Source organism: Streptomyces sp. NPDC050439, from assembly GCF_040655335.1.
Taxonomy (GTDB): Bacteria; Actinomycetota; Actinomycetes; order Streptomycetales; family Streptomycetaceae; genus Streptomyces.
Map to the genome: position 1 here is coordinate 663,441 of NZ_JBFAJT010000006.1, position 44,233 is coordinate 707,673.

Annotated in this window: 38 protein-coding genes; 19 read left to right on the forward strand and 19 right to left on the reverse strand. The window is 70.5% G+C overall.

Annotated features, from left to right (window positions below; translation table 11 throughout):
* Positions 1-186: 186 nt before the first annotated feature.
* On the forward strand, positions 187-525 hold the full coding sequence (locus AB0I66_RS27615) for an Lsr2 family protein (protein ID WP_363210622.1): 339 nt from the start codon (positions 187-189) through the stop codon (positions 523-525).
* On the opposite strand, the gene AB0I66_RS27620 is transcribed toward AB0I66_RS27615, so the two are convergent.
* Positions 504-1,097 carry an SCO3374 family protein gene (locus AB0I66_RS27620; RefSeq protein ID WP_363210623.1) on the reverse strand — a complete coding sequence of 198 codons (594 nt, stop codon included), beginning with the start codon at positions 1,095-1,097 and terminating at the stop codon, positions 504-506. The two genes, AB0I66_RS27615 and AB0I66_RS27620, sit on opposite strands and share 22 nt — an antisense overlap.
* A 441-nt stretch (positions 1,098-1,538) precedes the next feature.
* Here AB0I66_RS27620 and AB0I66_RS27625 point away from each other — a divergent pair, with 441 nt between their 5' ends.
* Positions 1,539-4,064, forward strand: coding sequence for an ATP-dependent Clp protease ATP-binding subunit (locus AB0I66_RS27625; protein WP_344524723.1), 2,526 nt, complete (start codon positions 1,539-1,541; stop codon positions 4,062-4,064).
* Positions 4,065-4,215: 151 nt separating this feature from the next.
* Here AB0I66_RS27625 and AB0I66_RS27630 read toward each other — a convergent pair whose 3' ends face one another.
* Positions 4,216-6,780 (reverse strand): NACHT domain-containing protein, encoded by a 2,565-nt coding sequence (locus AB0I66_RS27630; protein WP_363210624.1) that lies wholly within the window; start codon positions 6,778-6,780, stop codon positions 4,216-4,218.
* Positions 6,781-7,020: 240 nt separating this feature from the next.
* Positions 7,021-7,455 (reverse strand): PPOX class F420-dependent oxidoreductase, encoded by a 435-nt coding sequence (locus tag AB0I66_RS27635; RefSeq protein WP_363210625.1) that lies wholly within the window; start codon positions 7,453-7,455, stop codon positions 7,021-7,023.
* A 227-nt stretch (positions 7,456-7,682) separates the two neighbouring features.
* Between AB0I66_RS27635 and AB0I66_RS27640 the strand changes: the two genes are divergently transcribed.
* A complete protein-coding gene (locus tag AB0I66_RS27640) occupies positions 7,683-8,396 on the forward strand; it encodes a DUF4232 domain-containing protein (protein ID WP_363210626.1) in 714 nt (237 codons plus the stop codon).
* A gap of 97 nt (positions 8,397-8,493) precedes the next feature.
* Here the strand turns inward: AB0I66_RS27640 and AB0I66_RS27645 are convergent, their stop codons facing one another.
* From AB0I66_RS27645 to AB0I66_RS27655, 3 genes are read right to left on the reverse strand one after another with little or no spacing between them, the layout of a single operon-like run.
* The gene (locus tag AB0I66_RS27645) at positions 8,494-8,682 is read right to left on the reverse strand and encodes a DUF397 domain-containing protein (RefSeq protein ID WP_363210627.1); all 189 of its coding nucleotides are present in this window, start codon (positions 8,680-8,682) and stop codon (positions 8,494-8,496) included.
* Positions 8,679-8,861 (reverse strand): DUF397 domain-containing protein, encoded by a 183-nt coding sequence (locus AB0I66_RS27650; protein ID WP_363210628.1) that lies wholly within the window; start codon positions 8,859-8,861, stop codon positions 8,679-8,681. Before AB0I66_RS27650 ends, AB0I66_RS27645 begins: the two co-directional genes overlap by 4 nt.
* Positions 8,854-9,759 carry a helix-turn-helix transcriptional regulator gene (locus AB0I66_RS27655; RefSeq protein WP_363210629.1) on the reverse strand — a complete coding sequence of 302 codons (906 nt, stop codon included), beginning with the start codon at positions 9,757-9,759 and terminating at the stop codon, positions 8,854-8,856. The genes AB0I66_RS27650 and AB0I66_RS27655 overlap by 8 nt, the downstream gene beginning before the upstream one ends.
* A 315-nt stretch (positions 9,760-10,074) precedes the next feature.
* On the opposite strand from AB0I66_RS27655, the gene AB0I66_RS27660 reads away from it, so the two are divergent.
* Positions 10,075-10,494 carry an ATP-binding protein gene (locus AB0I66_RS27660; RefSeq protein ID WP_363210630.1) on the forward strand — a complete coding sequence of 140 codons (420 nt, stop codon included), beginning with the start codon at positions 10,075-10,077 and terminating at the stop codon, positions 10,492-10,494.
* On the opposite strand, the gene AB0I66_RS27665 is transcribed toward AB0I66_RS27660, so the two are convergent.
* On the reverse strand, positions 10,484-13,576 hold the full coding sequence (locus tag AB0I66_RS27665) for an NACHT domain-containing protein (RefSeq protein WP_363210631.1): 3,093 nt from the start codon (positions 13,574-13,576) through the stop codon (positions 10,484-10,486). The two genes, AB0I66_RS27660 and AB0I66_RS27665, sit on opposite strands and share 11 nt — an antisense overlap.
* 512 nt (positions 13,577-14,088) lie before the next feature.
* On the opposite strand from AB0I66_RS27665, the gene AB0I66_RS27670 reads away from it, so the two are divergent.
* Positions 14,089-14,790 (forward strand): M23 family metallopeptidase, encoded by a 702-nt coding sequence (locus tag AB0I66_RS27670; protein WP_363210632.1) that lies wholly within the window; start codon positions 14,089-14,091, stop codon positions 14,788-14,790.
* 11 nt (positions 14,791-14,801) lie between these two features.
* Here AB0I66_RS27670 and AB0I66_RS27675 read toward each other — a convergent pair whose 3' ends face one another.
* Complete coding sequence (locus tag AB0I66_RS27675) at positions 14,802-15,377, reverse strand: helix-turn-helix domain-containing protein (protein WP_363210633.1); 576 nt, start codon at positions 15,375-15,377, stop codon at positions 14,802-14,804.
* Between the two features lie 169 nt (positions 15,378-15,546).
* Between AB0I66_RS27675 and AB0I66_RS27680 the strand changes: the two genes are divergently transcribed.
* Positions 15,547-17,214 carry an MDR family MFS transporter gene (locus AB0I66_RS27680; protein WP_363210634.1) on the forward strand — a complete coding sequence of 556 codons (1,668 nt, stop codon included), beginning with the start codon at positions 15,547-15,549 and terminating at the stop codon, positions 17,212-17,214.
* A gap of 120 nt (positions 17,215-17,334) precedes the next feature.
* On the opposite strand, the gene cseC is transcribed toward AB0I66_RS27680, so the two are convergent.
* The 5 genes from cseC to AB0I66_RS27705 all read right to left on the reverse strand — a co-directional run bounded on the left by cseC (position 17,335) and on the right by AB0I66_RS27705 (position 21,773).
* A complete protein-coding gene (gene cseC / locus AB0I66_RS27685) occupies positions 17,335-18,693 on the reverse strand; it encodes a two-component system sensor histidine kinase CseC (RefSeq protein WP_363210635.1) in 1,359 nt (452 codons plus the stop codon).
* Positions 18,694-18,755: 62 nt separating this feature from the next.
* Positions 18,756-19,469, reverse strand: coding sequence for a two-component system response regulator CseB (gene cseB / locus AB0I66_RS27690; RefSeq protein ID WP_363210636.1), 714 nt, complete (start codon positions 19,467-19,469; stop codon positions 18,756-18,758).
* A gap of 18 nt (positions 19,470-19,487) precedes the next feature.
* Positions 19,488-20,108 (reverse strand): hypothetical protein, encoded by a 621-nt coding sequence (locus AB0I66_RS27695; RefSeq protein ID WP_363210637.1) that lies wholly within the window; start codon positions 20,106-20,108, stop codon positions 19,488-19,490.
* 44 nt (positions 20,109-20,152) lie between these two features.
* Positions 20,153-20,701: a SigE family RNA polymerase sigma factor gene (locus AB0I66_RS27700; protein ID WP_363210638.1), complete on the reverse strand. Its 549-nt coding sequence runs from the start codon at positions 20,699-20,701 to the stop codon at positions 20,153-20,155.
* 148 nt (positions 20,702-20,849) lie between these two features.
* On the reverse strand, positions 20,850-21,773 hold the full coding sequence (locus tag AB0I66_RS27705) for an A/G-specific adenine glycosylase (protein ID WP_363210639.1): 924 nt from the start codon (positions 21,771-21,773) through the stop codon (positions 20,850-20,852).
* Positions 21,774-22,595: 822 nt separating this feature from the next.
* On the opposite strand from AB0I66_RS27705, the gene AB0I66_RS27710 reads away from it, so the two are divergent.
* Together AB0I66_RS27710 and AB0I66_RS27715 are read left to right on the forward strand one after the other, a co-directional pair.
* A complete protein-coding gene (locus tag AB0I66_RS27710; RefSeq protein WP_363210640.1) occupies positions 22,596-24,221 on the forward strand; it encodes a histidine kinase in 1,626 nt (541 codons plus the stop codon).
* Positions 24,218-24,871, forward strand: coding sequence for a response regulator transcription factor (locus tag AB0I66_RS27715; protein ID WP_363210641.1), 654 nt, complete (start codon positions 24,218-24,220; stop codon positions 24,869-24,871). The genes AB0I66_RS27710 and AB0I66_RS27715 overlap by 4 nt, the downstream gene beginning before the upstream one ends.
* A gap of 16 nt (positions 24,872-24,887) precedes the next feature.
* Here the strand turns inward: AB0I66_RS27715 and AB0I66_RS27720 are convergent, their stop codons facing one another.
* Entirely contained in the window at positions 24,888-25,559 is a 672-nt protein-coding gene (locus AB0I66_RS27720; protein ID WP_363210642.1) for a phosphatase PAP2 family protein, read from the reverse strand.
* 195 nt (positions 25,560-25,754) lie between these two features.
* Here AB0I66_RS27720 and AB0I66_RS27725 point away from each other — a divergent pair, with 195 nt between their 5' ends.
* On the forward strand, positions 25,755-26,585 hold the full coding sequence (locus AB0I66_RS27725) for a hypothetical protein (RefSeq protein ID WP_363210643.1): 831 nt from the start codon (positions 25,755-25,757) through the stop codon (positions 26,583-26,585).
* A gap of 62 nt (positions 26,586-26,647) precedes the next feature.
* Here AB0I66_RS27725 and disA read toward each other — a convergent pair whose 3' ends face one another.
* Positions 26,648-27,772 carry a DNA integrity scanning diadenylate cyclase DisA gene (gene disA / locus AB0I66_RS27730; RefSeq protein WP_363210644.1) on the reverse strand — a complete coding sequence of 375 codons (1,125 nt, stop codon included), beginning with the start codon at positions 27,770-27,772 and terminating at the stop codon, positions 26,648-26,650.
* 79 nt (positions 27,773-27,851) lie between these two features.
* Positions 27,852-29,261, reverse strand: a complete 1,410-nt coding sequence (gene radA / locus AB0I66_RS27735; protein WP_363210645.1) for a DNA repair protein RadA — start codon at positions 29,259-29,261, stop codon at positions 27,852-27,854.
* Positions 29,262-29,456: 195 nt separating this feature from the next.
* Here radA and AB0I66_RS27740 point away from each other — a divergent pair, with 195 nt between their 5' ends.
* A complete protein-coding gene (locus AB0I66_RS27740) occupies positions 29,457-31,166 on the forward strand; it encodes a hypothetical protein (protein ID WP_363210646.1) in 1,710 nt (569 codons plus the stop codon).
* Between the two features lie 5 nt (positions 31,167-31,171).
* Here AB0I66_RS27740 and AB0I66_RS27745 read toward each other — a convergent pair whose 3' ends face one another.
* The gene (locus AB0I66_RS27745) at positions 31,172-31,996 is read right to left on the reverse strand and encodes a hypothetical protein (RefSeq protein WP_363210647.1); all 825 of its coding nucleotides are present in this window, start codon (positions 31,994-31,996) and stop codon (positions 31,172-31,174) included.
* Positions 31,997-32,067: 71 nt separating this feature from the next.
* Between AB0I66_RS27745 and AB0I66_RS27750 the strand changes: the two genes are divergently transcribed.
* The 5 genes from AB0I66_RS27750 (at position 32,068) to AB0I66_RS27770 (ending at position 37,041) form a co-directional block, all read left to right on the forward strand.
* On the forward strand, positions 32,068-33,027 hold the full coding sequence (locus AB0I66_RS27750) for a Ppx/GppA phosphatase family protein (RefSeq protein ID WP_363210648.1): 960 nt from the start codon (positions 32,068-32,070) through the stop codon (positions 33,025-33,027).
* 98 nt (positions 33,028-33,125) lie between these two features.
* On the forward strand, positions 33,126-33,950 hold the full coding sequence (locus tag AB0I66_RS27755; RefSeq protein ID WP_363210649.1) for a sugar phosphate isomerase/epimerase: 825 nt from the start codon (positions 33,126-33,128) through the stop codon (positions 33,948-33,950).
* A complete protein-coding gene (locus AB0I66_RS27760; protein WP_363210650.1) occupies positions 33,947-34,576 on the forward strand; it encodes a TetR family transcriptional regulator in 630 nt (209 codons plus the stop codon). Before AB0I66_RS27755 ends, AB0I66_RS27760 begins: the two co-directional genes overlap by 4 nt.
* A 135-nt stretch (positions 34,577-34,711) precedes the next feature.
* Positions 34,712-36,565 carry a dihydroxy-acid dehydratase gene (gene ilvD / locus AB0I66_RS27765; protein ID WP_363210651.1) on the forward strand — a complete coding sequence of 618 codons (1,854 nt, stop codon included), beginning with the start codon at positions 34,712-34,714 and terminating at the stop codon, positions 36,563-36,565.
* A gap of 182 nt (positions 36,566-36,747) precedes the next feature.
* Complete coding sequence (locus tag AB0I66_RS27770; protein ID WP_363210652.1) at positions 36,748-37,041, forward strand: SH3 domain-containing protein; 294 nt, start codon at positions 36,748-36,750, stop codon at positions 37,039-37,041.
* Positions 37,042-37,078: 37 nt separating this feature from the next.
* On the opposite strand, the gene AB0I66_RS27775 is transcribed toward AB0I66_RS27770, so the two are convergent.
* Positions 37,079-39,286 carry a PQQ-binding-like beta-propeller repeat protein gene (locus AB0I66_RS27775; protein WP_363210653.1) on the reverse strand — a complete coding sequence of 736 codons (2,208 nt, stop codon included), beginning with the start codon at positions 39,284-39,286 and terminating at the stop codon, positions 37,079-37,081.
* 176 nt (positions 39,287-39,462) lie between these two features.
* Between AB0I66_RS27775 and AB0I66_RS27780 the strand changes: the two genes are divergently transcribed.
* The 4 genes from AB0I66_RS27780 to proC all read left to right on the forward strand — a co-directional run bounded on the left by AB0I66_RS27780 (position 39,463) and on the right by proC (position 42,579).
* The gene (locus AB0I66_RS27780; RefSeq protein ID WP_363210654.1) at positions 39,463-40,005 is read left to right on the forward strand and encodes an EamA/RhaT family transporter; all 543 of its coding nucleotides are present in this window, start codon (positions 39,463-39,465) and stop codon (positions 40,003-40,005) included.
* Positions 40,006-40,138: 133 nt separating this feature from the next.
* The gene (locus tag AB0I66_RS27785) at positions 40,139-40,945 is read left to right on the forward strand and encodes an ABC transporter ATP-binding protein (RefSeq protein ID WP_363210655.1); all 807 of its coding nucleotides are present in this window, start codon (positions 40,139-40,141) and stop codon (positions 40,943-40,945) included.
* Complete coding sequence (locus AB0I66_RS27790) at positions 40,942-41,679, forward strand: ABC transporter permease (protein ID WP_363210656.1); 738 nt, start codon at positions 40,942-40,944, stop codon at positions 41,677-41,679. The genes AB0I66_RS27785 and AB0I66_RS27790 overlap by 4 nt, the downstream gene beginning before the upstream one ends.
* An 87-nt stretch (positions 41,680-41,766) precedes the next feature.
* Entirely contained in the window at positions 41,767-42,579 is an 813-nt protein-coding gene (proC, locus tag AB0I66_RS27795) for a pyrroline-5-carboxylate reductase (RefSeq protein ID WP_363210657.1), read from the forward strand.
* Between the two features lie 86 nt (positions 42,580-42,665).
* Here the strand turns inward: proC and trpS are convergent, their stop codons facing one another.
* Positions 42,666-43,676, reverse strand: coding sequence for a tryptophan--tRNA ligase (gene trpS, locus AB0I66_RS27800; protein WP_363210658.1), 1,011 nt, complete (start codon positions 43,674-43,676; stop codon positions 42,666-42,668).
* Positions 43,677-44,233: the final 557 nt, after the last annotated feature.

The window sequence follows — 44,233 nt, forward strand, 5'->3', positions numbered from 1 at the left end:
CCCTATGTCCGAAACGCGCATGTTTCCTGGGTTCTCGGGGTCCCCGGTCTCTCCCGGGGGTTTGTGTTTTCCCAGCAAAAGCGGTTTGCTTTCCGACGTACTGCAGTACTGCATATAACAGGGGGCGGCGATTCCACGGCTCGCGCCGTGCGATCCGGCCCTAAGTTATCGATGAAAGGAAATCCGGTGGCACAGAAGGTTCAGGTCCTTCTTGTCGATGACCTCGACGGTGGCGAGGCAGACGAGACCGTGACGTTTGCGCTGGACGGCAAGTCGTACGAGATCGACCTCACCACGTCGAACGCGGACAAGCTCCGCGGTCTTCTTGAGCCTTACCTCAAGGGCGGTCGTCGTACCGGTGGCCGTGGTTCGGCCGGACGTTCCAAAGCCCGCGCCTCCGCCACGAGCGGCGGTCAGGACACCGCGGCGATCCGTGCCTGGGCCAAGGACAACGGTTTCGAGGTCAACGACCGCGGCCGCGTCCCCGCGTCCATCCGCGAGGCCTACGAGAAGGCCAACGGCTGACGACGGGTTCGTCGCAGCCGGACCCGGTGGCAGTGCGTTGCCGCCGTGTCCACGAGTCGTACGAGACCGGAGCCCACGGCGGGGTCGCTGTGAGGCATGGCGCCACCCCCCACGCAGGACAGGGACGGCAATGCCGGCAGCGTCGGCTCCACCTCGCACCCGGGCTCCGGGGGTCGCAGCCACACGGCGGCCCCCTGCGTGCCGGACCACCCCGGAGGCGTGGGCGCGTCGATCCGTCCGCCCGCCCCTACGGCCGTGAGGTCCAGGGGGATGCCGCCCCACTCCAGCCAGTCCAGGAGCCCCGGCAGCTCGTCGGCGCTTCCCGCGGCCACGAAGAGCCGCATCGATTCTCCTCGCAGGGCCACCGGCGCCTTCGGCCCGAGATGCCTCAGCGCGGCGAAGCCGGCCTCGGCGGGCAGCTGCAGTACGTCGAAGCGGAGCCCCGTCAGGAGCTGCACCGGCAGCCCCGGGCGGCGTTCGTCCGTCGCCCAGCCGAGCTCGTTCGCGTACCACTGCCGCACCGGGTCGCTCTGGTCGACCGGTACACGGGGCTGGGGAACGGTGAAGGCCATGCATGGAGCAACCGGCCGGAAGCGTCTCGGGTTACGCAGAGTGCCCGTGCGATTGCTCTCGGTGTCCGGAAAAAGGGCGTACGGGCGTGTTCGGCCGCGCAAGGGTGTTCGCCCGTAGCGGAGGGAACCGGCGCGCGCCGCATGGAGTGTCAGTCCTTACGGGTAAGACATCCCTAGTGGGGAGGGGCGACACACGCGCGAGGCCGTCTCACGTTCGCCATCGGCGTAGTGGTGGTGAGGGTAAGTGCTTGGCCTGCGGGAACATCGTCTCGCACCATCGGGTTGGAGCAGTTGTCGGCGTTCGGGGTCAGGAGGCACCTCTTGTTCTCGGCCGGGTGTCGGCAGTTGGAATGAGCGGTCCCCGCTTGCGGGACTAAGCTGCGGAAGGACAGGGAGGGGACAGCCCCCTTACTGCCTGACCGCTCTGAGGAGCGATTAACGATGTTCGAGAGGTTCACCGACCGCGCGCGGCGGGTTGTCGTCCTGGCTCAGGAAGAAGCCCGGATGCTCAACCACAACTACATCGGCACCGAGCACATCCTCCTGGGCTTGATCCACGAGGGCGAGGGTGTCGCCGCTAAGGCCCTGGAGAGCCTCGGGATTTCGCTCGAGGCGGTCCGCCAGCAGGTGGAGGAGATCATCGGTCAGGGCCAGCAGGCCCCGTCCGGCCACATCCCCTTCACCCCCCGTGCCAAGAAGGTCCTGGAGCTTTCGCTCCGCGAGGCCCTTCAGCTGGGCCACAACTACATCGGCACGGAGCACATCCTGCTCGGCCTGATCCGCGAGGGCGAGGGCGTCGCCGCCCAGGTCCTCGTGAAGCTCGGCGCCGATCTCAACCGGGTGCGGCAGCAGGTCATCCAGCTGCTCTCCGGTTACCAGGGCAAGGAGACCGCCACCGCCGGCGGTCCTGCGGAGGGCACGCCTTCCACGTCCCTGGTGCTCGACCAGTTCGGCCGGAACCTCACCCAGGCCGCTCGTGAGTCCAAGCTCGACCCGGTCATCGGGCGCGAGAAGGAGATCGAGCGGGTCATGCAGGTGCTGTCCCGCCGTACGAAGAACAACCCGGTGCTCATCGGCGAGCCCGGCGTCGGCAAGACCGCCGTCGTCGAGGGCCTGGCGCAGGCCATCGTCAAGGGTGAGGTGCCCGAGACGCTGAAGGACAAGCACCTCTACACGCTTGACCTCGGCGCGCTGGTCGCCGGCTCCCGCTACCGCGGTGACTTCGAGGAGCGCCTGAAGAAGGTCCTCAAGGAGATCCGCACCCGCGGCGACATCATCCTGTTCATCGACGAGCTCCACACCCTGGTGGGTGCCGGTGCCGCCGAGGGCGCGATCGACGCCGCGAGCATCCTCAAGCCGATGCTGGCCCGTGGTGAGCTCCAGACCATCGGTGCCACGACGCTGGACGAGTACCGCAAGCACCTGGAGAAGGACGCGGCCCTCGAGCGCCGCTTCCAGCCCATCCAGGTCGCGGAGCCGTCCCTGCCGCACACCATCGAGATCCTCAAGGGTCTGCGCGACCGTTACGAGGCCCACCACAGGGTCTCCATCACGGACGAGGCGCTGGTCCAGGCCGCCACCCTGGCCGACCGGTACATCTCGGACCGCTTCCTGCCGGACAAGGCGATCGACCTGATCGACGAGGCCGGTTCCCGGATGCGCATCCGCCGGATGACCGCGCCGCCGGACCTCCGCGAGTTCGACGAGAAGATCGCGGGCGTGCGTCGCGACAAGGAGTCGGCCATCGACTCCCAGGACTTCGAGAAGGCGGCCTCTCTCCGCGACAAGGAGAAGCAGCTGCTCGCGGCGAAGGCCAAGCGCGAGAAGGAATGGAAGGCCGGCGACATGGACGTCGTCGCCGAGGTCGACGGCGAGCTCATCGCCGAGGTCCTGGCCACGGCCACCGGCATTCCGGTCTTCAAGCTGACCGAGGAGGAGTCCTCGCGTCTGCTGCGCATGGAGGACGAGCTCCACAAGCGGGTCATCGGCCAGAAGGACGCCATCAAGGCGCTTTCGCAGGCGATTCGCCGTACGCGCGCCGGTCTGAAGGACCCGAAGCGTCCCGGTGGCTCGTTCATCTTCGCCGGCCCGTCCGGTGTCGGTAAGACGGAGCTTTCCAAGACGCTCGCCGAATTCCTCTTCGGTGACGAGGACGCCCTGATCTCCCTCGACATGTCGGAGTTCAGCGAGAAGCACACCGTCTCGCGTCTCTTCGGTTCGCCGCCCGGATATGTCGGTTACGAAGAGGGCGGTCAGCTGACGGAGAAGGTCCGTCGCAAGCCGTTCTCGGTCGTGCTCTTCGACGAGGTCGAGAAGGCGCACCCGGATATCTTCAACTCGCTGTTGCAGATCCTGGAGGACGGTCGTCTGACCGACTCCCAGGGCCGGGTCGTGGACTTCAAGAACACGGTCATCATCATGACGACCAACCTCGGCACGCGTGACATCTCCAAGGGCTTCAACCTCGGATTCGCCGCGTCGGGTGACGTCAAGACGAACTACGAGCGCATGAAGACCAAGGTCAACGACGAGCTGAAGCAGCACTTCCGCCCGGAGTTCCTGAACCGTGTCGATGACACGGTGGTCTTCCACCAGCTCACCGAGGAAGACATCATCCAGATCGTCGACCTCATGATCGCCAAGGTGGACGAGCGTCTCAAGGACCGCGACATGGGCATCGAGCTCAGCGGTGACGCGAAGAAGCTGCTCGCGAAGAAGGGCTACGACCCGGTCATGGGCGCCCGGCCGCTGCGCCGGACGATCCAGCGCGAGGTCGAGGACATCCTGTCGGAGAAGATCCTCTTCGGCGAGCTCCGCCCCGGCCACATCGTGGTCGTCGGCACGGAGGGTGAGGGCGAGGAAGCCAAGTTCACCTTCCGCGGCGAGGAGAAGGCGGCGCTTCCGGATGTGCCGCCGATCGAGCAGGCGGCTGGTGGCGCCGGGCCTAACCTGAGCAAGGAGGCGTAGCCCTCCGGGCTCGCCGTCACACTGGCTCACTGGGGCTGCCCCGGACCGTTTCCCACGGTCCGGGGCAGCTCCTTTTGCTTTGACCTTTGGCTGCGGGTGCTTTGTGGCTGAGCGCGCAGTTCCCCGCGCCCCTTACGGGGCGCCCCCCCGGTTATGAAGTGATCGTGATTCCCTCCGGGACATTCCGTACGCGGCGCAAACGTGGATTGACCCGGAGCACGCTCAGGTTCGGGAAGCGGGAGAGCCAGGACATGTCCGTGTCTGCGAGTTCCGCTGTGATCCACAGGTGGGTGAGCTGGTCGTGTTCCAGGCCGTCCAAGAGTTCCTCGGTGCGCATGACGCCGACCACCTGGATCCACGGGCGGCCGCCGAGCTCTCGTAGCGCCGCGAGTTCGGCCGTGTCGGAGACCGGGAAGTACAGGCCGAGCGGGTCGAGGTGGGCGATGATCTCTCGCGCGTACCGCTCCGTGTCGAAGTGCCGCCACGGGCGGACCAGCTCGGCCCGGATGGACAGGGCCGAGCGGTGGCGCATACGGGCGAGGTAGTCGATGGCGGCGTCGTCCTGGACGCGGGTGGCCGTGATCGCCAGGAGGAGCGCCTGCTGGTCGCTCGGCACCTGCGCGGGGTCCGGCAGCTGCTCCAGGACGATGGGGCCGACCCAGCCGAGGCTGCGGGCGGCCAGTTCCGTGGTGGGGCGCACGAGGTTCTTCGTGCGGTCGTGGACGAGCTGCTGCACCTGCGGGTCGAGCTCGGTGACGTGCTCCAGGCAGGCCGCGGCCATCAGGCGCCGGTGGTTCACGTGCGGGCGGCGCAGGTTCGGGGCGGCGGCCAGGAGCCGCTCGAGGAAGTCGGCGCACTCCTCGGGGCGGGCGTGGGCGGCGGCCATGCGGATGACCTCCTCCCACTCGGCGCGGTGCGCGTGCTCGACGAGGGTGCGGAACTGGCCGCGGGCCACTATCTCCTTGGCGGCGAGGTAGTCCTGGAAGGTGCGGTGGATGAAGTCGACCGAGAGGCCGGCCTGTTCGCGCAGCAGCCCCGTGCGGTGCAGCAGATGACGGAAGATCTTCTCGCCGTCGCCCTCGGCGCGCGCGGAGGGGATGGCGGGCAGCGCGCCGTCCAGGATCGCGACCACCCGCTCGCGCGGCAGCTCCGAGACGCCCTCCTCCACCATCGCGTGGGCCAGCTTGCGCAGAAGCAGCTCCCGGGGCCCTTGCTGGAGCCGCACATCATCGGCGTACAAGACCTCCCGCTCGGGGTCACGGCGCTGGAGGAGCATCTCCAGGGCCGCGTCGTAGAGCTCCTTGCGCCCCTTGGGGAGCGAGCCGGAGCGGTCGCGGTTCAGGGCGCAGATCAGGCCGCACATCAGCGGGTTCGTGGCGAGCTGGCGGAGCTCGCGGTAGATGCGGACGGAGTGCAGGAGCCGCTGTTCGTACTCCCTGAGCTTGTCGCGCTCCGACTGCTCCTTGCACTGGTCGTCGCTCATCGCGGCGGCGTGCCAGTCGTGGATGAAGTGGGTGACCTGGTCGCGTGACATCGGCGCGAGGGAGAGTTCCTTGAAGCCCTCCTCGGCGAGGCGTTCCTGGGCGAGCCAGCCGTCCTCGACGGCGGAGGGGCGGGACGTCACCAGGCAGCCGTTGCCGGAGAAGATGCGAAGGAGACGGCGCAGTTGGTCGCGCAGCTCGCCGCGGGTCGCCTCCGGGGCCTCGTCGATCCCGTCGACCAGGAGCATGGCGCGGCCCGCGAGGAGGGTTCGTACGACCCAGCCCTCGGGTGCCTGGTCGGCCAGCGGGTGGCTGATGGCGTGCAGGAAGTCGTCCGGGGCGGGGAAGCCCTCCCGGGCGAAGCGGCGTACGGGCAGTACGAAGGGCACGCGGGTGCCCTCGCGCGCCGCGGCCACGGCGAGCCACTGGACGAGGGTCGTCTTGCCCGAGCCGGCGACACCGCGCAGCAGCACCCGCTCGTGCCCCTCCAGGGCCCGGTCGGCGAGCAGCACGGTGCGCGGTTCGCCCGGTACGCCGCTGCCGCTGCTCTCCTCGGCCTCCAGGCTGAGGTAGGTGTCCTCCAGGGGCCAGCGGTCGGGCGCGTTGGCGAGGTCCACGCCGACGATGGTGAGCCAGCCGTGCTGCCGTACGACCTCTTCGGCGTACGCGGCCTCGAAGTCCCGGTCTTCCTGGGAGCGTTCGGGCTGGCGGGCGGCGGCCTCCGCGTCGTTCAGGTCGATGAGCTGGCGGATGCGGCTGGCGCGCTCGGCCATGTCCCGCTGGATGTGCGGGGAGCGGCGGACGAAGTGGTACAGGAGATGCAGGCACACGGCCACGAGCAGCTCGTCGTGGAACGAGGCGGCGCCGGGGGACAGCGCGCGGTCCGCGCCCTGCACGGCGCCTCTCAGGCGCCGCGCGTAGTCCTGCGGGCCGAGGCGCACCGCGTCCACGTCCGTGAGGTCGAGCTCGCCGACGGCGAGGAGGGTGCGCGTCAACACGTCGCTCACGGCGCCGAGTTCGGCCGACTGGGCGGGGCGCGCCTCGGCGGCGAGGTGGACGAAGTCGGTGGCGGTGCGGTGTACGTCGTCCGGGGTCGCGGGGGCGTCGGCGCCGCGCCAGGTGGTGAGGGCGGCGATCAGGCCGGGCGCGGCGGGCGGCTGCGGCGGGGGCGTGCGGATGAGCCGTTGTACGAGGGGTGCGGCGAGCGTCGAGGGGATGCGGACAACGGGCTCCATGGACATAGGGGGTCCCTGCGGGTGGGATTTCGTGTGTCGTGGAGGGTCAAGGGTAGGTCAACTCAAGCCTGGGGGAAGGGGCTTGAGGTGCGTGAGGGGGCCGGGGCGCAAGAAAATCCCACCGGGTGCGGCCTGGAGCCGCGATCGGTGGGATTTCCCTGCAACTCGTACGTGGTTGTGGCTGGCGGCTGGCGGCTGGCGGCGGGCGGCGGCGGGGGCGGTGCGGTGCGCGCCGGGGGCTCAGGCGAGTTCCGTGCCGTACACCTTCTCGACCGTCAGTGTGATCAGCACCCGGCGATCGTCGACCATGACGCGGCGGTACTCGTCCCAGTCCGGGTGCTCACCGGCGGCGGCCCGGTAGTAGTCGACGAGGGCCTGCACCTCAGGGCCCCGGGGGTCGGTCCCGGGCCCGATGAGGGTGGCGTCGCCCTCGGCCGTGGCCCAGGCGCGGCCGTCGGGGCTGGTCACCTCCAGGGCGGCGCGGGGGTCGCGGCGCAGGTTCGCGAACTTCGCGGTCTTCGCGGTCGTCGAGATGCGGATGACGCCCGCGGAGCGGTCGTACGACGGCATCACGGGCGAGAGCTGGGGCCGCCCGTCGGCCTTGATGGTCGCCAGCACGCCGAGGCTGCTGTCGGCGAGCAGGGCGTGGGGATCGAAGGGTGCGTCAGTCGTCATGTGGGGCCAACCGGGGGGCGGGGGCGGGGTATTCCGTGGCGTCGGGCGACGGGCGGGCCACGGGCGGGCCACGGGCGGTCCGGCGACTTTCCGGGGACTTTTCGCAGCTCAGCGGGGTTCGTTAGGCGGATGTTAGTCGGGTGGGAGTTCGGCATTAGTGGGCTCGACCAGAGTCGGTCTTGTTCCCGAGGAGGGGACGCCGACAACTACCTACGGGGGATCCCGCCATGCGTTCCAACACCACCACCGCCGCTCGTCGCCGCACGCTCCGCATCGCCGCCGCGGCCCTGACCGTCGCCGCGAGCCTCTCGCTCACGGCCTGCAACGGCGATGACGTCGCGGGCCAGGGTGACCCGTCGGCCGCCTCCAGCTCGTCCTCCACAGGCGGCTCCGGCTCGGGCGGTGGCTCCGGTTCGGACGGTGGTTCGGAGCAGGGCGGCGGCAAGGACTCGGCCGGCAAGGAGTCCGGCGGGCAGGGCACCGCGGCCGGGAGCGGCGCGGGCAACGTCGAGCGGGCCGAGAAGTGCCGTACGGATGACCTCGACATCTCGGCGACGGACAGCACCATCGACGGTGACGACAAGGGTTCGGTCGCGGTGACGTTCGCGAACCCCGGTGACCGGGCCTGCCTGCTCTCCGGGTTCGCGGGCGTCGACCTGAAGACCAACGCGGGGAACGTCTCCGCCACGCGTGAGGGGAAGCCCGCCGCGGAGATGCTCCTCACGGACGGGGAGTCGGTGTCCTTCACGGTCAGCTACCCGATGAACGACTCGGGTGGCTCCGGTGTCCGTGTCACGGGCCTCGTGGTGACCCCGCCCGGAGAGACGAAGTCGTACTCCCTGGCGTGGCCGGGCGCCGCCACGCTGCCCGTCAGCGACGGCTCGGGCTCCTCGGTCAAGGTCGGCCCGATCGGCAGCGCGGGTCAGGGTGGCGCGCAGTAATCCTGCCGGTGACCTCGGCCACGGGCTCCGGCCCCGGTTCCCCTTGCGGGAGCCTCCGCCGCCAAGGACAGCGGCACGGTCACGAAGGGCGAACTGTTCAGCGGGGCGCCGCGCTGAGAGTGCGTATCAGGGCGGCGAGGGCCTCGGGCGTGGTGGTGAGGATTGCCTCCGGGGAGTCGCTCTCCCGGAGGTGGATGGTCGCGGTCGGTTCGCGGGTGGCGGCCACGTAGACGCAGTTGGCCTGGTCGCCGCTGAAGGTGGACTTCTGCCACTGGGGCTGGATCACTGGCGCCCCGTAAGGGTTCGGACCAGGGCGGCGAAGGCCTCGGGCGAGGTGCTGAGGCTCCTATCGGGGGCGTCGCTCTCGCGGAGGCGGATGGCGCCGTCAGGAGTAGCCGCGACGTAGACGCAGTTGGTTCCCCCGGCTTCGCTGAATGTGGACTTCTGCCAGTTGAGGTCAGTCATGGCTGCTTCCTTGGTACGTGTAGAGAAGGTGCTGGAGCAGAACGCAGGAGTCACGCCCGGTGTGCGCATCTGGCGGATGATCTGTGACGACCGGGGGCAGTGAGTTCTTGCTCAACTCGGCAAAGGTGCTGCTGTACTGGTCGAGTGAGGCTTGGTCGCTGAGTTTGAGCTGCGCAGACGGGTGCTCGACCGCCACGGTTTCCAGACCGGGGACCCCAGGGCTCAGGATGGAGAACGACGCTCCGATCCACAGGGCGGAACCGGCATCGAACGGGCGTACTTGGATCGTCAGGTTTGGCATCCGGGCCGCAGTGAGCAGATGCGTCAGCTGTCCCCGCATGACGTGCGAGCTGCCCACCACCAGCCGGAGGGCGGCTTCGTGGATGACCACGTGCAGATTGGCGCGCTGGGGTGCGGCCAGGGCGCTCTGTCGTTGCAGGCGGAACTGGACCAGGGTGTCGACCTCATCTGCCGTGGCGGCGGAGAGCGAATCCCGGAAGAGGGCGCGCATGTACGCCTCGGTCTGAAGCAACCCGGGAATGACGAGCGTCTCGTACCCCTGGATCCTGGTGGCGCGACCTTCCAGTTCGGCAAGGTCGAGAGATCGCTGCGGCAAAGCCTTGCGGTAACTGGACCACCACCCCTTGCCATTGCTCTCCGACATGCGGACCAGCTCATCGACGTACGGGCCACTAGTGCACCCGTAATCGCCGACCAGGGTGCGGAGCCGTTCCGTGGAGATGCCGGTTCTGGCCGCCTCGATGTGGGTGAGGTGCGGTCGCCCCATGTCGATCAGCGCAGCCGCCTCGATGAGATTGAGCCCCGCGCTCTCGCGCAGCTTCCGTAGCTCGATGCCGAGTCTTCGCTGGCGCTCGGTGATGTGCAGCCGCAGTGCCAAGGTTGGACCTCCTGAGGGTTCGCGCTCAGTCTGCCGGGTTGGTGGCGAGGGTTCCACCGATTGAGGCAACTGGGTTGCACTAGTGGCCCGTTGTTCCTTACGGTGAGTATGGCGACGCTCACACGCTGATGGTGGAAGCATCGCTGCGACGCAGTAACCCCTGCTCAGCCGCAGAAGCGCACTGTCCGATCCAAGTCCCCGTTCCGGGCGGTGACTTGTTCGCGAGGGGCAGTAGGCCACTGCGGCCGGGCCACCCCCACCCCACCCATCACCGTCACAGCGAACGAACCCCTACGCGCGCCTTGGAGGCGTCTCATGGGCGTTACCGTGCATGACTCCGTATGCGGGGACGAGCGGCCCGAACTCCCGCTCGCCTACACCCTGTTCGCCCCCGCCGACGCCAGCTCGCCCAAGATCTGCCGCGACTTCGTACGCAGCGCGCTGCTCACGCTGGGGCTCGGTCACCTCGCCGAAGCCGCCGCGCTCTGTACGTCGGAGCTGGTGACCAACGTGCATCAGCACACGAAGGGTGACGTGCACCTGAGAGCGGCCGTCGCGGCCACGCACGTACGGGTCGCCGTGTACGACGGGAGCGATCAACTGCCGTCCCCCCGAAGGGCTCCCGGCGAGGACGAAGGCGGGCGGGGACTTTTCCTCGTGACCGCGCTGTCGGACGTGTGCGGGGTGACGCCCACCGGGAGTGGGAAGGGGGTGTGGTTCCAGCTCAATCGGTAAGTGCCGGGTAGACGTCGACTTCGACCCCCGAAGGGATCGCGTCGAGGCCGGTCACCTGGATGTCCGGGACCATCACGAGCCGGAGGGTCGGCGGGAGGGGGGCGGCGCCCAGGTCCAACGTCTCCTCGCCCGGTCGCGTGACCACCTGAAGGCGGGTGACCGTCGGGAAGATCTCCGCCAGGTGGGAAGTCGCGTCCTGCCAGCCGTTGGTGCTGGTCAGGATCAGTTCGTCGACGGTCGCCAGCCGCAGCGGGGGAGTCGCGTGGGCGAGGATGGAAGGCGTCACGCTCAGGCGTTCGAGTCGGGGGAGATCTTCGAGGTACTGCCAGTCGCCCGCGGCGCTCGGGCCGTCGTCGTCACCGAAAATGAGCCAGGTCAACTCCCGCCAACGGCGCATGCGGTGCGCATCACCGAGCGTGTCCCAGCTGCCGACGAACCCGAGCGTACGCAGCGGAGCCTCGGCAGGGATGTACGCGAGGTTCCACCACTCGCTGTCGAGGGAGAGCTTGTGGAAGCGCAGTGAGTCCAGGCGGCGCAGGCCGTGCAGCGCCTCGGGCGTGAGCCGGTCAGGGGGGAGCTCCAGGGCCAGAGAGGTGGGGACGCAGGCCGCGATCAGTCCCGACGCGGCCTCGGGGGAGACGGAAGCGCGGATGTCCAGATGCTTGGGCCGCAGGCCCAGCCGTTCGAGCTCCCTGACCTGAGCGTCGCTCTGGAGCGAGAAATGCGTGGTGCCGTCGTCGAGTTGGGCGATGACCTGTTCCGCGTAGGGGCGGGCCTCATACCTGCCCCAGCCCCACATGAGCTGGCTGCGCACCCGCAAGGACGGATGCCGCGCGAGTCGCGCGAGGAACGGGATCGCCGCGTCCGACGCGACATGCGTCGCGGTCACCGCCACATGGCGGGCCTCGTCCCTGCTCAGGTCGTCCGGACCCGGCAGCAGGTCGAGGACCATGGGTCCGATCGCCGCCAGCTCACGAGCTTCGTTCGTGCCGCGCGGCGGGATGAGCGCGGCCATCCGCCGCTCCACTTCGCGCCGTACGTCCGGCGCCAGCTCCGCCGCGTGCTCCAGGCAGGCCGCCGCCGTCAGATGGATCTTGTTCCGCGTGCGTGCATCGGCTTGCGCGTCGCCGGACTCGATCAAGTCGCGGAAAATTTCCGCCCGTTCACGTGGCCGCGCCTGCGCCACGGCCATCCGGATGACGTCCGCCCACTGGTCGTCCGTGGCCTGCCGCACCAGGAGACCGAAGTCCCCTTCGTCCACCACGGCACGCGCCCCCAGGAAGTCCTGGAAGGTGCGGTGGATGAAGTCGACCGTGCCGGGGGCCGGTTCGCGGAGCAGCCCGCTGCGGTGCAGGAAGTGCGCGTACACCGCTTGCGCGTCGCCGAGGTCGGTCAGTTCCGGGACGGACGGCAGGGCGTCGGCGATGACGGCCTCCGCGCGCGAACGGTCCATCTCCGTACGGCCGTTGCGGATCAGCCAGTACGCGAGGCGCTGCAGCAACTGGAGCTGCGGCTCCTCGCGCACCTCGGGGATGCCCATGTCGCGCTCGCGGTCGCGGCGGACGAGCAGCATGGACAGTGCCGCCGTATAGAGGTCCTTGCGGCTCAGCGGCAGGAATCCCCTGCGGTCGCGGTGCAGGGCGCAGATCAGACCGCACATCAGGGGATTGGTCGCCAGGAGGCCCAGGTCGGGCTTGGCGGACACGGCTTGCAGGAGCTGGGCCTCGTACGAGACCAGCGCGTCATCCTCCTCCGGTACGCCGGTCGCGGCTGCCGTGTGCCAGCGGCTGATGAAGGCGGCGACCTCCCGCCCGCCCATGGGGGACAGGGTCAGCTCCGCGAAGCCCTCCTCGGCCAGCCAGTCCTCCCGTACCGCCGACGGCCGTGACGTCACCAGCCAGCGGTTGCCCGGGTGGGCGTCGATCAGGTCCGTCAGCCACTCCCGCGTGCGGGCGCGCTCCGACTCCGGGATCTCGTCGATCCCGTCCACCAGGATCAGCGCGCGGCCCGCCGTCAGGACGCGGGACTCCCAGCCCTTGGGCTGTGTGCCGGCCAGCGGGGAGCCGACCGCCGCGAGGAAGTCCGCGGGGGCGGGGAGGCGCTCGCCGTGCCGGGTGAGGGTGCGGAGGGGGAGGACGTAGGGGATGCGGTCGTAGAGGTACGTCATGCGGTCGTCGTCCGGGGCGGGGCTCGCGGCGCTGACCGCGAGCCACTGGACGAGGGTCGTCTTGCCGGAGCCCGCCTCGCCGCGCAGGAGGACTCGGTCGTGCTCGGCCAGTGACTGGTCGGCGGGGCGGGGCGTGGGGGCGATCGGCGTACCCCAGGGGTCACGTCGGACCTCGCCGGACATCGCGTAGGTCTGCGTCCGATCCGTCGCCTCCAGCGACATGTACGCCGCGTCCAGCGGCCACTTCCCCGGCGTGCGGGTCAGATCGATCCCGAAGATCGTCAGCTTCCCGTGCTTCCTCGCGACGTACGCGAGATACCGCTGCTCGAAGGCCACGTCCTCCGCCCCGGGAAGGGGATTGCGGGCGATCAGTTCGTCGATCTTTGTGATCAGTTCCGACTGGCGGCGGCTCTGTTCCACCAGGGTCCGGGCCACGAAGGCCGAGCGTTGCGTGAAGAAGTGCAGGATGTGCAGGCAGGTCGTGTCGAGCAGGCGGTCGTAGAAGTACGCCGCGTCAGCCGACAGGTCACGGTCGGGGTTGCCGCTCGCCCGGCGCAGGCGCAGCGCCAGGGCGTTGTGGCCGAGCTCGACCGCCTGGACGTCCGTGAGGGTGAGGTCGCCCAGCGCGTGCAGGGTGCGGGCCAGCGCGTCGACCACCGCCTGCTCCTCGTCCGCGGGGACGGCACTCTCGCCGGAGGCCCGTACGGCCTGGCGCACCAGCTCCGCCGCCAGCTTCGCCAGGTCCTTGTCGGTCAGCTTCCGCTTCTCGCCCCGGAAGGACACGAGCCCCGAGAGGCGGACGGGTTTCTCCACCAGGCCCGCGCCCGGCCCCTCCCGTACGAAAAGGCGCTTGACCAGGGGAGTGACGACGCTCGACGCGAGTCGGGAGACGGAGCCTATGGCCGCGGGATCCATGCGCCGCAGCGTAGCGCCGGTCACATTCGGGAGGTTGTGGATCTCGGGGGCCGGTGACATGACGCACAGGCGTTATGTCCGGTACTAGGCGGAATAGTGGTGCTGGTCGGAGGGGTGGTCGGGACCTTCGGCACGCAACCCCCGGGACCTTGGGCGCGTCGGCGGGGTCCTTCCGCCGAACGTGCCAGTGCTGGCCCGAGGTGCCCTTTCGAAGTGGGGTTAAACCTGACTCCGAGCGTCAATTCCGGCAGATGGTTGAAGGGGGAATTGTCGGAATTTGTCGGTGTCAAGGGGTCGAAAGAGGGGCGGTTGGCTACGGCATTAGGTAGTAGATGGGGGGTTTGAGCAGCGGGCGGGGTGCGGGTTACCAAGGTGGGGCCCCGGCGGAAACGCAGCGAAGCGTGTGCCGGGTCCCTCTGTGTCTCGGACACAGGTTCAGTCCCAGCCCCACGTGCCACGCGGCGACAGCGGCGGTGTCACGTACACGCTCCCCATCCCGGAGGTCTTCCGCCATGTCGAAGCGCGCCACGTCCACCCTGTCCGGCCTGTCCCTGCTCCGTACGCGGACGGCCGTCATCACCGCCGCCACCGTCGGGCTCGGCGCTTCCGCCGTTCTCGGCACCGGCATCGCCGCCGCGGCCGACACCAAGGGCGGTGCGCTGCCCGGCGTGTCCGCCAACTCGATAGCCGCGCAGGCCGACGCTCAGGCCAAGGCCGCGTCCAAGGCCAAGCAGACCGCCGCCAAGAAGGCCGAGCAGGCCAAGCAGGCCAAGCAGGCCGCCGCCAAGAAGGCCGCGGGCTGGCAGGACCCGGTCGACAAGTACACGCTCTCCGCGTCCTTCGGGCTCGGCGGCAACATGTGGTCCAGCAAGCACTCCGGCCAGGACTTCGCCGTGGCGATCGGCACCTCCGTCGAGGCCGTGCACAACGGCACCGTCGTCAAGGCCGGCGGCAACGGCGCCGGTGACGGTCCCGCTTACGGCAACGCCATCGTGGTCAAGCACGACAACGGCACGTTCTCGCAGTACGCGCACCTGTCGAAGATCGACGTCCGCGTCGGCCAGGCCGTCAAGACCGGCCAGCACATCGCCGCCTCCGGCAACACCGGAAACTCCAGCGGCCCGCACCTGCACTTCGAGATCCGTACGACCCCGAACTACGGCTCGGCGGTCGACCCGGTCGCGTTCCTGCGCTCCAACGGTGTCAGCGTCTGAGCAGTGCGCGACTAGGCGCCTTCGTGCGCCTGTGTCACCAGATCGATGGCGACCTCCAGGATGGCCTTGCGCTTCTCCTCGGGGTCGCCTTCGGCGTCCTTGAGCACGAACATCCCACCGTGCATCGTGAACAACGCGCTGAAGCACCGCACCTGCGTCGTCATCGGGGCCTCGGGGTCGCGCAGGATGTCGAGCAGGCCCATCATGCGGTCCTTGAAGGTCTCGCCCGTCTTCAGGTCCCGCATCGTCGCCTGGTTCTCCTGCATGAAGCGGAAGAGCGGCGCCGCACCCTTGAGGATCTCGCTGTAGCGGGTCAGGATCTCCCGCTTCGTCTCCAGCGTGCGCGGCTGCTCCTTGCCCCACTCCATCAGCTCGTCGATGGGCCGGGTCATGTCCTCGAAGATGCTGGTGAGGATGTCTTCCTTCGTCTTGAAGTGGTAGTAGAGCGCCGCCTTCGTGACGTCCAGACGCTCCGCGATCTCGCGCAGTGACGTCTTCTCGTACCCCTGCTCGGCGAAAAGTTCGAGGGCCACGTCCTGGATGCGCTGGCGGGTGTCCCCGCGGCGCTGCTGCTTGCCCGTGACCATCTCTTTGCTCCTCGGCTCCCTCTCGGCTCGAATCCTTGGATCCGATTTTACTTACTTGACGCCCGGCTAGCTAGGGGTCTAGTTTCCCCCAGTGTAGTCAGCTTGCCGGTCGGCAAGTAAGTGGCGGCGGACAGCAACACGCAGTCGGGGTAACCGGGGAGTGGGGAACATGGCGGAGACAGGGACAAAGCCGGGGGAGCAGGCGATACCAGCGGAAGCAGCCGGATCGGCCGGATCGGCCGGATCGGCCGGATCGGCCGGATCGGCCGGATCAGTCGGATCGGAGAAGGAAGCGCCTCAGCCGCGCAGCGTGCGCGTCGTGATGATGGCGCTGATGGTCACCATCCTGCTCGCGATGCTCGACAACATGATCGTCAGCCCCGCGATGCCGACGATCGTCGGTGACCTCGGCGGCATGGAGCACCTGTCGTGGGTCGTCACCGCGTACATGCTCGCGACCGCCGCGTCGACCCCCATCTGGGGCAAGCTCGGCGACATGTACGGGCGCAAGGGCGTCTTCCTCACCTCCATAGTGATCTTCCTGCTCGGCTCCGTGCTCAGCGGAATGGCGCAGGACATGGGCCAGCTGATCGGCTTCCGTGCCGTCCAGGGGCTCGGCGCGGGCGGTCTGATGGTCGGCGTCATGGCGATCATCGGTGAGCTCGTCACGCCGCGGGAGCGCGGCAAGTACATGGGCATGATGACCGGCGTCATGGCGGTCGCCATGATCGGCGGGCCGCTCGTCGGCGGCACCATCACCGACCACCTCGGCTGGCGCTGGGCCTTCTACATCAACCTGCCGCTCGGCGCCGTCGCGCTCGCCATGGTCACCGCGGTGCTTCACCTGCCGAAGAAGAAGGCGAAGGGGCGCATCGACTACCTCGGCGCGGCGCTGTTGACCGTGGGCATCAGCTCGCTCGTGCTCGTCACCACGTGGGGCGGCACGGAGTACGCCTGGACCTCGACCGTGATCATGGAACTCATCGCGATCGGCGTCGTCTCGCTCATCAGCTTCGTCATCGTGCAGAAGAAGGCCGCCGAGCCGATCCTGCCGCTGCACATCTTCCGCAGCCTCAACTTCACGCTCATGTCGGTGATCGGCTTCCTCACCGGGTTCGTGATGTTCGGCGCGATGCTGTTCCTGCCGCTCTACCAGCAGGCGGTGCAGGGGGCCTCGGCCACCAACTCCGGGCTCCTTCTCCTGCCGATGCTGCTCTCGATGATGGTCGTCTCGTTCTTCTCGGGGCGGTTCACCACGTCGACCGGCAAGTACAAGATCTTTCCGATCGCCGGCACCGTACTGATGGTCCTCGGGCTCTTCCTGCTGTCGCAGATGGACACCGACACCTCGCGGTTCACCTCGGGTCTCTACATGGCCGTGCTCGGCGCGGGCATGGGCTGCCTGATGCAGATCACGATGCTGGTCGCGCAGAACAGCGTCGAGATGAAGGACATGGGCGTCGCGTCGTCCTCGGCCACGCTCTTCCGTACGCTCGGCTCCTCGTTCGGCGTCGCGATCATGGGGGCGCTCTTCAACAGCCGGGTCGAGGACACGATGGCCTCGCGCGCCGGTGACCTCGGCGGCAAGGTCACCGAGCAGTCGGCGCAGCTGGACGCGAACAGCCTGGCGAAGCTGCCGGAGGCCGTGCGGGACGCGTACCAGCACGCGGTGTCTGCCGGTACGCACTCGGCGTTCCTGCTGGGCGCGATCATCGGGGTCGCCGCGCTGATCGCGGCGTTCTTCGTCAAGGAGGTTCCCCTGCGGGGGGCCGGGCCGAAGGACTCCGAGCCCAAGAGCTCCGACTCCGGGGAAGCGAAGGTGGCGGAAGCCGTCTGACCTGCGGTCGGCCCCCTCGATTGAAACGGGCCCCCGGCACCTTCTGGTGCCGGGGGCCCGTTGCTGTGTGCTGCTGCCCTGCTTATTCGTGCTGCGGAACGCCTGCCCACAGCAGACCGGCTACCTGTACCTGTCCGGCAGTTGCAGGATCGGGAAGCTGCCCGTGTTGGTCGGGGCGTGTTCCGGGAGCCAGAGGACTGCCACCGCGCCCTCCGCCGGGTCCTCGGGGCCCGCGCCCGCGGGGGTCACGTTGCGGAAGGTGAGCCTCGCGCCCAGGACCCGCGCCTGGCCCGCCGCGATCGTCAGGCCCAGGCCGTGGCCGACGCCCGCGCGGTCCGTGCTGCCGGTGCGGAAGCGGCTCGGCCCCTCCTCCAGGAGACCTGCGGGGAACCCGGGGCCGTGGTCGCGCACCCGCACCACGCGGCCCTCGACGCTGACCTCGACCGGCGGCTTGCCGTGCTTGGCCGCGTTGGCGAGGAGGTTGCCGAGGATGCGCTCCAGGCGGCGCGGGTCGGTGGTGACCTCCGACTCGTGCACCACCGTCACGCTCACGTCCGAGTTCAGCACCGCGATCCGCCGCGTCACGAACTCACCGAGCATCAGGTCCTGCAGCTCGGCCCGCTCGGCCGCGCTGTCCAGACGCGCCACTTCCAGCACGTCCTCGACGAGCGTGCGCATCGCCTGCGCGCGGTCCCTGACCAGCTCGGTCGGGCGTCCCGGCGGCAGCAGTTCGGCCGCCGTGAGCAGACCGGTCACCGGCGTACGCAGCTCGTGCGCGATGTCCGCCGTCACCCGCCGCTCCGCTTCGAGGCGCTGCTTGAGCGCGTCCGCCATCGCGTCCACCGACCGCGCGAGGTCATCGGTCTCATCGCGTACGACGCCGCCGATGGCCTCCCGTACGCTCACGTCCGTCTGCCCCTGGGCGACCTCCTGCGCCGCCGTCGCCGCCTTGCGCAGACGCCGCGAGAGCTGGCCGCCGATGAGCACCCCGAGCGCGCAGCCGCCGAAGACGACCGAGATGGAGCCGATGACCAGGGCCTGGTCGAGGTCCTTCATCACGGTGGCGCTGCGGTCGGTGAAGCGGGTGTGCAGCGACAGGATGTGGCCGTCGCTCAGCGGCACCGCCGCCCAGATGTCCGGCACACCGCCCTCGTGGTCCTCCACATACGTCGCGCGACGCCCCGTGAGCACCTTCGCCAGCAGGTCTCTGGGCATCTCCGGGTCGTCGATCTTCATGCCGAACTGGCCCGTGCGCCCGGACGTCTCGTAGATCCGCTGGGCGTACAGAATGCGCTCGTCCTGGACGTCGCGCGCGTTGTCCAGCATCGATACGCGCGCCGCGTTGTGCACGACGAGGCTCAGCGCCACCGCGACGAGCGCGCCGACCAGCGCGATCGCCGCGCTGATCTTCCAGCGCACGCCGGTGCGCAGGCCGGAGCCAAGGCGCGTGCGCAGCGCCGCCACCGTCCCCCTGCTCATATATGTCCCCCGAGACGCACCGGACCGTCAGACCCGTTTGGTACTTCAGCCATGCGGTCGGCTCACGCCTTGAGCTTGTAGCCGAAGCCGCGGACCGTCTCGATGCGGTCCTGGCCGACCTTCGTACGGAGGCGCTGCACGTGGACGTCGACGACGCGGGTGTCGCCGCCCCAGCCGTAGTCCCACACGCGCTCCAGGAGCTTGTCGCGGGAGAGGACCGTGCCGGGCGCGGACGAGAATTCGAGCAGCAGGCGCATCTCGGTCGGCGTCAGGGCCACCGGGGCGCCGTCCTTGCGGACCTCCATGCCCTCCGTGTCGATCTCCAGATCGCCGAAGTGCAGCACGCCGCCGTCGGGCGAGCCGCCCTCACCGCCGACGGGCGCCCCCGCGTCGGGACCGCTCGCGTGCCCGAAGCGGCGAAGGACGGCGCGAATCCTGGCGACCAGGACGGCGCCGTCGAAGGGCTTGGTCACGTAGTCGTCGGCGCCCGCCTCCAGGCCGAGCACGACGTCGATGGAGTCGGCACGCGCCGAGAGCATGATCACCGGAACCGTCGACTCGTCACGGATGCGGCGGCACAGCGAGACGCCGTCGAGGCCCGGCACCATCACGTCGAGCAGCGCGATGTCGGGGCGGTCGGCGCGGAAGGCCTCAAGGCCCTTCAGGCCGTCGGGCATCGCGGTGACGACGAAGCCGTCCCGTTCGAGCGCGAGCTGCGTCGCCTCGCGGATGACGTCGTCGTCCTCGACGAACAGGACATGGGTGTGCTCTGCCATCGGGGGCTCTCAGTTCTCTCAGTTCTCCGACGGAGCGGGTGCGTCGCCGCCCGCCGCGCTGCTGTAGTGACTGCGGGTGCGGTCCGTCTCGGTGAAGTGGTTCGAGGACCAGCGGTACGTGATGACTTCCTCGCCGGACGGATACGACACCGGGTCACCCTTCTCGTACACCTGCTTGGTCACCACCAGGTCGCCCCGGTCGATCTCCGCGTAGACGGGCGGCTCCTCGTCCTGGAAGACATTCTCGTACTTCTTGCCTTCGGCGCGATACACGTAACTGCTCGTGCCGACCGCATCGCCGCAGGTCATGATGTTCACGACGACATCGGAGGCAGATCCTCCGGTCAGGCTGCCGTACGAGACGTCGACCGGATACTCGTCGGCGACACAGGGCTTCAGGTCACGCTTGACCGTCCGGCTCACCTTCGGGTCGTCCTTGACGAGCTCGACCGCCTCCAGGCTGGAGGGCGGCGAAGGCGCGGACGTCGTCGACGGTGTCGGGGACGGCGAGGGGGTCATCACCGTCTCGCCGCGGTTGCCGGGGCCCTCGTCGCGGGCGCCGGCGCCGCCGGTCGAGCAGGAGGTGAGGAAAAGGCCGATGGCGGCGAGTGCGACCGCCGCCGCGCTCCCCGCCCTCATCTTTCTGCCGGTCTGCCTGCCGGTCTTCCTGCCAGCCCGGGTGCTTAGGCCGCGCAACGCTCCCGCTCCTCACGTTCGAGCGCGCCGGTGGCGGGCTCCTCGCGGTCCCGGCTCTCCAGCTCCTGGCGGAGCCGGGCGAGCGCCCGGTGCAGGGTGCTCTTGACCGTTCCCGCGGACATGCCGAGTGCCGCGGCCGTCTCCTCTGTGGACATCTGCTCCCAGTGTCGCAGCACGACGACGCTGCGCTGCTTGGGTGCGAGGACCTTCATGATGTCCATCAGGAGGGCACGGTCCGCGTGCTGTTCGGTGGAGTCTTCCACGCGGGCGTCGGGCATCTGCTCGGTGGGGACCTCTTCGAGCTTGCGGGCCCGCCACCACTCCGTACGCGTGTTGATCATGACGCGGCGCAGGTAGGCGTCCGCGAGCCGCTTGTCGGCTATGCCGTCCCAGCGGCCGTACGTCCGCACGAGCGCCGTCTGCAGCAGGTCCTGGGCGTCGACGGGGTCGGGGACCAGGCGCCGGGCACTGCGCAGCAGGGCGTCCTGCCGAGTGCGGACGTACTCTTCGAACTCGAGCACCTCGCCGTGCGCCATACCCAACCGCCTCCGTTCACCGACCACCGCTGCTTGTGCGGTACGGCTATGAAGCTACGGAGGCGTTGTCACGAGGCTGTGCGGAGCAGCCAGCGGAGGGCGCACGGCCTTCCGTCGGTTGTGTAACAGAAGTAGGCGCGGCGTAAAGCTAGGTCAGGGGGAGTCGGTAGAGCCCCTCGGGTAGCGGCTCGACGAGACCGTCGGAGACGAGTCCGTCCAGGGCGCGGGCCCGCTGCACGGGCTCGTCCCACACGCGGTCGAGGGCCGCCTGCGGCACGGGGGCGACGGCCTCGCGGAGCACGGCGAGCAGCTTGCCGCGGACCTGGCGGTCCGTGCCCGCGTACGTCTGGCCCCGCCGGGCGGGCCCCTGATGCGCCGGCTTCCCGGCCGCCTGCCACGCGCACTGCGCGGCGATGGGACAACGTCCGCAACTCTCGTTCTTGGCGGTACAGACGAGGGCGCCGAGCTCCATGGAGGCGGCGGCCCAGCGGGATGCCGTGCGCTCTTCCTCGGGGAGGAGGGCGCGGGCCAGCTTGCGCTCGGCGGCGGTGGTGGCGTTCGGCGGGTACTGGACGCCGGTCACGGCCCGCGCGAAGACCCTTCGCACATTCGTGTCAAGGACGGCATGCCGCTGCCCGTACGCGAACGACGCCACGGCCGCGGCGGTGTACTCGCCGATGCCGGGCAGCGCGAGGAGCTGCGCGTGCTTGGCCGGTACGTCGCCGCCGTGCCGTTCCGTTATGGCGACGGCGGCGCCGTGCAGGCGGAGCGCCCGGCGGGGGTAGCCGAGGCGTCCCCAGGCACGGACGGCCTCACCCGGGGCTTCCTTGGCGAGGTCGGCGGGGCGGGGCCAGCGGGCGATCCACTGCTCGTACACGGGCAGGACGCGGCTTACGGGCGTCTGCTGCAGCATGAACTCACTGACCATCACACCCCAGGGCCCGGCGTCGGCCCGACGCCACGGCAGATCACGGGCGTTGGCGTCGAACCAGGCGATGACGGGACCGTGCAGGGCCTCGCCGGCGGGCTCGGGGCTCTCGGACATTGGCATGGGCTTCGTAGGCGCAGTCATGGCACCCCGATCCTGCCACGGGGCCCCCGGGGGGCGAGCCAGGCGGGGCCGCTTTCCTCTCTTTACCGGGAGCGGGGCCGCCCGAACGCGGGGCGAGGCTGCCCGCTTGGGCGGGGCCCCCGGCCTGGGTGGAGCCCCCCCCGCTTGGGCGGAGGCCCCCGGCCTGGGCGGAGGCCCCCCCCGCCTGGGTGGAGCCCCCCCGCCTGGGTGGAGGCCCCCGGCCTGGGTGGAGCTCCCCCCCGCTTGGGCGGTGGCCTCCGGCCTGGGTGGAGCCCCCCCGCCTGGGTGGAGGCCCCCGGCCTGGGTGGAGCCCCCCCGCTTGGGTGGAGGCCCCGGCCTGGGTGGAGCCCCCCCCGGCCTGGGTGGAGCCCCCCCCGCCTGGGTGGAGGCCCCCCGCTTGGGTGGAGGCCCCCGGCCTGGGTGGAGGCCCCCCGCTTGGGTGGAGGCCCCCCGCCTGGGTGGAGCCCCCCCGCCTGGGCGGAGGCCCCCGGCCTAGGTGGAGCCCCCCGCTTGGGCGGAGCCCCCCCCGCCTGGGTCGAGGCCCCCCGCCCCAGGCCACGGCCCCAACCCGCCCGCGCGCCAACCCCCGCGTCTGCACGCGTTGCCGCCCACCCCGATTGCCCCCATGGCACCGCGGGGCAATCGGGTGGGTGGGTGGGAGAGGTTCGTTCGTTGGGGGTGGATGCCGGGTGATCGGGTGGGTGGGTGGGGAAGGTTCGTTCGGTCAGGGGTGCCTGCGGGCCCCGGGGGGAGTGCAGCGGGTCGGGAGGACCTGACTATCGGCAGGGGTGGGTTCCGGGGTGGGGGAAGTAGCTTCGGGGGGTGAAAAGTGATCGGGGGCGTGGTGCCCTTCTTTGGGGGGCCCTGGCGATACCCGCCGTCTGCGCGGGCCCGCTGGGGCTGAGCGAGCCCCGTCCGGCCTGGCTCCAGGCAGCCGGAACCACCGTGCTCGCACTGGCCGTGGCCACCCGGCACCACCGCCCGGCCGCAGCCTTCGCGGCAGCCGCAGCGCTGGGGCTCGCCACGGCACCCTCCCTGTTCACCATCTCGTACGGCCCCGCCCTGGCAGCCTTCGCGCTGCTGATGGGCCGCCGGTCCACCCGACTCCGCCCCGCGGCCCTCGCCTTCGGGGCCACCGCCCTCATCGGCACAGCCAAGATCGTCGTACGCGGCGTGGACCCCGTCGTGGAGTGGCTCGTCCTCATGGGGACCCTGCTCTTCGGCGCCGTCTTCCCCTGGCTCGCCGGGCGCTACCTCCGCCAGGCCCGCGAACTCTCCGCCGCGGGCTGGACCCGCGCCGCCCAACTGGAGCGCGAGCAACGCATCGTCGCCGACCGCGCCCGGCTGCGGGAACGGGCCCGCATCGCCCAGGACATGCACGACTCCCTCGGCCACGAACTGAGCCTCATCGCGGTGCGCGCAGGCGCCCTCCAGGTGGCCGCCGACCTGCCGGACCGGCACCGCACCGCCGCGGCCGACCTGCGCGCGGCCGCGTCGGACGCCACCGACCGGCTGCACGAGATCATCGGGCTGCTGAGGGAAGAGGGCGACGAGGTCGCCCCCCTCGGCCCCGCGGGCGAAAGCCTGCGGGCCCTCGTCGAACGGGCCGCCGATTCAGGGCTGCCGGTGCGGTACACGCAGGACGGCGAGGAAGAGGAGCGTACGGAGACGAGAAGGCCAAAGACCGCAGAAGCCGCGAAAGTGGCAGAAGCCGCGGAAGCCGCCGCACGCACCTTCCACCGCGTCGTCCAGGAAGCCCTCACCAACGCCGCCAGACACGCCCCCGGCGCCCCCGTCACCGTAGAAGTGCGCGAAACGGCGGTCGTCGTCACCAACGGAGCTCCCCAGCGCCCGGGTTCCGGCCCCGGCGCGGGCTCCGGCCTCGCCCATCTGCGGGCCAGGCTCGAAGACCTCGGCGGCACCCTCCACGCGGGCCCGCACGCCGACGGATTCCGCGTCGAAGCCCGCGTCGAAGCCCGCGTCGAGCCCCGTACCGAAGCACTGCGCCCCCCGCACCCCACCGGCCCAGGACGACTCGCCCACGCCCGCCACCGCACCCTCCTTGCCTTCGGCGCCGCCCTGGCCACCGGAGTCCTGCTCGTCGGCGGCGCCTTCGCCTGGTACGCGTACTCGCGCTCGCACGCCGTCCTGCAACCCGCCGACTTCGCACGCCTGTCGCTCGGCCAGGCCCAGGCCGACGCCGAACGCCAGCTCCCCGACCTGGCCGCCTCCGATCCGCCCGCGGAACGCGCCCCGACCCCGCCCCCCGAAGGAGCCGACTGCCGCTACTACCGCGCCAGCGGTGAACTCTTCGTCGCCGTCCGGCACTTCAGGGTCTGCTTCAAGGACGGGGCCCTCGTGGAGAAAAGCGTGATCCCCAAGGCGGAAGCCAGAGCAGGGTCCGAGCACGAGCACGAGCACGAGCACGAGAAGGAGTGGGTGCGGTGATCCGCGTACTGCTGGCCGACGACGAGGCGATGATCCGCGCGGGCGTCCGCGCCATCCTCGGCGCGGGCGAGGACATCGAGGTCGTCGCGGAGGCGGGCGACGGAAGAGAGGCCATCGCCCTGACCCAGGCCCACCGCCCCGACGTCGCGCTGCTCGACATCCGTATGCCGGGACTCGACGGCCTGGCCGCGGGGGAGGAGATCGTACGGACGATGCCCGGCACCGCGGTCGCGATGCTGACGACCTTCTCCGAGGAGGCCTACGTCGCACGAGCGCTCAGCGGGGGAGCCACCGGTTTCCTGCTGAAGTCCGGCGACCCGCACGAACTCATCGCGGGGGTACGCGCGGTGGCCGGCGGCGCCGCCTTCCTCTCGCCCAAGGTGGCCCGCCACGTCATCGACGGCTACGGCGCCCAGCGCATGGGCCGCGGCGCCGACGCCCGCGCGAGGACAGCGGCCCTCACCCCGCGCGAGCGTGAAGTGCTCGGGCTCGTCGGTGAGGGCCTGTCCAACCCGGAGATCGCCGCCCGGCTCCACCTGGTGGAGGGCACGGTCAAGGCGTACGTGAGCGCGGTCCTCGACCGGCTCGGGGTCAAGAACCGCGTCCAGGCGGCGATCGTGGCCTACGAGGCGGGACTTGTGCGCCTCTGACGCCCGCTCAGCAGGCTCAGCGGCGGTGCGACGTGGGCCGCCGATGCGACCCTCCCCGCGTCTCCGCCTGCCATGCCGGCACCGGGGCACCCGGCCCCGCGAACCACCGGACGACACCCGTCGACGAACCACGCATCGTCTCGACGACGCGCGCCACGGGCCGGGTCGCCAGACGTACGAGGAGGAGGGCGAGCACGGCGCCCAGAAGCAGGCCCACCGCCACGTCATGCGGATAGTGCACGCCCACGAAGACCCGCGAGAACGCCATGAGAACGGCCATCGGCAGCGTCAGCGCCGCGATCCGCGGCCACGCGAGCGCCAGGCCCACCGCGGCGGCACCGGCGATCGTCGAGTGGTTGCTGGGGAAGGACCAGTCGCCGTACGCGGGGCACTCGACGATCGAGGTGACCGCGCCGGCGACGGCCCGGCACGGACGCTCCTCGTCGACCGCGGACTTGAGGGTCTCGCTGCAGACGTAGGCCACCGCCGTGACGAGGGGTGCGAGGACAGCTATCGCGAGGGCGCGGGGGTCCGAGCGCCGCGCCCGCCACCAGGCGACGACGAAGAGCGCACCGAAAAGCAGCAGTCCGAGTTCCGTCCACACCTCGGCGAGATGCTGGAACCAGGTAGGGGTGTCGTTGGCGAAGTCGGTGACATCGCGATAGAGATCGTCGGTCATGGTGTCCATGATTACGGACGGTACGTAGTGGGTCCGAATCGTCACACCCGGCGATCGACCCGTCACACCCCCTGACGAAAGACAGGGGTAGGAAAGCGGAGTCAGCCGTTCCGGAGTCCTTCCGAGATGATGATCCGGAAACTTTGTGACTCTGGGCGGCGGGTGGGGCAGGACAAGTCCCGGATCTCTCGTAAGGTTTGGGCCGTGGGATCTCTGCGCAATCCGGTCGGGCCGCTTCCCTCCACCATCTACTGGCGTCGGAGGGCCGTTCTGCTGTCCTTGATCGGACTGCTGGCGCTTCTGGCCGTGTGGGTGATCACCATGGGCGGTGGGGGCAAGAAGGACGGCGCCGACGGCCCGTCGGGCTCCGGGCCCGCCACGTCCATCACGCCAGGACCTTCCGGCTCCGGGCCCGCCATCAGTCAAAACCCGGGCGGGCGCGAGGAGTCGGGCGACGAGGGCGACTCCGGCTCGGGCGGCTCCGGTGGCTCCGGCGGCGGCTCGGGTGACTCCGAGGGGTCCGGCGGCTCGGGCGGTTCGGGAGACTCCGGCGGTGGCGACGGCAGCGGCTCGGACGACGGCGCCAAGGGCGGCGGCGGTGCGGGCGGACAACTGCCCGCCGGGTCGAGCCTGCCCAACTGCGTGAGCGGCGAAGTGAAGTTGAAGCTGAAGAGCGTCCACAACCGGTACGAGGTCGGCGAGAAGCCCAAGTTCGAACTCGTCGCCTCCAACAGCGCGGGCAAGGCCTGCAAGGTGGACCTCGGCGGCAAGAAGACGGTGCTGACGATCACTCAGGCGGACGGCGACAAGGAGATCTGGTCCTCGGCGGACTGCCCCGCGGGCGGCGGGAGCCTCCTGCTGCGGGTGCCGGGCGACGGTCGCGTCACGCACACCGTGGAGTGGGACCGCCACAAGAGCGAGCCGAACTGCGCGACGCCGTCGGCCGGCAGCGCGTCCCCCGGCACGTATCTGGTGGAGGCCAAGTCCCCGGGCCTCGGTTCGGTGAAGACGTCGTTCGTGCTTGAGGACAGCTGACCGCTGAGTAGCGGGTGGGTGGGCGGGCAAGAATCCCACCCACTCAGCAGCACCCTCCAGCTTTAGACGTACCGCTCCAGGATCGACGACTCGGCAAGCCGCGAGAGCCCCTCGCGCACACTCCGGGCCCGCGCCTCACCCACGCCGTCCACGGTCTGCAGGTCATCGACGCTCGCAGCGAGCAGCTTCTGCAGGCCCCCGAAGTGCTCGACCAGGCGGTCGATGATCGCGCCGGGAAGGCGCGGCACCTTGGCGAGCAGGCGGAAGCCCCGCGGGGAGACCGCGGAGTCCAGCGCCTCGGGGGAGCCGGTGTAACCCAAAGCCCGCGCCACGGTGGGCAGTTCGAGCAGCTCCGCATGCGAAAGGGCGTCCAGTTCGAAGAGCGCCTCCTCGACCGTGCGGGAGCGCTTGGCGGTGGGCTCGGGCACGTAGTCCCGGACGACCAGCTCGCGCTCGGGCTCGACGCCCGCGATCAACTCGTCCAGCTGGAGGGCGAGAAGGCGGCCGTCGGTGCCCAGCTCCACCACGTACTCGGCGATCTCCGTGGCGATGCGGCGCACCATCTCCAGGCGCTGCGCGACGGCGGTGACATCCCGCACCGTCACCAAGTCCTCGATCTCCAGGGCGGACAGGGTGCCCGCCACCTCGTCGAGGCGCAGCTTGTACCGCTCAAGGGTCGCGAGGGCCTGGTTCGCGCGGGACAGGATCGCCGCCGAGTCCTCCAGGACCTTGCGCTGTCCGTCCACGTAGAGCGCGATGAGGCGCATCGACTGGGAGACGGAGACGATGGGGAAGCCCACCTGCTTGGACACGCGGTCCGCGGTGCGGTGCCGGGTGCCCGTCTCCTCGGTGGGGATCGTCGGGTCGGGGACGAGCTGCACGCCCGCCCGCAGGATCTTGGTGATGTCCTTGTCGACGACGATGCCGCCGTCGAGCTTGCACAGCTCGCGCAGCCGCGTCGCCGTGAACTCGACGTCCAGGATGAATCCGCCCGTACACATCGATTCGACTGTCTTGTCCCAGCCGAGGACGATGAGCCCTCCGGTGTTGCCGCGGAGGATGCGCTCCAGTCCGTCGCGCAGGCCCGTGCCGGGCGCGACCGCGCTCAGGGAGGCGCGCATCAGCCCGTCGGCGCCGGAACTCCCACCGGGCTTGCCGGGAGCTGACGCCCGGTCGTTGGCTGCCACTGCACTCCTCGGGTCGCGGGTTGTCCAAGCCCCGGTCCGTACGACCGCTTCGTACGGATGGGCGAGACCAGGGCAAAGTCTACCGGCGCTCTTCGGCCTCCCGTGGGGCCTCTCTGCGACGCGACCTCGGAAGGACCCGCAGCGCGTCCCCCATGTCGGCGACTTCGGTGACCTTCATACCGGCCGGGATCTTGCCCGGATCGGCCGGGACAAGGGCGTGCGTGAAGCCCAGACGGTGCGCTTCGGCGAGCCTGCGCTGGACTCCCGTGACCCGTCTGACCTCGCCCGCCAGGCCCACTTCGCCGATCGCGACGAGATTTTTCGGCAGCGGGGTGTCGCTCGCCGCGCTGGCCAGGGCGAGGGCCACCGCGAGGTCCGCGGCGGGCTCGGAGAGCTTCACGCCGCCGACCGTCGCGCTGTAGATGTCGCGCTTGCCGAGTGCGGTGATGCGGCCCCGCTGTTCGAGGACGGCCAGCATCATCGAGACGCGGGAGGTCTCCAGGCCGGACGTCGTGCGCCGGGGCGAGGGGATCTGGGATTCGACGGTGAGGGCCTGGACCTCGGCCACCAGGGGGCGGCGGCCTTCGAGCGTGACCGTCAGACAGGTGCCAGGGACGGGTTCCGTGCGGCGGGTGAGGAAGAGACCGCTGGGGTCGGCGAGGCCGGTGATGCCCTCGTCGTGCAGTTCGAAGCAGCCGACCTCGTCCGTCGTCCCGTACCGGTTCTTGACGCCTCGGACCAGGCGCAGGCGCGCGTGGCGGTCGCCCTCGAAGGACAGGACGACGTCCACGAGGTGTTCGAGGAGGCGGGGCCCCGCGATGGCGCCGTCCTTGGTGACGTGGCCGACCAGGAGCGTGGACATGCCGCGCTCCTTGGAGGCGCGGATCAGCGCGCCCGCCACCTCGCGGACCTGGGCCATGCCGCCCGGCGCCCCGTCGATCTCCGGGGACGCGATCGTCTGGACCGAGTCGAGGATGAGGAGCGAGGGCTTCACCGCGTCCAAGTGGCCGAGGACGGCGGCAAGATCGGTCTCGGCCGCCAGGTAGAGGTGGTCGTCGATCGCCTTGATGCGGTCGGCGCGCAGCCGGACCTGGCTCGCGGACTCTTCGCCCGTCACATACAACGTGCGGTGCTCGTCGCTCGCCGACTTCGCAGCGACGTCCAGGAGCAGCGTCGACTTGCCGACGCCGGGCTCGCCCGCGAGCAGGACCACGGCGCCGGGCACCAGGCCGCCGCCCAGGACGCGGTCGAACTCGGGGACGCCGGTGGAGCGTGCGGTGGCCCGGCGGCCGTCGACCTCGCCGATGGGCAGGGCGGTGGAGGTGACGCGGCCGGGGGCGGTGGTGCGGACAGCGGGCGCGCCGTACTCCTCGACCGTGCCCCAGGCCTGGCACTCGGGGCAGCGGCCGAGCCACTTGGCCGTCTGCCAGCCGCACTCGGTGCAGCGATAGGACGGCCGGTCTTTGCCGGACTTCGTACGGGCAGCCATGAACCGAACCGTAGCGGGCGCCACTGACATTCACCGACTGCGGCCGGGCGTGCGAGAGGCGAACCGTTTCGGGCGCGTGCGCGGGTCACGGAATCATGGGTTCCTGTCCCCTTTTGAGGGATCTGTTCACCCGTAAGGATTAAATGTGCTCAAGTGGGAGGAGGGGCCCGGCATCATCCGCCTAACTTCGCACGGGTGATGAGCAGCAGGCCGGAAACCCCCACCCAAGCAACCGGCGCACACCGGGCGCATCGTGACGCGCGCCAGCGCGTTGTGCCCCGCTCGGTGCCGCAGGCGCCGCCCGCACGCTATGAGCCCTGTCTGGACGGCCTGTTCACGTACTGCCTGTCCGTGCTCTGCGATCACGACACCGCGACCGCCGCCCTGGGCGACGTGCTCGCCATCGCCGAGCGACGCGGCTCACGCGGCCCCGCCACCGAGGCCGAACTGAAGTCCTGGCTGTACGCACTCGCCCGCTGGGTCTGCCTGCGCGCCCTCGCCGAGGCCAAGCGCAAGCGGCAGGGCGGCGGCGCCCACGCCTCCGGAGCGGCCCCCCGCATCACGAGGCCGGACGGCCCCGACACGCCCCCGGACGAGACGGAGCGGCGGCGCCGCCGCGAACTCGCCCAACTGGCCTGGCCCGAGGCCGCGGGGACGACGCCCGAACAGCGCGAGGCCCTGGAACTCGCCGTACGCCACCAGCTCAGCGCCAAGGAAGTCGCCGCGGTCATCGGCATGGACCTCGTGAAGACCCGCGACCTCCTCGCGTCCGCCGCCTGCGAGGTGGAGCGCACCCGGGCCGCGCTCGCCGTCGTGGAGACCGGCACCTGCCCGATCGTCGCCCGCCTCACCGGCGACAACCAACTCCTCCTCGGCACGGCCCTGCGCCGCGAACTCGTCCGGCATGTCGACGACTGCCCGCGCTGCCGCCGCACCGCCGAGCGCGCCGGATCGTCGGCCTGGCCCGGCACCGCGGCGTCCCCCGCCGCCCTGCCCGTCATCGAGGCCCCCCGGGCCGCCGTGCACGTGGCGATGGCACACGTCCCGCGCGCGCGGGGCGGCGGTCCGCGCTTCGACCGGCACGGATTCCCGATGGACCCCAAGGACCACGCGGCCCGCCGCGACCGGATGCGCGCGCGTGCCGTGACGACGACGGTCGTCGCCACCGTGGTGGCCGCCCCGGTGCTCGCGCTCTGGGCGGCCTACCGGGGAGCGCCGCTGACCGGCGAGGGCCAGGACGGCCGCTCCGTCAGCGCGAGCGAGGCCGGGGCCGACGGGATGAACGGCGACGAACGGCGCGAGGACTATGAGAACGCGGGCAACGCCCACACCCCGCCCGACCCTCGCTTCACCGCGGGCAGCCGCTCACCGGACGTCTCCGTAGAGGTCATCAGCGCCGGCTCGCCCCCCTCCCGTTCCGGGACCGGGGCAGGCCGCCTCACCGTGCAGGCGCAGCCGAGCGGCGGCACGACCTTGATCACGCTCTCCGCGTCCGGGGGCGAGGCGGTCCACTGGTCGGCGAGCACGGGGGCTTCCTGGCTTTACCTGAGCCAGTCGTCCGGGACGCTCGCGCCGGGGGAGACGTTCACGATCCGGGTGTACGTCGACCATGCGCGCGAGCCCGCCGGCCACTGGAGCGCCCGCGTCTCCATCGCACCCTCGGGCGCGATCATCTCGATCGACGGCTACGGCAGCGGCTCGGGCCGCCCGACACATCCCGGCCCCCGGCCGACCCCGAAGCCGACCCCACCGAAGCCGACGCCTCCGACCCCCGACCCGACCCCTACGCCCTCGGACCCGGACCCGACGCCGAGCACTCCGGACCCCACGCCCACCCCGTCCGACCCGGGCAACTCGACGCCCCCGCCGAGCGACAGCGACGGCCCGAGTCCGAGCGAGGGCTGACCCCGCTACTTCGAAGGATCCGCCGGATGCGGTGCAAGCAGAGGCAGCTGCGACGCCAGTCGCTCCTCGCACAGCTCCGCGAGCCGGTCGTAGCCCTCCTTGCCCATGAGCTCCGTCAGCTCGGGACGGTAGGACACGTACACCGGGTCGCCCGCGCCGTGCGCCGACGTCGCCGACGTGCACCACCAGTGCAGGTCGTGGCCACCGGGGCCCCAGCCGCGCCGGTCGTACTCCCCGATGGACACCTGCAGGATGCGCGTGTCGTCGGGCCTGTCGATCCACTCGTACGTCCGGCGCACCGGCAGCTGCCAGCACACGTCCGGCTTCGTCTCCAGCGGCTCGCGCCCCTCCTTCAGCGCCAGGATGTGCAGCGAGCACCCCGCGCCCCCGACGAAACCGGGACGGTTCTGGAAGATGCAGGAGCCGTTGTACGGACGGGTCTGGCGCTCGCCGTCGTCGTCCGTCGACACCCAGCCGCTCACCGTGCCGATGTCGTGGTGCTGCCAGATGTCCGGCGTGAGCCGCGCCACGGACTCGGCGACCCGCTTCTCGTCGTCCTCGTCCGAGAAGTGCGCGCCCAGCGTGCAGCAGCCGTCGTCCGCCCGGCCCGCCTGGATGCCCTGGCAGCCACTGCCGAAGATGCAGGTCCACCGAGAGGTCAGCCATGTCAGATCGCAGCGGAAGACCTGCTCGTCGTCCGCGGGATCCGGGAACTCCACCCAGGCGCGGGCGAAGTCGAGGCCCTTCTCGTCCGGCTGCACCTTCCCCGGCTTCCCCGACATCTTTTTCGTCTTCGTTTTGTCGGTCTTCGCCTTTTTCGTCTTTGGCACGTCTCCAGGGTATGCGCGCGGTACCCGGTCCGGGGACCAGCGACCGCCGTACGCGCAGTAGCGTTCCGTATATGAGACTCGGTGTCCTCGACGTAGGTTCGAACACGGTGCATCTGTTGGTGGTGGACGCCCACCCCGGCGCGCGCCCCCTGCCCGCGTACTCGCACAAGGCGGACCTGCGCCTCGCCCAACTCCTCGACGAGGCCGGGGCGATCGGCCCCGAAGGCGTCGATCTGCTCGTCGGCACCGTGCGTGACGCGATGGAGGCCGCGGAGGACAAGGGCGTGGAGGATCTGCTGCCGTTCGCCACCTCCGCCGTACGCGAGGCCAGCAACGCCGATCAGGTCCTCGCCCGCGTCAAGGAGGAGACCCGCGTCGATCTGCAGGTCCTCACCGGCGCCGAGGAAGCCCGCCTCACCTTCCTCGCGGCCCGCCGCTGGTTCGGCTGGTCGGCGGGAAAGCTCCTGGTCATCGACATCGGCGGCGGCTCCCTGGAGATCGCGTACGGGATAGACGAGGAACCCGACGCGGCGGTCAGCCTGCCGCTCGGCGCCGGCCGTCTGACGTCCGCCTGGTTCAGGCACGACCCGCCGGACCCGGCCGACGCGAAGGCCCTGCGGCGCCACGCGCGCGCCCAGATCGCGCGCACGGTGGGCGAGTTCAGCCGCTTCGGCGCCCCGGACCACGTCGTGGCGACGTCGAAGACGTTCAAGCAGCTGGCCAGGCTCGCGGGCGCCGCACGTTCCGCCGACGGCCTCTACGTCCAGCGCGAGCTGAAGCGGAAGTCCCTGGAGGACTGGGTCCCGCAGCTTGCGGCGATGACGACCGCCGAGCGCTCCGAGCTGCCCGGAGTCTCTGAGGGACGGGCCGGGCAACTGCTCGCGGGGGCCCTTGTCGCCGAGGGAGCCATGGACCTCTTCGGGGTCGAGACGCTGGAGATCTGCCCTTGGGCGCTGCGCGAGGGCGTGATCCTGCGCCGCCTCGACCACCTCCCGGCGACTCAGGTGACCACGGCCGACGACGAGGCGTAGACGTACGCCTCGACGGCTGAGGACATACGTCACATACGACCCGGGTGTGGGGGAGACCACCTCCCCCGCGCCCAGGCGTGGCCCGTACGCTGTCCCTCGTGGCAGAACCAGTGGTGCGCATCCCGGATGCGAAGGTCGCCCTGTCGACGGCCTCGGTCTATCCGGAGTCGACGGCGACGGCCTTCGAGATCGCCGCGCGCCTCGGCTACGACGGCGTCGAGGTCATGGTCTGGACGGATCCCGTCAGCCAGGACATCGAAGCCCTGCGCAGACTCAGCGACTACCACCAGATCCCGATCCTCGCCGTTCACGCGCCATGTCTCCTGATCACACAGCGCGTGTGGTCCACGGATCCCTGGATCAAGCTCCAGCGCGCGCAGGCCGCCGCCGAGAAGCTGGGCGCGTCGACCGTCGTCGTCCATCCGCCCTTCCGCTGGCAGCGCGGGTACGCGAACGCCTTCGTCGACGGCATCTGGCGGATGGCCGACGAGACGGACGTGCGATTCGCCGTCGAAAACATGTACCCGTGGCGTTACCGCGACCGCGAGATGCTCGCCTACGCCCCCGACTGGGACGTCACCAAGGACGACTACCGCCACTTCACGGTCGACCTCAGCCACACCGCGACCGCCCGCACGGACGCGATGCAGATGATCGACCGCATGGGCGACCGCCTCGGGCACGTCCACCTCGCCGACGGCAAGGGCTCCGCCAAGGACGAGCACCTGGTGCCGGGCCGCGGCACCCAGCCGTGCGCCGAACTCCTGGAGCGCCTCGCGACGAGCGGCTTCGACGGCCACGTCGTCATCGAGGTCAACACGCGCCGCGCGATGTCCAGCGCCGAACGGGAGGCGGACCTCGCCGAAGCCCTCGCCTACACGCGGCTGCATCTGGCGTCCGCGGTGCAGGTGCCCCGCTCGTGACGGCGGCGGCACAGGGCGGTGCGGCTCCGCGCCGCAGGGGACGCCCCTCCCGTACGCAGTCGGCCGAGGGCCCCGCGATGCGGGACCGCATCCTGGAGGCGGCCCGCACCGAGTTCTCCGCACGGGGGTACGAGAAGACGTCCGTGCGCGGGATCGCCAAGGCGGCCGGGGTGGACTCGGCTCTCGTGCACCACTACTTCGGCACGAAGGACCAGGTCTTCGCCTCGGCGATCGAGGTGGCCCTCGCGCCCGCGCTCGACGCGCCGTCGGCGATCGAGGACGGCCCGCTCGACAGCGTCGGCGAGCGCCTGACCCGCTTCATCTTCGGCGTCTGGGAGAACCCCGCCACCCGCGTCCCGCTCCTCGCGATCGTGCGCTCGGCGGTGAACAACGACACGGCGGCGGCCGTCTTCCGCCGCCTCGTCGCGACGCAGCTGCTCGGCAGGGTGGCGAGCCGCATCGACCAGCCGGACGCCGAGCTGCGGGCGGAACTGGCGGCCGCACAGCTGGTGGGCACGGCGATGCTGCGCTACGTCATCCAGGTGGAGCCGCTCGCGTCGGCGGACCCGGAGGCGATCATCGCGCGGCTCGCGCCGGTGGTGCAGGGGCATCTGACCGGGCCCTGAGCGCTTCCCGGCAGGCCCGCTCACCGAGACGGCCGTCCCGCCATCCGGACAGGCTGTCCAGATCGTGGAGCGTCGGCGTACGCTCGAGAACAGTCGATCCTTATGTCTCTCCCGATCCTGAAGGAGCGAGCGACGATGCCCGAGCTCAGGTCCCGCACAGTCACCCACGGCCGCAACATGGCGGGCGCACGCGCCCTTATGCGTGCCTCCGGTGTACCCGGCGCGGACATCGGGCGTAAGCCGATCATCGCCGTCGCCAACTCGTTCACCGAGTTCGTCCCGGGCCACACCCACCTGCAGCCGGTCGGCCGCATCGTCTCCGAGGCGATCACGGCGGCGGGCGCCATCCCCCGCGAGTTCAACACGATCGCCGTGGACGACGGCATCGCGATGGGCCACGGCGGCATGCTCTACTCCCTGCCCTCGCGCGACCTGATCGCGGACTCGGTGGAGTACATGGTGGAGGCGCACTGCGCGGACGCGCTGATCTGCATCTCCAACTGCGACAAGATCACCCCCGGCATGCTGAACGCGGCCCTGCGCCTCAACATCCCGACGGTCTTCGTCTCCGGCGGCCCGATGGAGGCCGGCAAGGCCACGCTGGTCGACGGCACGGTCCGCAAACTCGACCTGGTCAACGCGATCAGCGACGCGGTGGACGAGAGCGTCTCGGACGAGGACATCCTCCGCATCGAGGAGAACGCCTGCCCGACGTGCGGCAGCTGTTCCGGCATGTTCACCGCCAACTCCATGAACTGCCTGACCGAGGCCATCGGCCTCTCCCTGCCGGGCAACGGCTCGATGCTCGCCACGCACACCGGCCGCAAGGCGCTGTACGAGAAGGCCGGCCAGACGGTCGTCGAGATCGCCAAGCGGTACTACGACGGGGACGACGACTCGGTCCTGCCGCGCAACATCGCCACCCGCGCAGCCTTCGACAACGCCATGGCGCTCGACATCTCCATGGGCGGCTCCACGAACACGATCCTGCACCTGCTCGCCGCCGCCCAGGAGGCCGAGCTGGACTACACCCTGGCCGACATGGACGAGGTCTCGCGCCGCGTCCCCTGCCTGGCCAAGGTCGCCCCGAACGTCGCGCCCGGCGGCACGTACTACATGGAGGACGTGCACCGCGCCGGCGGCATCCCCGCGATCCTCGGCGAGCTGTACCGCGCGGGCCTCCTGAACGAGGACGTGCACACCGTCCACTCCGCGTCCATCAAGGACTGGCTGGACACGTGGGACGTGCGCGGCGGTTCCCCGTCGGACGAGGCGGTCGAGCTCTGGTACGCGGCCCCGGGCTGCGAGCGCTCGGCGACGGCCTTCTCCCAGTCGAAGCGCTGGGACTCCCTGGACACGGACGCCGCGGGCGGCTGCATCAGGGACGCGGCCCACGCGTACTCCAAGGACGGCGGCCTCGCGGTCCTCAAGGGCAACCTCGCCGTGGACGGCTGCGTCGTGAAGACGGCGGGCGTCGACGAGTCGATCTGGACCTTCGAGGGCCCGGCGGTGGTCTGCGAGTCGCAGGAAGAGGCCGTCGACAAGATCCTCAAGAAGCAGATCAAGGAAGGCGACGTGGTCGTCATCCGCTACGAGGGCCCCAAGGGCGGCCCCGGCATGCAGGAAATGCTCTACCCCACGTCCTTCCTCAAGGGCCGCGGCCTCGGCAAGGCCTGCGCCCTCGTCACGGACGGCCGCTTCTCCGGCGGCACGTCGGGCCTGTCGATCGGCCACGCGTCGCCCGAGGCGGCGTCCGGCGGCACGATCGCCCTGGTCGAGGACGGCGACCGCATCCGCATCGACATCCCGAACCGCGGCATCGAACTCCTGGTCCCGGAGGCCGAGCTGACGCGCCGCCGAGAGGCCCTCGACGGCATCTACGCCCCCAAGTCCCGCGAACGCAAGGTCTCGGCGGCACTGCGGGCCTACGCAGCAATGGCCACAAGCGCGGACCGCGGCGCGGTGCGAGACGTGTCGAAGCTGGGCTGATCGGCGGGTTTCAGCCCGTCCGGCGTTTGAGGACGAACTCGGCGGAGCCGGTGATGACGGCACGGAGCGGGGTCGGGGAAAGGAACCCCCGGCTCCGCAACCACCCCACCCCACCCATGCGTCCCCCCGTTTACGAACATGCCACGGCGGCCCGGAGCCGCCGCTTCACGGGGGAGAGAAGCATGAGCGAGAACGTCATCGCACCGGAATCCGCAGAGGAAATCGAAGCCGCGGCGGCAAGAACGTACCCGATCGTCGCGGACGTCAACGTCCGCTCCGGCCCGGGCACGTCGTACGGCAAGGTGGGCCGCCTCTCGGCAGGTTCCCGAGTGACGATCCACTGCCAGAAGCCGGGCGAGAAGGTAACGGGCCCAACCGGCACATCAAAGCTCTGGGACCGCATCGGCAGCGGCCGCTACATCTCCGACACCTACGTCCGCACAGGCAGCGACGGCTACGTGGCGCCCCGCTGCTGATCCACCGCACGCGAGAAGCAGCGGAAGCCGCCGAAGTTCACCCGGACTTCGGCGGCTTCGTCGCGTCGAACGAGAACACGGTGTTCTTGGCCGCCGCCACAAAGATCACCCGCCCCGAGACCGCCACCCGCGGACTCGCGTTCACCTCACCGCCAAGACCCTCGGCCCGCGGATCGGTGCTCCACAGAGTCCTGCCCCGCGGCGAAAGGGCGACCACCCGCCCACTGGGCGAACTGAAGTACAGCGCACCGCCGCTCGCCGTCGGCCCGGAGGCCCCTTCCACACCCGTCTGCCGGGACCACTTCTGGCGCCCGGTCGCGGGATCCACCGCGCTGATCCGCCCGGTCGGCTCCGCGAAGTAGACCGTGCCGTCGGCGACACCCGGCGTGGCGTTGTACGTCGTCTTCAGCGGCCGGGCCGAGACGCGACCGCTGCCCGGCTCGACCCGCAGAACCTTGTCGTACCCGAGGAACTCGGGCCCCTTCAACCGCTGATGCAGGAGCACGAGCCGGCCCTCGTCGCCACCCACCGGATGCACGGGCCCCTCGACCGGGATGCCCTTGCCGAACGCCCCCGACCCGAGGTCGAGGGTGTGGAGAACGGGGTTGCGCACCTCGACGTTCGCGACCTGGGCGGACGGCGCGCACATCGCGTACATTCGCTGCCCCGCCGGGACCGGCGTGCACTCCGAGCCCGCGGGGAACGGCGTCGACCAGAGCATGCGCCCGCTGTGCGCGTCCCTCGCCTCGACGCGCGCACGGCCCGGCTCGACCGACAGGACAGTGGAGCCGGAGAGAACCGCGTCCTGCGACCGGCCGGTGTAGATCTGGGACTGTCCGCTGATCGGGCGTGACCACAGCTCCTTGCTGGTCCTGGCGTCCAACGCCACCAGCTGGACGGGCTTTCCGGACGAGGCGACCTCCGGCGGGATGCGGTACCCGAGGACGGTGTCGTTCGTGGCGCCCACGATGTGCATGCCCTGCATGGGCACGCCGGGGCTCTTCACCTTCCAGATCTCCTTGCCGTCGGAGATCCGCAGCCGGGTCGCGATGACTCCGCCGCCCCCGCAGAACAAGGCATCCCCGCGGGGCACGCAGCGCACCTCGTCCGGGATGCCCTTGTCGTTGGGCACGCTCGTGCGCCACGGCCGGTAGCCGTCGGGCAGAGGCGCCTCGGCGGCCGCGACGGTGCGGTCCTTGCCGTCGCCACCACCGTCACCGCCGGCGCCGGTGGACTCGTCGGACGAGCCGAGCTGGAGCGCCGCGATCCCGCCCCCGAGGGCGGCCACGGCGACGGCGGCGGCGAGCACGGCGCGCCAACGGCGGCGCGGCCGAGGGCTGCCCGGGTCGCTCTTGCTTCCCTCGCCATAGGAGGACTGATGATGCTGTGTGTCGACGTCCCGCGTACGACTGGCCCGCACCCTCGCCGCGTCCCCCATCTCGACCGGCAGGTCCCGCAACCGCACAAGAAGCTGGTCCGCCGAGGGGCGGGCGTCGGGGTCCTTGTCGAGGCACGGCTCCACCACCGCGCGCAGGGCGGCCGGGACGGCGTCCAACGCCGGGGCCTCGTGCACCACTTGATATGCCGTCATGTACGGGCTGTCCGCGTCGAACGGCCCTTGCCCCGTCGCCGCGTACACCAGCAACGTGCCCAGCGAGAAGACATCGGAGCGCGGCCCGACCCCACGCGGGGCCTGCAACTGCTCCGGCGACATGAACGGCGGCGTACCGATGACCCGCCCCGTCATCGTCAGCGTCTGCTGGTCCGCGGCGCGCGAGATGCCGAAGTCGATGACGCGCGGGCCCTCGGGCGAGAGCACGACGTTCGAGGGCTTCAGGTCGCGGTGCACGACACCCACGCGGTGGATGTCACGCAGCGCCTCCGTCAGACCGATGGCGAGCGTGCGCAGCTCCGCGCCGGTCAGCGGGCCCTTCTTGGCGATCTCCTGGGCAAGCGTGTGCCCCTCTATATAGGCCGTCGCCATCCACGGATACTCGGCCTCCGGGTCGGCGTCGACCACGGCGGCGGTGAACGCGCCGCTCACCCGCCGCGCCGCCGCCACCTCCTGCCGGAAGCGGATGCGGAACTCCTCGTCCCCCGCGAACTGCTGGTGGATCAGCTTGATCGCCACGGGTCGCCCCGAAGCCGTACGCGCCAGATAAACCGTGCCCATGCCGCCCGAGCCGAGGCGCGCCTCAAGCGGGTAGCCGCCGATCTCGGCCGGGTCACCTCCGCGGAGCGACACTCTTTCGACCTCCTCGTCCCGCGTGCACCAGTTTTCGCAGTTCTCGCATGAGCCCGTTCAGCTGTCCCGCCCCACAAACTAGCCGCCGAGTGGTACGGCAGGGCAAGGCGGGGGACGAATAGGGCGCGCCTGCCCGGCACCGCGGCCCCGCGACCGCCCCGGGCGATACTCGAGGGGTGAGCGCAGATTCCAGCACCCCCGACCGCACGGCCGCGAAAGCCGGGCCGTCCCCGTCGGCCCCGTCGTCCGCGACGGCCCCCGGCCCGCAGCCCGAGCCCCTCCGCTTCTTCGGCACGACCTGGGTCGGCCACGACAACGGCTACGGGGCGCGCCGCGCGGGAGTCGCGGTGGGCTCGCTGCTCGCGGCGGCGGCCGGCTGCTTCGTGCTGCGGTTCGCGTACGAGGGCATGGCCATCGCGGACGTGGGGACGTTCGTGAACTTCCTCGTCCTCATCATGTTCTCGATCTGCAGCGCGATCGCCTTCCGCCGCACCTGGGAGGGCTTCACCCGCCGCCACGACCCGGCGTCCCAGTCATCGATGCGCGGCCTGCTGACGATCGGCTTCGTCGGCGTACTCCTCGCCTACTTCGTCCGCTCCCTCACCGAGGCCCCCGGCGAAGAACTCCACCGCGAGGAGTACGAGGAGGCCCGCCAGCAGTACGCGAAGCGCACGTCCCGCCGCACGGGCAACCCCTCCCGCAAGAAGAAGAGGACCTGAGAGGACCTGACCCGAGCACCCCGAGAAGAGGGCCCCGAGAAGAGGGCCCGCCCCCCAGAGCCACGCACGCACAGTGCGTGGCTCTTTCCTTGTCCCTTGACGCCCCCGGCCTTCGAGGCGCCATAATCATCACATGATGAATATAAAGGAACCCCCTGCCATCGAGGCGCGGGACCTGACCGTCGTCCGAGGCCCCCGCACCGTCCTCCGCGGCCTGAACTTCACCGTCCCGAAAGGCCAGATCACCGGCCTCCTCGGCCCCTCGGGCTGCGGCAAATCCACCCTCATGCGCGCCACGGTCGGCACCCAGGCCAAGGTCACCGGCACCCTGAAGGTCCTCGACCAGCCGGCCGGCGCCCCCTCCCTCCGCTCGCGCATCGGCTACGTCACCCAGAGCCCCTCCGTCTACGACGACCTCACCGTCCGCCAGAACCTGGACTACTTCGCCGCCGTCCTCGACCCCGGCCGAGGCCCCGCCGCCCACCGCCGCCACGAACACGTCACCCGCGCCATCGCCGACGTCGACCTGACGACCCACGCCGACGCCCTCGCCGGCAACCTCTCCGGCGGCCAGCGCAGCCGTGTCTCCCTGGCCGTCGCCCTCCTCGGCGCCCCGGAACTCCTCGTGCTCGACGAACCCACCGTCGGCCTCGACCCCGTACTCCGCCGCGACCTGTGGAGCCTCTTCCACTCCATCGCCGCCGACCGAGGCACCACGATCCTCGTCTCCTCCCACGTCATGGACGAGGCCGAACGCTGCCACCGCCTCCTCCTCATGCGCGAAGGCGAACTCCTCGGCGACGACACCCCCGAAGCCCTCCGCACCCGCACCGCCACCCCGACCGTCGAAGCGGCCTTCCTCCACCTGGTCGACGAGGCCGCCGCCGCGCAGGGCGACACCCCCACCGGCAGCACCACCCCCACCGGGAGCCCCCGATGAACACCTACCGCACCCTCGCCACCGCGGCCCGTGTCCTGCGCCAGCTCCGCCACGACCCCCGCTCCATCGCCCTGATGCTGCTCGTCCCCTGCGTGATGCTGCTGCTCCTGCGCTACGTCTTCGACGGCAGCCCGGAGACCTTCGACTCCATCGGCGCCTCGCTCCTCGGCATCTTCCCCCTCATCACGATGTTCCTGGTGACGTCCATCGCCACCCTCCGCGAGCGCACCTCCGGCACCCTCGAACGCCTCCTCGCGATGCCCCTGGCCAAGGGCGACCTCATCGCCGGCTACGCCCTCGCCTTCGGCTTCCTCGCCGTCATCCAGTCCGTCCTCGCCACCGGCCTTGCCCTCTGGGCCCTCGGCCTGGACGTCACCGGCTCCGCCTGGCTGCTGCTCCTGGTCGCACTCCTCGACGCCCTGCTCGGCACGGCACTCGGCCTCTTCGTCTCCGCCTTCGCGGCATCCGAGTTCCAGGCCGTCCAGTTCATGCCGGCCGTGATCTTCCCCCAGCTCCTCCTCTGCGGCCTGTTCACCCCGCGCGACAACATGGCCCCCGCCCTCGAAGCGATCTCCAACGTCCTCCCCATGTCATATGCCGTGGACGGCATGAACGAAGTCCTGCACCACCCCGACATCACCGGCGACTTCGTACGCGACGCGGTCATCGTCGCGGGCTGCGCCGTACTCGTCCTCGCCCTGGGCGCCGCAACCCTCCGCCGCCGCACGGCCTGACCCACCAATGCGAGGATGACCCCACCTGGCCGAGGCACCGCCCCGCCCCGGCCGAAGCGCCGACCCGCACCCGGAGGGTGACCACACATGCCCCAGCCCGTCGCAGTCCTCGGCACCGGCAAGATCGGCGAAGCCCTCCTCAGCGGCATGATCCGGGCCGGCTGGGCCCCAGCCGACCTCCTGGTCACCACCCGCCGCTCCGAACGCGCCACGGAACTGCGCACCCGCTACGGCGTCGACCCCGTCAGCAACGCCGAGGCCGCCAAGCAGGCCGACACCCTCATCCTCGCCGTCAAGCCGCAGGACATGGGCCGCCTCCTCGAAGAGCTCGCCCCGCACATCACCCCCGATCGCCTGGTCATCAGCGCCGCCGCCGGCATCACCACCTCCTTCATCGAAGAGCACCTCGCAGACGGCACCCCTGTCGTCCGCGTCATGCCCAACACCCCGGTCCTCGTGGACGAGGGCATGTCCGTCATCTCCGCGGGCAGCCAGGCCACAGCCGCCCACCTCGCCCACGCCGAGGAGATCTTCGGCGCCGTCGGCAAGACCCTCCGCGTCCCCGAGACCCAGCAGGACGCTTGCACCGCCCTCTCCGGTTCAGGTCCGGCGTACTTCTTCTACTTGGTCGAGGCCATGACCGACGCGGGCATCCTCCTCGGCCTGCCCCGAGACAAGGCCCACGACCTCATCGTCCAGGCCGCGATCGGCGCCGCCGTGATGCTCCGCGACAGCGGCGAACACCCGGTCAAGCTCCGCGAGAACGTCACCTCCCCTGCCGGCACCACCATCAACGCCATCCGCGAACTCGAGAACCACGGCGTACGAGCAGCCCTCATCGCCGCCCTCGAAGCCGCCCGCGACCGCAGCCGCGAACTGGCCTCCGGCAACAACAGCTGACCCCCCGGTGCCGGGGCGCGCACCGGCCGCACCCACCCCGGCCGCGCCCCGACACCGGCCCCGCCACTTCGCCTGCCGCGCCTCGCCTACCGTGCCTCGTCCACCGGAGGCAGCAGGCCGATGGCGCGATAGGCGGTGTCCACCGTCGGCCTGGACATCTCCCTGGCCCGCTCAGCTCCCCGCCGCAACACCCCCTCCACATACGCGGGATCAGCAACCAGCTCTTTGTGCTTCGCCTGCAGGGGCCTCAAGATCTCCACCACGGCGTCGGCGGTGTCCTTCTTCAAAGCCCCGTACGACTCATATACACCGCTCAAGCCCTCGGGGTTCCCACCCTCACAGGCCGCCAGGATCTCCAGCAGATTCGAGATCCCCGGCTTGGCCTCACGGTCGTACTCGACCTCGGTCCCGCTGTCGGTCACGGCCCGCAGGATCTTCTTCCGCACGACGTCCGGCTCGTCCAGCAGATAGACGATCCCGGCGCCGGCATCGCCGGACTTCCCCATCTTCGACAGCGGGTCCTGCAGATCCATGACCCTGGCCGCCACCTTGGGATACGTGGCCCGCGGCACCACGAACGTGTGTCCGTACCGTTGGTTGAACCGCACCGCCAGATCCCGGGTGAGCTCCACGTGCTGCACCTGGTCGTCTCCGACCGGCACCTCATCCGCCCCGTACGCCAGGATGTCCGCCGCCATCAGCACGGGATAGGTGAGCAGCGAGAGCCGCACACTCCCGCCGCGAGCCCGCTCCAGCGCCGACTTCTCCTTGTACTGGATCATCCGCCGCATCTCGCCGTCCGTCGCGACGCACTCCAGCAGATACGAGAGCCTGGCGTGCTCGTCCACATGACTCTGTACGAACACGGTGGCCCGCTCGGGATCGATGCCCGACGCGAGCAACAGCGTTGCCGCCTGCCGACTGAGCCGTCGCACCCGGCCGGGATCGTGATCGACGGTCAGGGCGTGCAGGTCGACGACGCTGAACAGCGAGTCGGCCCGGTGCTGATCGCCTTCTGCCCACTGGCGCACGGCGCCCAGGTAGTTCCCCAGGGTCAGGTGCCCGGTCGGCTTGATCCCGCTGAAGATCCTCGTCATCTCTCCACCTCTTGGTCAGAACCGCCGGCCCGACGACCGGGCTCCAGGTCCTCCAGGGGAGAAACAAGAAACGGCCGCCGAGTCGGCAGCCGTTGAGTACATGCGTGTGTACGGCCGCCGTCAGGCGGCCCACCACTGTTGGGTGTGCGCATGTGTGGTCACGTCTCCTACGGTAGCCCCAGGGGGTCACCGTGGACCAGGGTTGACACGCCCAGACCGCGTACGTAGTGTTCTCCGAGTTGTCCGGCGTGAGCGCCGACTCCTGGTCGGTCCCCGGGCAACCATTCCGCACAACCATTCAAACGATCGATGCCGTGTAATCTTCGATGCCCCGTCGTCTGCTCGTTTTCATGCGCTTTTGCGAAATGAGGAATCCGCGTTCGAAAGGACGCCCCCGATTAGGTCGGGGAGCAGGATTCCGCTAATGTCTCACTCGTCGGAACGGCCCAACAGCCGGGACGGCAAAGCCCGCTGACTGGGAATCAGGCCCGAAAGGATCTGGTAGAGTCGGACTCGCCGGAAAGGGAAACGCGAAAGCCGAAAGGCCGGAGCGGGAA

What these genes read in the sequence shown, in the direction of transcription:
- AB0I66_RS27650 (WP_363210628.1), bottom strand. Translation starts at nt 8,861, where the DNA reads ATGACTGACCTCAACTGGCAGAAGTCCACATTCAGCGAAGCCGGGGGA.
- AB0I66_RS27700 (WP_363210638.1), bottom strand. Translation starts at nt 20,701, where the DNA reads ATGGCGCACGGCGAGGTGCTCGAGTTCGAAGAGTACGTCCGCACTCGG.
- cseB (WP_363210636.1), bottom strand. Translation starts at nt 19,469, where the DNA reads ATGGCAGAGCACACCCATGTCCTGTTCGTCGAGGACGACGACGTCATC.
- AB0I66_RS27680 (WP_363210634.1), top strand. Translation starts at nt 15,547, where the DNA reads ATGGCGGAGACAGGGACAAAGCCGGGGGAGCAGGCGATACCAGCGGAA.
- AB0I66_RS27720 (WP_363210642.1), bottom strand. Translation starts at nt 25,559, where the DNA reads ATGGACACCATGACCGACGATCTCTATCGCGATGTCACCGACTTCGCC.
- cseC (WP_363210635.1), bottom strand. Translation starts at nt 18,693, where the DNA reads ATGAGCAGGGGGACGGTGGCGGCGCTGCGCACGCGCCTTGGCTCCGGC.
- proC (WP_363210657.1), top strand. Translation starts at nt 41,767, where the DNA reads ATGCCCCAGCCCGTCGCAGTCCTCGGCACCGGCAAGATCGGCGAAGCC.
- AB0I66_RS27705 (WP_363210639.1), bottom strand. Translation starts at nt 21,773, where the DNA reads ATGACTGCGCCTACGAAGCCCATGCCAATGTCCGAGAGCCCCGAGCCC.
- ilvD (WP_363210651.1), top strand. Translation starts at nt 34,712, where the DNA reads ATGCCCGAGCTCAGGTCCCGCACAGTCACCCACGGCCGCAACATGGCG.
- AB0I66_RS27625 (WP_344524723.1), top strand. Translation starts at nt 1,539, where the DNA reads ATGTTCGAGAGGTTCACCGACCGCGCGCGGCGGGTTGTCGTCCTGGCT.
- AB0I66_RS27675 (WP_363210633.1), bottom strand. Translation starts at nt 15,377, where the DNA reads ATGGTCACGGGCAAGCAGCAGCGCCGCGGGGACACCCGCCAGCGCATC.
- AB0I66_RS27670 (WP_363210632.1), top strand. Translation starts at nt 14,089, where the DNA reads ATGTCGAAGCGCGCCACGTCCACCCTGTCCGGCCTGTCCCTGCTCCGT.
- AB0I66_RS27630 (WP_363210624.1), bottom strand. Translation starts at nt 6,780, where the DNA reads ATGGAGCCCGTTGTCCGCATCCCCTCGACGCTCGCCGCACCCCTCGTA.
- AB0I66_RS27665 (WP_363210631.1), bottom strand. Translation starts at nt 13,576, where the DNA reads ATGGATCCCGCGGCCATAGGCTCCGTCTCCCGACTCGCGTCGAGCGTC.
- AB0I66_RS27660 (WP_363210630.1), top strand. Translation starts at nt 10,075, where the DNA reads ATGGGCGTTACCGTGCATGACTCCGTATGCGGGGACGAGCGGCCCGAA.
- AB0I66_RS27750 (WP_363210648.1), top strand. Translation starts at nt 32,068, where the DNA reads ATGAGACTCGGTGTCCTCGACGTAGGTTCGAACACGGTGCATCTGTTG.
- AB0I66_RS27695 (WP_363210637.1), bottom strand. Translation starts at nt 20,108, where the DNA reads ATGAGGGCGGGGAGCGCGGCGGCGGTCGCACTCGCCGCCATCGGCCTT.
- AB0I66_RS27640 (WP_363210626.1), top strand. Translation starts at nt 7,683, where the DNA reads ATGCGTTCCAACACCACCACCGCCGCTCGTCGCCGCACGCTCCGCATC.
- AB0I66_RS27620 (WP_363210623.1), bottom strand. Translation starts at nt 1,097, where the DNA reads ATGGCCTTCACCGTTCCCCAGCCCCGTGTACCGGTCGACCAGAGCGAC.
- AB0I66_RS27790 (WP_363210656.1), top strand. Translation starts at nt 40,942, where the DNA reads ATGAACACCTACCGCACCCTCGCCACCGCGGCCCGTGTCCTGCGCCAG.
- AB0I66_RS27785 (WP_363210655.1), top strand. Translation starts at nt 40,139, where the DNA reads ATGATGAATATAAAGGAACCCCCTGCCATCGAGGCGCGGGACCTGACC.
- radA (WP_363210645.1), bottom strand. Translation starts at nt 29,261, where the DNA reads ATGGCTGCCCGTACGAAGTCCGGCAAAGACCGGCCGTCCTATCGCTGC.
- AB0I66_RS27635 (WP_363210625.1), bottom strand. Translation starts at nt 7,455, where the DNA reads ATGACGACTGACGCACCCTTCGATCCCCACGCCCTGCTCGCCGACAGC.
- trpS (WP_363210658.1), bottom strand. Translation starts at nt 43,676, where the DNA reads ATGACGAGGATCTTCAGCGGGATCAAGCCGACCGGGCACCTGACCCTG.
- AB0I66_RS27770 (WP_363210652.1), top strand. Translation starts at nt 36,748, where the DNA reads ATGAGCGAGAACGTCATCGCACCGGAATCCGCAGAGGAAATCGAAGCC.